The 57671-nt window shown below is 71.6% G+C and carries 41 protein-coding genes, 9 tRNA genes and 1 riboswitch (2 of these 51 only partly in view); of the genes, 27 read left to right on the top strand and 23 right to left on the bottom strand.

From position 1 onward, the window contains the following. A protein-coding gene (locus ACH4S8_RS24335; protein WP_398397330.1) for a sigma-70 family RNA polymerase sigma factor crosses the window boundary here: on the top strand, window positions 1–1704 show its 3' portion. The gene continues 342 nt to the left of window position 1, outside the view; the window shows 1704 of its 2046 coding nt (coding positions 343–2046); its start codon lies beyond the left edge, outside the window; the stop codon is at window positions 1702–1704. A 108-nt stretch (window positions 1705–1812) separates the two neighbouring features. On the opposite strand, the gene ACH4S8_RS24330 is transcribed toward ACH4S8_RS24335, so the two are convergent. Together ACH4S8_RS24330 and ACH4S8_RS24325 are read right to left on the bottom strand one after the other, a co-directional pair. Beyond that, a complete protein-coding gene (locus ACH4S8_RS24330) occupies window positions 1813–5289 on the bottom strand; it encodes an AfsR/SARP family transcriptional regulator (protein ID WP_398397328.1) in 3477 nt (1158 codons plus the stop codon). Between the two features lie 343 nt (window positions 5290–5632). Further along, window positions 5633–7726 carry an asparagine synthase-related protein gene (locus ACH4S8_RS24325; protein ID WP_398397326.1) on the bottom strand — a complete coding sequence of 698 codons (2094 nt, stop codon included), beginning with the start codon at window positions 7724–7726 and terminating at the stop codon, window positions 5633–5635. 1012 nt (window positions 7727–8738) lie between these two features. On the opposite strand from ACH4S8_RS24325, the gene ACH4S8_RS24320 reads away from it, so the two are divergent. The 4 genes from ACH4S8_RS24320 (at window position 8739) to ACH4S8_RS24305 (ending at window position 14030) form a co-directional block, all read left to right on the top strand. Continuing rightward, window positions 8739–10160, top strand: coding sequence for an MFS transporter (locus ACH4S8_RS24320; protein ID WP_355769030.1), 1422 nt, complete (start codon window positions 8739–8741; stop codon window positions 10158–10160). A 127-nt stretch (window positions 10161–10287) separates the two neighbouring features. After that, window positions 10288–11523, top strand: a complete 1236-nt coding sequence (gene lhgO / locus ACH4S8_RS24315; RefSeq protein ID WP_398397323.1) for an L-2-hydroxyglutarate oxidase — start codon at window positions 10288–10290, stop codon at window positions 11521–11523. 233 nt (window positions 11524–11756) lie between these two features. Then, window positions 11757–12593 (top strand): tRNA (guanosine(46)-N7)-methyltransferase TrmB, encoded by an 837-nt coding sequence (gene trmB, locus ACH4S8_RS24310; protein ID WP_398397321.1) that lies wholly within the window; start codon window positions 11757–11759, stop codon window positions 12591–12593. Between the two features lie 90 nt (window positions 12594–12683). Continuing rightward, window positions 12684–14030 carry a PrsW family intramembrane metalloprotease gene (locus tag ACH4S8_RS24305; protein ID WP_398397319.1) on the top strand — a complete coding sequence of 449 codons (1347 nt, stop codon included), beginning with the start codon at window positions 12684–12686 and terminating at the stop codon, window positions 14028–14030. Window positions 14031–14094: 64 nt separating this feature from the next. Here the strand turns inward: ACH4S8_RS24305 and ACH4S8_RS24300 are convergent, their stop codons facing one another. The 5 genes from ACH4S8_RS24300 to ACH4S8_RS24280 form a co-directional block, all read right to left on the bottom strand. Beyond that, window positions 14095–15039 (bottom strand): aldo/keto reductase, encoded by a 945-nt coding sequence (locus tag ACH4S8_RS24300; RefSeq protein ID WP_398397317.1) that lies wholly within the window; start codon window positions 15037–15039, stop codon window positions 14095–14097. A 214-nt stretch (window positions 15040–15253) separates the two neighbouring features. Beyond that, window positions 15254–16288, bottom strand: coding sequence for a M23 family metallopeptidase (locus ACH4S8_RS24295; RefSeq protein ID WP_398397315.1), 1035 nt, complete (start codon window positions 16286–16288; stop codon window positions 15254–15256). 11 nt (window positions 16289–16299) lie between these two features. Then, a riboswitch (cyclic di-AMP (ydaO/yuaA leader) is annotated at window positions 16300–16456 on the bottom strand. A 303-nt stretch (window positions 16457–16759) separates the two neighbouring features. Then, the gene (locus tag ACH4S8_RS24290) at window positions 16760–17950 is read right to left on the bottom strand and encodes a PP2C family protein-serine/threonine phosphatase (protein WP_398397313.1); all 1191 of its coding nucleotides are present in this window, start codon (window positions 17948–17950) and stop codon (window positions 16760–16762) included. A 175-nt stretch (window positions 17951–18125) separates the two neighbouring features. After that, a tRNA-Met gene (locus ACH4S8_RS24285) sits at window positions 18126–18199 on the bottom strand. A gap of 83 nt (window positions 18200–18282) precedes the next feature. Continuing rightward, a complete protein-coding gene (locus tag ACH4S8_RS24280) occupies window positions 18283–19425 on the bottom strand; it encodes a dihydrofolate reductase family protein (RefSeq protein WP_398397310.1) in 1143 nt (380 codons plus the stop codon). A gap of 80 nt (window positions 19426–19505) precedes the next feature. Between ACH4S8_RS24280 and ACH4S8_RS24275 the strand changes: the two genes are divergently transcribed. Together ACH4S8_RS24275 and ribA are read left to right on the top strand one after the other, a co-directional pair. Next, complete coding sequence (locus tag ACH4S8_RS24275; protein ID WP_398397308.1) at window positions 19506–20015, top strand: MarR family winged helix-turn-helix transcriptional regulator; 510 nt, start codon at window positions 19506–19508, stop codon at window positions 20013–20015. Between the two features lie 147 nt (window positions 20016–20162). Beyond that, window positions 20163–20807 (top strand): GTP cyclohydrolase II, encoded by a 645-nt coding sequence (gene ribA / locus ACH4S8_RS24270; protein ID WP_398397306.1) that lies wholly within the window; start codon window positions 20163–20165, stop codon window positions 20805–20807. A gap of 58 nt (window positions 20808–20865) precedes the next feature. Here ribA and ACH4S8_RS24265 read toward each other — a convergent pair. The 5 genes from ACH4S8_RS24265 to ACH4S8_RS24245 form a co-directional block, all read right to left on the bottom strand. Next, a tRNA-Lys gene (locus ACH4S8_RS24265) sits at window positions 20866–20938 on the bottom strand. 122 nt (window positions 20939–21060) lie between these two features. Next, the gene (locus tag ACH4S8_RS24260) at window positions 21061–22596 is read right to left on the bottom strand and encodes an amino acid permease (RefSeq protein ID WP_398397304.1); all 1536 of its coding nucleotides are present in this window, start codon (window positions 22594–22596) and stop codon (window positions 21061–21063) included. A gap of 255 nt (window positions 22597–22851) precedes the next feature. Then, a complete protein-coding gene (locus ACH4S8_RS24255; protein ID WP_398397302.1) occupies window positions 22852–25077 on the bottom strand; it encodes a DEAD/DEAH box helicase in 2226 nt (741 codons plus the stop codon). Window positions 25078–25503: 426 nt separating this feature from the next. Next, the gene (locus tag ACH4S8_RS24250) at window positions 25504–26040 is read right to left on the bottom strand and encodes a hypothetical protein (RefSeq protein WP_398397300.1); all 537 of its coding nucleotides are present in this window, start codon (window positions 26038–26040) and stop codon (window positions 25504–25506) included. Between the two features lie 230 nt (window positions 26041–26270). Beyond that, window positions 26271–27515: a serine hydrolase domain-containing protein gene (locus ACH4S8_RS24245; protein WP_398397298.1), complete on the bottom strand. Its 1245-nt coding sequence runs from the start codon at window positions 27513–27515 to the stop codon at window positions 26271–26273. A gap of 162 nt (window positions 27516–27677) precedes the next feature. On the opposite strand from ACH4S8_RS24245, the gene ACH4S8_RS24240 reads away from it, so the two are divergent. The 10 genes from ACH4S8_RS24240 (at window position 27678) to ACH4S8_RS24195 (ending at window position 37400) form a co-directional block, all read left to right on the top strand. Further along, on the top strand, window positions 27678–28028 hold the full coding sequence (locus ACH4S8_RS24240; protein ID WP_382782861.1) for a metallopeptidase family protein: 351 nt from the start codon (window positions 27678–27680) through the stop codon (window positions 28026–28028). A 251-nt stretch (window positions 28029–28279) separates the two neighbouring features. Then, window positions 28280–29812 (top strand): metallophosphoesterase, encoded by a 1533-nt coding sequence (locus ACH4S8_RS24235; protein ID WP_398397295.1) that lies wholly within the window; start codon window positions 28280–28282, stop codon window positions 29810–29812. 201 nt (window positions 29813–30013) lie between these two features. Next, window positions 30014–30086, top strand: a tRNA-Glu gene (locus ACH4S8_RS24230). 46 nt (window positions 30087–30132) lie between these two features. Next, a tRNA-Asp gene (locus ACH4S8_RS24225) sits at window positions 30133–30207 on the top strand. A gap of 24 nt (window positions 30208–30231) precedes the next feature. Beyond that, window positions 30232–30308: transfer RNA gene (locus ACH4S8_RS24220), tRNA-Phe, on the top strand. A gap of 168 nt (window positions 30309–30476) precedes the next feature. After that, complete coding sequence (locus tag ACH4S8_RS24215) at window positions 30477–32096, top strand: IS200/IS605 family accessory protein TnpB-related protein (protein WP_398397380.1); 1620 nt, start codon at window positions 30477–30479, stop codon at window positions 32094–32096. A gap of 238 nt (window positions 32097–32334) precedes the next feature. Continuing rightward, complete coding sequence (locus tag ACH4S8_RS24210; RefSeq protein WP_398397293.1) at window positions 32335–32703, top strand: hypothetical protein; 369 nt, start codon at window positions 32335–32337, stop codon at window positions 32701–32703. Between the two features lie 83 nt (window positions 32704–32786). Further along, on the top strand, window positions 32787–36764 hold the full coding sequence (gene hrpA / locus ACH4S8_RS24205; RefSeq protein WP_398397291.1) for an ATP-dependent RNA helicase HrpA: 3978 nt from the start codon (window positions 32787–32789) through the stop codon (window positions 36762–36764). 94 nt (window positions 36765–36858) lie between these two features. Further along, window positions 36859–36933 (top strand) — tRNA-Asp (locus ACH4S8_RS24200). A gap of 275 nt (window positions 36934–37208) precedes the next feature. Then, window positions 37209–37400, top strand: coding sequence for a DUF6274 family protein (locus ACH4S8_RS24195; protein ID WP_398397289.1), 192 nt, complete (start codon window positions 37209–37211; stop codon window positions 37398–37400). Between the two features lie 468 nt (window positions 37401–37868). Here the strand turns inward: ACH4S8_RS24195 and bldC are convergent, their stop codons facing one another. Next, a complete protein-coding gene (gene bldC, locus ACH4S8_RS24190; RefSeq protein WP_003949541.1) occupies window positions 37869–38075 on the bottom strand; it encodes a developmental transcriptional regulator BldC in 207 nt (68 codons plus the stop codon). A gap of 700 nt (window positions 38076–38775) precedes the next feature. Continuing rightward, on the bottom strand, window positions 38776–39624 hold the full coding sequence (locus tag ACH4S8_RS24185; protein WP_398397287.1) for a hypothetical protein: 849 nt from the start codon (window positions 39622–39624) through the stop codon (window positions 38776–38778). A gap of 222 nt (window positions 39625–39846) precedes the next feature. Here ACH4S8_RS24185 and ACH4S8_RS24180 point away from each other — a divergent pair, with 222 nt between their 5' ends. Together ACH4S8_RS24180 and ACH4S8_RS24175 are read left to right on the top strand one after the other, a co-directional pair. Continuing rightward, entirely contained in the window at window positions 39847–40941 is a 1095-nt protein-coding gene (locus tag ACH4S8_RS24180) for a Leu/Phe/Val dehydrogenase (protein ID WP_398397284.1), read from the top strand. A gap of 301 nt (window positions 40942–41242) precedes the next feature. Next, the gene (locus tag ACH4S8_RS24175) at window positions 41243–41497 is read left to right on the top strand and encodes a DUF3073 domain-containing protein (protein WP_037615441.1); all 255 of its coding nucleotides are present in this window, start codon (window positions 41243–41245) and stop codon (window positions 41495–41497) included. Between the two features lie 200 nt (window positions 41498–41697). Here the strand turns inward: ACH4S8_RS24175 and purM are convergent, their stop codons facing one another. The 7 genes from purM to purS form a co-directional block, all read right to left on the bottom strand. Further along, window positions 41698–42798, bottom strand: coding sequence for a phosphoribosylformylglycinamidine cyclo-ligase (gene purM / locus ACH4S8_RS24170; protein WP_398397281.1), 1101 nt, complete (start codon window positions 42796–42798; stop codon window positions 41698–41700). Between the two features lie 41 nt (window positions 42799–42839). Further along, the gene (gene purF, locus ACH4S8_RS24165) at window positions 42840–44366 is read right to left on the bottom strand and encodes an amidophosphoribosyltransferase (RefSeq protein ID WP_398397279.1); all 1527 of its coding nucleotides are present in this window, start codon (window positions 44364–44366) and stop codon (window positions 42840–42842) included. A gap of 61 nt (window positions 44367–44427) precedes the next feature. Next, on the bottom strand, window positions 44428–45219 hold the full coding sequence (locus tag ACH4S8_RS24160; protein ID WP_398397276.1) for an META domain-containing protein: 792 nt from the start codon (window positions 45217–45219) through the stop codon (window positions 44428–44430). Between the two features lie 172 nt (window positions 45220–45391). Beyond that, the gene (locus ACH4S8_RS24155) at window positions 45392–46186 is read right to left on the bottom strand and encodes a sterol carrier family protein (RefSeq protein WP_398397274.1); all 795 of its coding nucleotides are present in this window, start codon (window positions 46184–46186) and stop codon (window positions 45392–45394) included. A gap of 494 nt (window positions 46187–46680) precedes the next feature. Then, complete coding sequence (purL, locus tag ACH4S8_RS24150; RefSeq protein WP_398397272.1) at window positions 46681–48954, bottom strand: phosphoribosylformylglycinamidine synthase subunit PurL; 2274 nt, start codon at window positions 48952–48954, stop codon at window positions 46681–46683. Further along, window positions 48951–49631 carry a phosphoribosylformylglycinamidine synthase subunit PurQ gene (gene purQ / locus ACH4S8_RS24145; RefSeq protein ID WP_398397270.1) on the bottom strand — a complete coding sequence of 227 codons (681 nt, stop codon included), beginning with the start codon at window positions 49629–49631 and terminating at the stop codon, window positions 48951–48953. Before purQ ends, purL begins: the two co-directional genes overlap by 4 nt. After that, entirely contained in the window at window positions 49628–49891 is a 264-nt protein-coding gene (gene purS, locus ACH4S8_RS24140) for a phosphoribosylformylglycinamidine synthase subunit PurS (RefSeq protein ID WP_005482678.1), read from the bottom strand. The genes purQ and purS overlap by 4 nt, the downstream gene beginning before the upstream one ends. A 361-nt stretch (window positions 49892–50252) precedes the next feature. On the opposite strand from purS, the gene ACH4S8_RS24135 reads away from it, so the two are divergent. The 8 genes from ACH4S8_RS24135 (at window position 50253) to ACH4S8_RS24100 (ending at window position 55160) form a co-directional block, all read left to right on the top strand. Continuing rightward, complete coding sequence (locus ACH4S8_RS24135; RefSeq protein ID WP_355764587.1) at window positions 50253–50570, top strand: Lsr2 family protein; 318 nt, start codon at window positions 50253–50255, stop codon at window positions 50568–50570. Window positions 50571–50732: 162 nt separating this feature from the next. Further along, window positions 50733–50804, top strand: a tRNA-Gly gene (locus tag ACH4S8_RS24130). Window positions 50805–50883: 79 nt separating this feature from the next. Then, window positions 50884–50956, top strand: a tRNA-Gly gene (locus ACH4S8_RS24125). Window positions 50957–51111: 155 nt separating this feature from the next. After that, complete coding sequence (locus tag ACH4S8_RS24120; RefSeq protein WP_398397267.1) at window positions 51112–52128, top strand: ABC transporter ATP-binding protein; 1017 nt, start codon at window positions 51112–51114, stop codon at window positions 52126–52128. Next, entirely contained in the window at window positions 52125–52931 is an 807-nt protein-coding gene (locus ACH4S8_RS24115; RefSeq protein WP_398397265.1) for an ABC transporter permease, read from the top strand. The genes ACH4S8_RS24120 and ACH4S8_RS24115 overlap by 4 nt, the downstream gene beginning before the upstream one ends. Before the next feature lie 20 nt (window positions 52932–52951). Continuing rightward, complete coding sequence (locus tag ACH4S8_RS24110; protein ID WP_398397378.1) at window positions 52952–54424, top strand: histidine kinase; 1473 nt, start codon at window positions 52952–52954, stop codon at window positions 54422–54424. Next, window positions 54421–55065, top strand: a complete 645-nt coding sequence (locus tag ACH4S8_RS24105; protein ID WP_398397263.1) for a response regulator — start codon at window positions 54421–54423, stop codon at window positions 55063–55065. Before ACH4S8_RS24110 ends, ACH4S8_RS24105 begins: the two co-directional genes overlap by 4 nt. A gap of 22 nt (window positions 55066–55087) precedes the next feature. Then, window positions 55088–55160, top strand: a tRNA-Gly gene (locus tag ACH4S8_RS24100). 108 nt (window positions 55161–55268) lie between these two features. On the opposite strand, the gene ACH4S8_RS24095 is transcribed toward ACH4S8_RS24100, so the two are convergent. Both ACH4S8_RS24095 and ACH4S8_RS24090 read right to left on the bottom strand, forming a co-directional pair. Next, a complete protein-coding gene (locus ACH4S8_RS24095; protein WP_398397261.1) occupies window positions 55269–56168 on the bottom strand; it encodes a phosphoribosylaminoimidazolesuccinocarboxamide synthase in 900 nt (299 codons plus the stop codon). 132 nt (window positions 56169–56300) lie between these two features. Continuing rightward, a protein-coding gene (locus ACH4S8_RS24090) for a N,N-dimethylformamidase beta subunit family domain-containing protein (protein ID WP_398397259.1) crosses the window boundary here: on the bottom strand, window positions 56301–57671 show its 3' portion. The gene runs 159 nt beyond the window's last position; 1371 of the gene's 1530 nt are visible here — the last part of the coding sequence; its start codon lies off the right edge, out of view; its stop codon occupies window positions 56301–56303.

Below are 57671 nucleotides of genomic sequence, written 5' to 3'. Positions count from 1 at the left end.
GCGGGCGACGACACGGCGTACGAGGAGCTGTACCGCCGGCACGCCGAAGCCGTCCGCCGCTACGCCCGCACCTGCTGCCACGACCCGCACACCGCCGACGACCTCACGGCCGAGGTGTTCGCCCGCATGCTCCAGGCCGTACGCGGCGGCAGCGGCCCCGAGCACGCCGTGCGCGCGTATCTGCTCACCACCGTCCGCCGGGTCGCCGCGCACTGGACGAAGTCGGCCCGACGGGAACAGCTGGTCGACGACTTCGCGGTGTTCGCCGCGCAGGCCGCCCGTGGATCGGAGGTCTCCGCCGACGACACCCTCGACCTCGGCGCCGACGTGCGCGCGATGCACGAGGCCGAACAGTCCATGGCCATGCGGGCCTTCCGCTCGCTGCCGGAACGCTGGCAGGCCGTGCTGTGGCACACCGAGGTCGAGGACGAGTCGCCGAGCGAGGTCGCCACGCTCTTCGGTCTCGACGCGAACGGCACTCGTGTACTCGCCAGCCGCGCCCGCGAGGGACTCCGGCAGGCCTACCTCCAGGCGCACGTGAGCGACACGCTCACCCTGGACGAGGAGTGCGCGCGCCACGCCGACCGGCTCGGCGCCTACGCCCGCGGCGGTCTGCGCACCCGGGCCGAACGGGGCCTGCGCAAGCACCTGGAGGAGTGCGCCAGGTGCAGGCTGGCCGCGGGCCAGATCAAGGAGGTGGCCGGCGGGATCCCCGCGGTCGTGCCGGTCGCGGTCATCGGCTGGTTCGGTGCCGCCGGGTACGCGAAGGCCCTGGCGCTCATCGCCGGTGGCGCCGGAGCGGGTGCGGCCGCGGGCGCGGCGGCCGTGGCGGGCGGCGGCTCGTCGGGAGCGGGCGCCGGGGGTGGCGCGGCACTCTCCGAAGGGCTCGGCGCACCGGTCAAGGCCGGTATCGCGGCGGGTGTCGTCGCGGTGGCCACGGCGGCGGTGGTGCTCTCCCTGGTCGGCAACGACAGCACCGCCCGGCGGCACGAGGCGGGACCGGCCGCCTCGCCCGCCGTCGAGGCGCCGGTGCCGTCGCCCGCGCCGCCCGGGAGGTCCCCCGCGCCGAAGCCACCGGCCGTGGTGCAGGGGCCGGTTCCCGCCCCGCCCTCCGCGACGGTGCCGAGACCCACGCCGAGGCCGGCGCCGAAGGCGACCCCGAGCCCGAGTCCACCTCCCGAGCCGACTCCGGCCCCCACGCCGACCCCGCCGGAACCGACCCCGACGGAACCCGACCCGACGCCCACACCCACGCCTCCCCCGCCGGCCCCCGCCGTCTACCGGTGGAGCGACCTGGACTACGACGTCATCGGCGACCACACCGAGCCGGAGATGCGGCTCGGTGAGAGCAGCTGGGTGTGGCAGCGCGACAGAATGAGCATCGCGGAGACCCGGTACACGAACGGAGTGACCGTGCACGGCCGGTCGTCCGTCACCATCGACCTCAACCGCGACTGCAGCGCGTACGACGCGATGGCCGGTGTCGACGATCTGATGCTGGGCCTGGGCACACTGCGGTTCTCCGTCTACGCGGACGGGTCCCGGCTGTGGCGGTCACCGCTGATCGAGGGCGGCGAACCGGCGGTCCCCGTCCACGTGGATCTCACGGGCCACCGGACGGTCCGGCTCGTCGTCGAACCCCACAGCCCCTTCGACTCGACGTCACTGGGCGACTGGGCGGAGGCGAAGTTCCTGTGCCGGTGAACGCGCGGTCGGCTCCGGTACCGGTGGACACCCGGGCGCTCCCGCGCCGGTGAACACCCGGGACACGCACCAGGCATCGCAGGGCGGACGGAAACTGTCGGACAGGCCCTAGGCGGCGGGATGCGCCTCGAGGGCTTCGGCCAGGTCGCCGAGGGCCTCTTTCTGGGTGTAGCCGAAGCCCCGGGCCCGCTCGGACTCGTAGCGCTCCGGGCCGAGCGCCGCGAGGGCCGCGGCCTCGGTGCGCCGGACCTCGGCGCTCTCACGGGCGGACCGCAGATCCCCGCCGCGCCAGCCGGTTCCGGCGGCCGTCAGCCGCGTCGCCACCGGGTGGGCGCCCAGCTCGGTGAACAGCCGGGCGGCGCTCTCGACGAAGGCCGCCACCACCACGTCGGCGCACCGCGCGGCCGTCGCGTGCCGCAGCGCGGCACCCATCTTCCGCAGGCCCGGCACCGGGCCGGACTCGGCGGCCGTGACCAGGGCGTCGATCCAGTTCAGGCCCGCCGTGAACTGCGGTGGAGGGGTGCCCCGGAGGCTCTCCTCGCGCGCCTTCTCACACAGTTCGCGCGCGCGGGCGACCTCGCCGCCCTCCAGGACCACCTGGGCCCGCAGCAGATGGACGAACGCCCGGGAGTCCATCACCCCGTACTGGTCGGCGGCGGCACTGGCCTCGTCGAGTGTCGCCAGGGCCAGGGCCCTCTCGCCCGCGCGGTGGGCGATCTCGGCCAGCCGCGCCATGAGGAACGGCACCTCCGCGTACGCCCCCACCTCGTGGGCGAGCCGCAGCGCCTCCTCGTACTCGCCCTTCGCCTCGTCGAACCTGCTGCGCGCCATGCCCGCCTCACCGGCCGCGCTGCACACCTGGGCGCGCATCCAGCGGTCCCCGACCCGTCGGCTGATCTCGCGCAGTTCCTCCAGGTCCTCGTCCACCCCCGGCATACCGCCCGGGGCGTCGACGATCATGTGCGTACGGAACATGAGGGCGACGCCGATCTCCCATTCACCGCCGTACTCACGGCAGTTGGTGACCGCCGCGTTCATCGCGGGCCCCATGTCGTCCGGATCGCCCAGGAAGTGCGCGGCCATGGGCCAGACGATCCCCGGCATGCGCGCCGCGTCCGGGCCGCCCCGCTCGAAGGCGCCCCTCACCCGCTCCACGTACTCCCGGAGCCGTTCTTCCCCCCACTCGTCCAGCGGGACGACGTCCACCTTCATGAAGAGGTGGAGCATGCGCAGCCGCATCCGCACGGCGTGCAGCGGGTGCCGTTCGTCGCGCTCGGGGTGGTCGAGAAAGGCGCCCACCGGATCGACGTCTTCGAGCCGGGAGAGGAGACGGTCACCGGTGGCGCACCCGGAACGGCCGGCCGCCGTCGTCCGGTCACCGACCGGTGTGTCGAGCAACGCTCCCAGTTTCAGGACGAGTTCCGTCCACCGGATGCCCTCGTGCCGGAAGTTGCGCAGCCACCAGAACCAGCCCATGTCGAGGACGAGAGCGCCTGCCTCCTCCTCGTCCCCGGCGGCGAGGGCGCGCCAGAGGGCAGCCCTGATGTTGTCGAGCTCGGTCTCCAGCCTCCGGATCCAGGGGAGTTGGCCGGCCGAGCGCAGCTGGGGTTCGGCCTCCTCCGTCAGGGCTCGCACCCACGCACGGTGGCGCCGCTCGGCGGCGGCGCGCAGCTCGGGCACCTCGGCGGCGCGCTCGGTGGCGTACTCGTGGATGGTTTCCAGCATGCGATAGCGCATACCGCCGCCCGCATGGCCCCCGGCGCTCCCCGCGCTCCCACCGCTCCCACCGCTCCCGGGGTCGCGCGGGCCGGCGCCTTCTCCGCCCCGCCCGCCGGGTCCTCCGTCGCCGTCCTGCCGGCCGTCGGCGCCCGTACCGTCGGGGGTGGCGACGAGGAGGGACTTGTCGACGAGCGCGCCGATGAGGTCGGCCGCGGGACCGGTGCACACGGCCTCGGCGGCGGCCAGATCCCAGCCGCCCGCGAACACGGACACCTCGCGCAGCACGGTCCGCTCCCGTTCGTCGAGCAGCTCCCAGGACCAGTCGACGACGGCGCGCAGGGTCTGCTGGCGGGGCAGCACCGTACGGCTGCCGGAGGTGAGCAGCCGGAAGCGGTCGTCGAGGCGGTCGGCGATCTGTCGCGGGGTGAGCAGCCGCAGCCGGGCCGCGGCCAGCTCGATGGCCAGGGGCAGGCCGTCCAGCCGCCGGCAGATCTCGTCCACGGCGGCGGAGTCGTGGAGCGCGCCGACGGCGTCGGGGCGGGCCACGAAGGCCCGCTCCCTGAAGAGACGGCGCGCGGAATCGGGCGGGAGCGGTTCGACCGGGCGCACCAACTCGCCCGGAACACCGAGGGGTTCGCGGCTGGTGGCGAGGATCGTGAGCCCCGGGCAGCGGGTCAGCAGCGTCTCGGCGAGCTCGGCCGCCGCGTCGATCACATGCTCGCAGTTGTCGAGGATCAGGAGGTGGCTGCGCGGGGCGCAGTACTCGACGAGCAGGGCGACCGGGTCGTCCTGCGCGACCGCCTTCTCGCTGGTGATCAGCGCGGTCTCGCGCAGACCGAGGGCACTGACCACCGCGCCCGGGACGGCCTCGGGCCGGTCGAGCGGGGCCAGCTCGGCCAGCCATGCCTGGGAGAGCCCGGCGGCGGCTTCCTCCGCGAGGCGGGTCTTTCCCGAACCACCCGGTCCGGTCAGCGTGACCAGTCGTGCCCCGCGCACATCCGAACGGATGGCCGCGATCTCACGTTCCCGTCCGACGAACGAGTTGAGCCGGGGGCGGATGTTCCCGGTCCGCCGGGCGCGGAAGGGATCTCCCGGACGGGGACCGGCGGTCGGCGCGGCGGACCCGCCTTCCCGCGGTCCGCGGGCATCCCGCGGGTCCAGCAGGGCGGCGTGCAGGTCTCTCAGCTCCGGTCCGGGATCGGTGCCGAGTCCCTCCGTCAGGGCACGGCGCACGTCCTCGTAGGCGGCCAGCGCGTCGGCTCCGCGACCGGTCTCGCGCAGGGCGCGGATGAGCAGGACGTGCAGCGCCTCGTCGTACGGGTGGGCCGTCGTCAGTTCCTTCAACTCCGGTACGAGGTCGAAGGCACGGCCGAGCCGCAGGTCCGCCTCGACGCGGCTGCGCGTCGCCTCCAGGCGCAGGGCCTCCGGGCGGGTCGCGGCGGTGCGGTCGGGGAGGTCCGCGAGGGCGGGGCCGCGCCACAGGGCGAGGGCTTCGGCCAGCCGGGCGGCGGCGGTACGGGGGTCGCCGGTGTCGAGCGCCGTCCTGCCCTCCGTGACGAGCCGCTCGAACACGAACAGGTCCACGTCGTCCCGGGTGGCGCCGAGCCGGTAGCCGCCGGCCTCGGACGAGACCGCGTCCTTGCCGATGGCGCGGCGGAGGCGGCCGACCAGCGCCTGCAGCGCCGCCGGCGCGTCCTGGGGCGGGTCGTCCGCCCACACCTCGTCGATGAGGGTGTCCGGGGAGAGGGTGCGGGCGGGGTGGCTCGCCAGGGCTGTGAGCAGCGCGCGTACCCGGGGGCCGCCCACCGTGACGAGGGTTCCCCGGTCGTCCTCCGCCTGGGCAACCCCCAGAATCCTGTACCGCACGCCCCCATTCTCACCGCCCGCCCGCCCCAGGTCACCGCCTCGCCCCGACGAGCCGGCCCCCCGTTCCCCTCCCACCCCCGGAGACCGGGCCCCGCACCAGCCTTCTTTCGCCCCCTCCGCCCCTACCCTTCCCGTACCCGGGGCTCCGCCCCAGCCCCCGCTCCTCAAACGCCGGAGGGGCTGGTTCTCGTACCCGCAGCCGGAATCCGGCGGGAGGGGCCGTGCCGGTACATCGATGCCCGTCGCCACCGACGGCCACTCCTCACCCAACGGCGACGGGCTGATGCACCGGCACGGCCCCTCCCCACCCACCGGACCGCGAAACGCCAGAGGCGAGCGGACCTCAGGCCTGCCGAGCCCCCGCGCCCAACGCCCGCCCCTGCGGCACTATCCCCGCGGGCACGGCGCGCTGACGCGCCGGTGTCCCCGTCCAGCACGTCCCGCGCCGCGCCAGCAGCCGCCGCAGCCACAGTTCCAGCGAGACGAGATCGGCCAGCCCGTCGAGGGGCAGCGGCGCCCCCTCCGCGGCCGAGCGCAGCGCCTTGCGGACGACGCGCGCCTCGACGAGCCCCGCCTGCGCGAGCAGGGGCGTGTCGAACAGGGAGACCAGGGAATCGGCAGCCACCCGCACCCCGGTCCGGTCCGCCGCCGCGGAGGTCGCATGGGTCGGAGCCCCCCACCCGGAGGGCAGATCGGCCACCCCGGCCCCCTCCAGCACCGTACGCAGGATCGCCGCCCGCGCCCCCGGCTGCACCCGCAGCGCCTCCGGCAGCTCACGGCACGCCCGGACGACCTGGTTGTCCAGGAACGGCGTGTGCAACCGCTGGAAGCGGATCTCGGCGGCCTGCTCCAGGACGCGGACGTCGGCCGCGTGGCGGGCCAGCGCGGCGCGGGCGCGGAAATCCCCCGGGCGCTGTCCGGGTCCGACGTTGAGCCGCCCTCCGCCCCCTTGGAGACGAACCGATACTTCGGCCAGTGCCTCCCCGGTCAGCCAGCGCGCCGCCGGCCCGGGTCTCGCCCAGCTGAGCGCGGCGAGCGACGCGCCCACCGCGCTTCCGGGGTCGTCGAACCGCCGGTGCAGCAGCTGTTCGGCGAGGACGTCGACCCCGGTGCGGTACGGCGTGCGGGCGAGCTTGCGCGCGGCTCCGTACACGCGCGCGGGGACCATCACCGAGCCGTCGGCCTTCGTCAACGCGGCGACGGGACGCACCAGATGGCGCCGTTTGCGGTCCATGAGCAGATCGGCGAGCCGGGCCGGATGGGCGTCCAGCACCTGACGCGCGCCGTAACCCGTGAAGTGGTCCGCGCTGCCGGAGGCGAGCCGCGCGCGATGGCGTGCCGCCGTCACCAGGGAGGGCCCCGGCTCGTCGGTCAGCGGTCCCTCCAGGTCGGCGTAGGGGAGCGACTCCTCGCCCCCGGTGACGACCACGTGGTGCAGCCGGGGGTTCGCGGCCAGCGCCCCGGCCCGCTCCAGCTCGGCCTCGAGCCCCCGCACGGCGAGGTCGTTGAAGGTGACCGCCAGGAGCCGTTCCCCGGCGCCGGTGCCGTGTCCGAGGACCGTGCCGGGCGCGCCGGGCAGGCCCGCGGCGAGCAGCGCGAGGGTTCCCGAGGCGGGCCCTCCGGAGAGGTCGGCCCCGATGCCGGGCACCGGTGTCCCGCGAGCGGCGCGCCGCTCGGCGGGTCCCATGCCGGGCACGGGTCCGGGGTCCACATCGGTGCCGGGCACGTGCCGGGGGGCGGAGAGGCGGGTGCGGACGGCCTCGACCAGGGCGTCCCGTACGGCGTCCACGGCGATCGCGGGATCGGCGATGGGCGCGGCGACGGCGAGGGAGGCGACGGGTTCGTACCCGACGATCTCGCGGGCTCCGGCCCGCAGGACGAGCGTGTGTCCCGGCGGGATGCGGCGGACGCCTTCGTACGGGGTGGAGTCGTGCACCGCGGCGGGGACGTCGGGGGCGGCGAGCATCGCGGCCAGGTGGCCGAAGTCGAGGTTGGCCTCGATGAGGTCGGCGAGCGGGAGGGCGGCGGTGGCGTAGGCCGTGCCGCCGGCCCAGGGGGTGTAGAAGACGGGCCGGGCCCCGGCGAGGTCGCCGCAGACGGTCACCCGGCGGCCGACCTGGACGACGGCGGTGTAGCTGCCGGACCAGTTGGTGAGGTGGCGCAGCGCTCCGCCGCGCGCGGCGAACAGTCCGACCCGCAGTTCGTCGTCCGAGGCCCCGCAGGTGCCGAGGACGGCGATGCGGTTCTCGGCGTCGGCCTTCACCACGCGTACCTCGTCGGGGCGCCAGTCGCCGACGGCCCACAGCGGATCGGGGTCGCCCCACAGGAGTTGGGAACCCACGGGATGCACGGTCTCGCCGTCGTCACCCGTGGCGCCCGCCGAGCCGACCGCGGGCGCTCTGGCGACGGTGCTGCTCCATCCCACCAACCATCGCATCGCCGCCTCCACAGGCTGTGGACAACCAGTGCACCGTACGAACTCGGCACCATGCTGCCACGAAGGAGGCGCATGAGAGGGCCCCTGCGGCGGCTTGCACTCCCCGAAATGCGCCCCCACGCGAACGTCCGCGCCGCCACACGGGGGCGCCCCACTCGCAAATGCCCTTCCCTCAAGGCCCGTTGAGGAGATCTACGGCCTCCACCACGACCCGGAGGGAAATCACCCACGGCCCGCCACCGGGCCCCTGCCGGACCGCCACCGCCCACCACCGGACCCCGGCCGGACCGCGACGGGCCGCCCCCGAGGCCCCGGCCGGACCGCGACCGAGCCGCCCCGACCACCACCGGTCCCGCCGGACGGTCCCGACCACCACCGACCACCACCGGCCCCACCGGACGCCGCCAGCCCACGAGGCGTGCCCCGCACGGCAGTTGCCGCGCGAGGACCCGGCGGCCCGGCATCTTCGCGAGGCACCCCTCCCGCACCACCCGACCCCCGACAGGTCGACGCGAATGCGCCCCCGATACGCTCCCTCAGGACGCCCTTCGCGCCCTCAACTCGTATGGTGGGAGCCCTGATTGCCCTCGGAGGGGGCCATCGGTTTTCGGCCAAATCGGCGACGGGCGGACAACCGCGGACACGCTCCGTACAGGCCCTGCGCACCGCTTCGACAACGCACAGTCCGGGAGGCGGAGTTCGCCCCCCGGACCGGTCCGCCGCCCGCGGGGATGTAGGCGGCGGTGTCCCCCAGCCCACTGGATCCAGTACAGCGGGCCGACCCACGCACGTTCCATGGAAGCGCTCCCCGCGATGGCCGGAGAAGAGCGCACGGACGGGCGCACGGCCACACAACAGGAGCACGCCGCGACAGTCCGTACAGTCGTACGGACCACAATCCCGCCAACCGGACGTACGCCCCTTAACGCTGGGGATCGGGCGAACTACGCTGGGTTTACGAATGCCGCGTGGTTATGCCACCGCGGCAGCCGTCTGTGTCGAGGGGTGGCGCATGTCCAGGGAGCAACGCGGGCCGAACGAAAAACTCGGCGCCGTTCTCGCCCTCGCGGGAATCAGCAACGCAGGACTCGCGCGTCGCGTCAACGATCTTGGCGCTCAACGCGGGTTGACTCTTCGCTACGACAAGACGTCGGTGGCGCGCTGGGTGTCGAAGGGCATGGTGCCGCAGGGCGCCGCGCCGCACCTCATCGCGGCCGCCATCGGCCAGAAGCTCGGCCGGCCCGTGCCGCTCCACGAGATCGGCCTGGCGGACGCGGATCCCGCGCCGGAGGTGGGCCTCGCCTTCCCCCGTGACGTCGGGCAGGCGGTGCGGTCGGCGACGGAGCTGTACCGCCTCGACCTCGCCGGGCGCCGGACCGGCGGCGGCATCTGGCAGTCGCTGGCCGGCTCCTTCGCCGTGAGCGCCTACGCGACGCCCGCCTCACGCTGGCTGATAACCCCGGCCGACAGTTCGGTGGCGCGCGAGGTGAGCCCCGGCGAGGGCTCGGGAGCGCCGCTGAAGGTCGGCCACAGCGATGTGCTGAAGCTCCGCGAGGCGGCCGAGGACGCGAGGCGCTGGGACTCCAAGTACGGGGGCGGCGACTGGCGTTCGTCCATGGTCCCCGAGTGTCTGCGGGTCGAGGCGGCGCCGCTGCTGCTCGGCTCCTACTCCGACGAGGTCGGCCGGGCGCTGTTCGGCGCGTCGGCGGAGCTCACCCGTCTCGCGGGCTGGATGGCCTTCGACACGGGCCAGCAGGAGGCGGCGCAGCGCTACTACATCCAGGCACTGCGGCTGGCCCGGGCGGCCGCCGACGTGCCCCTCGGGGGCTACGTCCTGGCCTCCATGTCCCTCCAGGCGACCTACCGGGGCTTCGGCGACGAGGGCGTCGACCTCGCTCAGGCCGCCCTGGAGCGCAACCGCGGTCTCGCCACGGCCCGCACCATGAGCTTCTTCCGGCTCGTCGAGGCACGGGCCCACGCGCGCGCGGGCGACGCCCAGGCGGCCGGCGCGGCGCTGAAGGCCGCCGAGGGCTGGCTGGAGCGGGCCCGGGACGGCGACAACGACCCGTCCTGGCTCGGCTTCTACGGCTACGACCGCTTCGCGGCCGACGCCGCCGAGTGCTACCGCGACCTGAAGGCGCCGCGCCAGGTGCGCCGCTTCACCGAGCAGGCGCTGTCCAAGCCGACGGAGGAGTTCGTGCGCTCGCACGGGCTGCGTCTGGTGGTGTCGGCGGTCGCCGAGCTGGAGTCGGGCAATCTGGACGCGGCGTGCGAGCAGGGCGTGCGGGCGGTGGAGGTCGCGGGGCGCATCTCCTCCGCGCGCACCACCGAGTACGTGAAGGACCTGTTGCACCGGCTGGAGCCGTACGGCGACGAGCCGCGCGTGGTGGAACTGCGGGAGCGGGCCCGTCCGCTGCTGATGGCTCCGGCCTAGCCGCCGAAGGCTCCGGTCCGGACGGAGCGCCCGACGACTCGGGCGCGGAACAGGCGCGCCACGTCCCCGCGGCGCGAAAGAATCGCGGGGCACGGTCCTCGGGTTTGAGGGCGTTGTCAGTGGCGCAGTGCACTATCGAGGCCGGGAGGTGGTGCGGGTGCGGAGCGCGTACGACTGCGATGTGCTGGTGATCGGCGGCGGGATCGTCGGCCTGTCGACGGCGTATGCCATCACGCGGGCGGCGCCGGGCACGCGGGTGACGGTGCTGGAGAAGGAGCCGGGACCCGCCCGGCACCAGACCGGGCGCAACAGCGGGGTGATCCACAGCGGGATCTACTACCGCCCCGGTTCGCTGAAGGCACGGTTCGCGGTCCAGGGTGCCGCCGAGATGGTCAAGTTCTGCGCGGAGTACGACATCGCGCACGCGGTCACCGGCAAGCTGATCGTCGCGACGGACAAGTCGGAGCTCCCCCGTCTGCACGGCCTGGTGCAGCGCGGCCGGGAGAACGGCATCCCGGTCAAGGAGCTGGGCCCGGCCCAGCTCACCGAGTACGAACCCGAGGTCCGCGGCCTCGCCGCCATCCACGTCGGCACCACGGGGATCTGCGACTACGTGGCGGTGGCCCGCCGGCTCGCGGAGGCCTCCGGGGCGGAGATCCGCTACGGGGCCCAGGTCGTGCGTGCCGACCGCCGTCCCCACCTCGGCGTCGCCGTGCGCACGGCCGACGGGACGATCGTCCGCGGCCGGGTGCTCGTCAACTGCTCGGGGCTGCACTGCGACGAGACGGCCCGGCTGACGGGCGACGATCCCGGGATGCGGATCGTCCCCTTCCGTGGCGAGTACTACACGCTGGCGCGCCCGGAGCTGGTGCGGGGTCTGGTGTACCCGGTTCCGGACCCCGCGTTCCCGTTCCTCGGTGTGCATCTCACCCGGGGCATCGACGGCGGCGTCCACGTCGGCCCCAACGCGGTGCCCGCCCTCGCGCGCGAGGGGTACGACTGGGGAGTCGTCCGGCCGCGCGAACTGGGCGGGACCCTGTCCTGGCCGGGCTCCTGGCACATAGCCCGGCGGCACTGGCGGTACGGAGCCGGGGAGCTGCGCCGGTCGGTGTCGAAGGCGGCGTTCACGGACGCGGTGCGGCGGCTGCTGCCCGCGGTGACGTCGGAGGACCTGGTCCCCGCGGCGGCCGGGGTCCGCGCCCAGGCGGTCCTGCGGGACGGCACCCTGGTCGACGACTTCCTGATCAAGGAGGGCCCGAGGACCGTGCACGTACTGAACGCGCCGTCCCCCGCGGCCACCGCCTCCCTCCCGATCGGCCGGGAGGTCGCCCGCCGGGCCCTGGCGTCCCTGGCCGCGGTCTGAGCGGCCCGCCGCACCGGCCGCCGCACCGGCCGCCCCACCGGCCACCGCGGCGGCCCGCAGCGACGCACCGCACCGGCCGCGCCGGCTCCACCCCGACGCCCCGGTCCGCCGACTACAGCGGTCTCCCCCACCACAGCAGGCCGCCCCGCCGCCCCGGTCCCACGGCCGGAGCGGTCCGCCCGCCGTCGGCACGGGCCGCCCCGTGTCACGGCGCCCGTAAAATCGACCCCACTGTGTCTGATTTCCTCGACTCCACCGAAGAGACCCGGCCCGCCTCCGCCGAGGACGGCTCGCCGCGTCACCACCGTGCCAAGGGCGGGCCCCGCTTCCCCGACGGTCCGCAGGCCGATCCCGCCGGCTCGCACTTCGAGCGGCGGATCCGGAGTTTCCAGCCGCGCCGGAGCCGGGTGACGACCGGGCAGGCGGACGCGCTGCAGCGACTGTGGCCCAAGTGGGGTCTGGACATCGACGGACAGGGCACGCTCGATCTGGCGGACCTGTTCGGCGCGGACGTCCCCGTCGTGCTGGAGATCGGCTTCGGCATGGGTGAGGCCACCGCGCTGATGGCGGCCGAGGACCAGGGGACCGGGATCCTCGCCGTGGACGTGCACACGCCGGGCCAGGGCAATCTGCTCAACCTCGCCGAGCGCAGCGGTCTGACCAACATCCGTGTCGCCAACGGCGACGCGATCATCCTGCTCCGCGAGATGCTCGCACCCGACTCCCTGAACGGTCTGCGCGTCTACTTCCCCGACCCGTGGCCCAAGAAGCGGCACCACAAGCGGCGGCTGATCCAGCCGGAGTTCCTGGATCTCGCCGCGACCCGCCTCGCGCCGGGCGCGCTCGTGCACTGCGCGACGGACTGGGAGCCGTACGCCGAACAGATGCTCGACGTGCTGGGCGCGCACCCCGCCTTCGAGAACGCCGTGCCGGACGGCGGTTTCGCGCCGCGTCCGGAGTTCCGGCCGCTGACCCGTTTCGAGGGCCAGGGACTGGACAAGGGTCATGTGGTGAACGACCTTCTCTTCCGACGCGTACAGCACCGAGACCAGCACACCCCGGGCGCCTGACCCGCACACACCCGCCGACGTCCGCCGGGATCTTTCCGGAAACCTCGGTCACCGTCGCGAGCCGCGCCCTCCCTCGTTAGGGTCGATGCCGTGGCCATCCATCTTCCGCACCCGACTCGGCCCGGCGCCCCCTCCGGTCCCGGGCCGAGACATCCGCACTGGTGGCAGCGCAGTTGGGTGCGGTACGGAGCGCTGATCACCCTGCTCGCGATGTCGGGTCTGGTGATCCTCGCGCTCGTCCGCGAACAGACGGGGACCGAGGGCTTCCTCGTCGGTCTCGGACTGGCCGTGTTCCCCGTGCCGCTGCTCATAGCCGCCTTCCGGTGGCTGGACCGGGTGGAGCCGGGCCCCTGGCGCAACCTGTTCTTCTCCTTCGCCTGGGGCGCCTGCGCGGCCGCGCTGATAGCGATCGTCGCCAACAGTTTCGCGACCCGCTGGATCGCGATGACGACCGCGGACCCCTCCGGCGCCGACACGCTCGGGGCGACCGTCATAGCGCCCGTCGTCGAGGAGTCGGCGAAGGCGGCGGCCGTCCTGCTCGTCTTCCTGTTCCGCAGACGGGACTTCACCGGGATCGTCGACGGGGTCGTCATCGCCGGGGTCACCGCCACCGGCTTCGCGTTCACCGAGAACATCCTCTACCTCGGCACCGCCTTCGGGACCGACCGGCTCAGCGGGGAGAGCGGACTCGCCTCCGTCACCGCGGCGACCTTCTTCGTCCGTGTGGTGATGTCGCCCTTCGCGCATCCGCTGTTCACCGTGCTGACCGGCATCGGCTTCGGCGTGGCGGCACTGACCGCCGAACGCCGGCACGTGTGCCGTGTGCTGCTCCCCGTCACCGGACTGCTGCTCGCGATGGCCATGCACGCGCTCTGGAACGGCTCGTCGGGCTTCGGCCGGTTCGGCTTCTTCGGTGTGTACGCCGTGTTCATGGTGCCCGCGTTCGGGCTGCTGACCTGGCTCGTCGTGTGGACCCGGCAGCGCGAACTGCGTACGGTCCGCACCGAACTGCCCGTGTACACCGCCGCCGGATGGCTGGGCGCGGCCGAACCGTGGGCCCTCGGCTCGATGCGGGCGCGGCAGATCGCCCGCGAGTACGCCGGCCATCACTTCGGCAAGGGCGCGGCCCGCTCGGTGGCGGAGTACGAGGCGTACGCGACCTCGCTGGCGTTCCTGCGCCACCGGGGGCGCCGGGGACGGGCGGGCGCCGACTTCGTCGTACGGGAGCGCGAGTTGCTGGAGGAGCTGTGGCGCCGCCGGGAGATCGCCCGTCCGGCCCTCGCCTACGCGGCCCGCCTCACGGCACCACTGCCCGCGCCGCCGCCCTGGCCGGCTCACAGGTACGGGTACGACACCCCGCCCGCGCAGCCGTACGGTCCCTCGGCACGGACGGCCGCGCCGGCGCCGTACCCCGTGTACAACCCGTACCGCTCCTGACGAGGGACGGACCGGGCGCGGCACCGGCGGACGGCACCGGTGCCGCGCGCCGGCGGCCCGGCCCTTACGCCGACGCCCGCGACAGGCGCGTCAGTTCCTCGTCCGTCAGCACCAGGTCCGCGACCCCCAGCAGGGCCGGGAGCTGCTCGACCGCGCGGGCGGAGGCGATCGGCGCCGCGACCGTCGGCTGCGCCGCCAGCCAGGCGAGGGCGACCGTCGGGACGGCGACGCCGTGGGCCCCGGCGATCTCGTCGAGGGCGGCGAGGACCCGCGGCCCGCGTTCCGTGCCGAGGTGCCTGGCCGCGCCGGCCGCCCGGGGCGAGTCGACCGTCGTGCCGGGGCGGTACTTGCCGGTGAGGAAACCGGCGGCGAGCGCGAAGTAGGGGACGGCCGCCAGACCGGCCCGGGAGGCGGTGTCCCGCAGGGGGCCCTCGTAGGTGTCGCGCGAGACGAGGTTGTAGTGGGGCTGGAGGGCGACGTACCGCGCGAGGCCCTCGCGGTCGGAGAACTCCAGGGACTCCCGCAGCCGCTCGGGGGAGATGTTGGAGGCGGCGATGTGCCGCACCTTGCCGGCCGTCACCAGCTCGTCGAGGGCGCCGATGATCTCTTCGACCGGCACCTCCGGCTTGTCGAAGTGCGTGTAGTAGAGGTCGATGCGGTCGGTGCCCAGGCGGCGCAGCGAGGCGTCGGCCGCGGCCTTGATGGTGGCACCGGACAGACCCGGGTACGCGGGGTGCTCACTGACCTTGGTGGCGACGACGATGTCGTCGCGGTTGCCGCGGGTCTTCAGCCACTTGCCGATGATGGTCTCGGACTCACCGCCCTCGTTGCCCTCGGCCCACTTCGAGTAGGAGTCGGCCGTGTCGAGGAAGTTGCCGCCGGCGGCCGCGTAGGCGTCGAGCACGGCGAAGGAGCGGGTCTCGTCGGCCGTCCAGCCGAACACGTTGCCGCCGAGCGCGAGCGGGAAGACCTCGAGGTCGGACGAACCGAGCTTGCGAAGGGAAGTCATGTACGGCCTCAACACCCGCACCGGATGGATGTATTCCACAATCACCTCGGCCGGGGCGAGGGCGCGCGGATGTCCGTACATGCCTGACCGGCAGCCCTGACGTCGGGGGGGTTGACGTCAGGACCACCGGAGATCAGGGAGGACCTGCGCGGGGCGCGCGTCCGGGGCCGTCCGCGTGCCCGTCACCGTCGTGCGGCTCGGGAGCCCGCGGGGATCAGGGGTTGAGGCCCTTGCTCTGGAGCCAGGCCATCGGGTCGATGCCGGTGGCGGCGCCGCCGGGGTGCACTTCGAGGTGCAGGTGCGGCCCGGTGACATTGCCCGTCGCACCCACGCGTCCGATGACATCGCCCGTGGCGACCTTCTGGCCGACGGTGACGTTGAGCGACGACTGGTGGCAGAACCAGAGCTCCGTACCGTCGTCGAGGGTGAGGATCGTGCGGTAGCCGTACGCGCCCGCCCAGCCGGCCTCGGTGACGGTGCCGCTGTGGATCGCCTTGATGAGCGTGCCGGTGGGCGCCGCGAAGTCGAGTCCGGTGTGGTAGCCGGAGGACCACATCGAGCCGGCCTCACCGAAGCGCGAGGTCAGGGTGTACGAGGAGGTCGGCAGCGAGTAGCTCTTGGCGAGTTCGGCGAGGCGCTCCTTCTCGGCCTTCGCCTTGGCCTCCTCCTCCGCCTTCTGCTTCGCGGCGGCGGCCTTGGCCTCCGCCGCGTCCTGCTGCTTGGCGGCGGTTTCGACGGCCTTCTTCGCGGCGGCGTTCTGGGCGGCCTGCTGCGTGGCGGTGTCGGCCCGGGTCTGCTGCGACTTGGCCTGCTGCATGATGCGGTCGCGCAGCGCCTCGCCGGCGTCGGTGGCACCGTGGGCCGTGTCGGCGCTGGTCAGACCGGCGCTGGTGAGCGGAGTCGTGGAGCCCTTGGGAGTGCTGGATCCGCTGTCCGATATCAGGGCCTTGGCCGACGCGGTGACCGACGACAGGTCGGGCAGCGAGATCGAGACGGGCGCCTTGCCCGGAGCCGCGCTGGCGATGCCGCCCCCGCCGACGGCGGCTATGACACCGACGCCGAGAACCGTTGAGCTGCGGGCGAGTCCTCCGCCGCGCTGCTTGCCCGTGCGGTGCCGGCCGCGGACGGGAGCGACGGAATCCGCGGTGGGATTCCACTCCTCCCAGGGTTCCTCGTCCTTGCCGTAGCCGAAGGTGTGCGTGTCGTTCGGCGCGAACGAGGTTGGCTGAGCGGGCCGGTTGGACGCCACGTGGGCGCACTCCTTTCCTTCCTTGCCGCCTACCGGGTTAGCTGACGGGTTCGGAGCAGGAAGGTCTCCTACGGGCGTACTGCCACCGTGCCTCCACGGCGGATTACGCTCGATTCACCCCACGAGGTGGGTCCCCGGTTCCCTTGCGGGATTCGGCGCGTGCGCACGGAGCCACCTCTTGTGACGGCTGTAACGACCGCGCTGCGTTATCGAACGTTAATAGACCCGGGCACCGAATTCCAAGCCGTTCTGACTGATCTTTAACGGCTTCCGGTCTGGACTTTGAGGTCATGACCGATGAAAAACGGGCGAGTTGACCTCATGCCGTCTACACAGGATTCCTTGACGGTATGTCAGTCGATATGCGGAGGGGCACAGTCCGATCACCGTTCGTGACCGAGCCCGAAAAGGCCGTCGCACGGTGGGCGGGAAACCTTCCGGACCGCGCGGAAATCCGCCGGGCGACACCCGTCACGAGCGGCGGACGGCGAGCAGCGCCATGTCGTCCGTCAGCGCCCCGCCCGTGTGCCGGCGGACCGCCTCGGACAGCGCGGTCAGCAGCGCGTCGGGGCCGGGGAAGACCCGCCCGGCCAGCCAGGCGGCCGGATCGAAGAACTCCCCCCGTGCGTCGCGGGCCTCGGACAGCCCGTCGGTGTGCAGGAGCAGCGTCGCTCCCCGCGGGAAGCGGTCCCGCACGGTCGGCGCGGGCCAGGTCCCCAGCTCGCCCATCCCGAGGGGCAGCGCGAAGGCCTCGGCGGAGAGGGTGACGAGTGTGCCGTCGGGGCGCAGCAGCAGGGGTGGCGGATGGCCGCGGTTGACGACGCGTACGACCTCCTCGCCGTGCGGGATCTCGGCGAGTACGGCGGTGGTGAATCCCTCGACCGCCTCGACGCTGTCGCGCCGGGTGCCCGGCCGGGTCAGTGCCCGGTCCAGGCGCCCGGCGACGGCCTCCAGGCCCGCTTCCTGTTCGGCCGCCTCCCGGAACGCGCCGACCGCCGTCGCGACGGCGGCCACCGCGGCCATCCCCTTCCCCCGTACGTCCCCGACGACCAGCCGTACGCCGTGCGGGGAGTCCTGCACGGCGTACAGGTCGCCGCCGATGAACGCGTCCTCCTGCGCCGCCTCGTAGCGGGCCGCGACCTCGAGCCCGGCGATCCGCGCCTCGGGCTCGGGCAGCACGGCGCGCTGCGCGTACTCGGCGATCTCCCGGACGGAGGCGAGCCGTTCGTCGCCGCGCCGGACCACGAGGTTGATGAGGACGGCGAGGACGGCGGCGGTCACCACGGTGACCACCTCGGTGACCGCGTCGACGTGCAGGACGATGCCGAGCACGCAGTGGACCGCGAGCACCGCGCCGACGGCGAGGAGACCGGCGAGCACGGTGCCGCGCAGCGAGTGGAGGGGCGCGGCGACCAGGGGCGCGGCCGTGAAGAGGGGGGCCGCGGTGAATTCCGACGGAGTGAGGTAGTCGTAGGCGACCCCGGCGGCGACGAGCAGCACGGGCAGGATCCGGACGAAGGCGCGGGCGCACACGATCCTGCGGGAACCCCCGCCCGGCCGGCCGGGCGGCGCGGCGGTCGGGGCCCCGCGGGCACCGGGCGGCGGCCGGTCGGACCGGTCACGGAGCTGTCCGGTCCGCCGCTCACCTCCTGGCTGCCCCACCCCTCCAGAAGAACCGGTGCGGGAGCGGCGGGCGACCGGTGTGGCCCGACCGGGGGAGGACGGATGAAGCCTGGAGAGCTCGCGGGAGCAGGCCGGCCACGCAGGGGGAAACGCGCGCCGGACAAACACCAAGGGCCGGAACTCGTGAATCCGAGTTCCGGCCCTTGGCCTTGAGTAGCGGGGACAGGATTTGAACCTGCGACCTCTGGGTTATGAGCCCAGCGAGCTACCGAGCTGCTCCACCCCGCGTCGTTAAGACCAGTGTACGCCATCCGCGGGACCCGAAGCACACCCGTTTGGTCCCGCCCCCGCGGTGGCGCGCGCGTCCGGCCCTACCGGGTCTGCAGATGCCGGTTGGGGGCCTGGGCGCGGTCCGCGTACTCGGGGAGGACGACGACCTCGGCACCGGCGGCGGCGAGGACCCCGTTCCCGTCGGCGTCCGTGACGAAGGTGTCGGGCTCGCGCCAGGCGGTGACGACCCGCCGCACCCCGGCGTCCAGGATGAGCCGGGCGCACGGCGCGGGCCGGGAGGCGCGGTGGGCGCACGGCTCCAGGCTGCTGTAGACGGTGGCGGCGGCCAGCCGCGGATCGGCCGGGTCGATCTTGGCGAGGGCGGCCTCCTCGGCATGTACGACCGGGTCGCCGCCCTCGCGGGAGTGGCCCCGGGCCAGCTCGGTCCCGTCGGCCGCGACCACCACGGCGCCCACGCTGAACGCGGTCTTCGACGGCGGGCACAGTTCGGCCAGCTCGCAGGCGAGCTCCAGCCACCGCCGGTCCGCCGCGCAGGCGAGCGGGCCGGTGCCGGGCGCGGTGGGAACGTACCGGATGAGCACGACGTCGCCGACGGGCCGGGTCTCGGCGAGCCGCATCCGGCCCAGCGGGTACGCCCCGGGTCCGAACAGCCGCGGCGCGTCCGGCTGCCCGACGAACAGCGGGGCGACGGCGAGCTGCAGTTCGTCGGCGAGCTGTTCGCGCACGAGCTGGGTGTGGACCTTGCCGCCCCCTTCGACCATGAGGCGGCGCACGCCCCGTACGTCGTGCAGGTGCTCCAGCAGCACGCGCCAGTCGAGTTCGGGTCCGGTCGGCACGACGTCGACGCCGACGAGTCCGGCCAGCAGGGCGGACGCCCGCCGCGCGCCCGCGTCCGTCGTGTAGACGACCTTCTCGCCTCCGGTGTGCCAGAACTGCGCCTTCGGGTCCAGCTCGCCGGAGCCGCTGACCGTGACCTTCAGGGGGTACTCGGGGCGGCCGGAGGCGACACGGGCCGCCCGCCGTTCGGCGGAGTTGACCAGGAGCCGCGGGTTGTCGGTGCGCAGCGTGCCGGCGCCCACCAGGATCGCGTCGCTGGACGCCCGCACCTCGTCGACCCGGTCGAAGTCGGCCGGGCCCGAGAGCAGCAGCCGCTCGGGGCCGGTGTCGTCCAGGAAGCCGTCGAGGGAGACGGCGGCGGACAGCAGGACGTAGGGACGGGGCATCGGGACGCATCCTCCGGTCACACGCGCACAGGGGTTCAAGTGCAGTGGTTCAAGTTTTAAACAATACCTAGACTGGTCTCATGACGACCCGCTGGCTCTCCGCCGCCGAACAGCGCGCCTGGCGCTCGTACATCTCCGCGACCTCCCTCCTGGCGGACGCCATCGACCGACGGCTGCAGTCGGAGGCGGGGATGCCCCACCTTTACTACTCCATCCTGTCCCGGCTGTCCGAGGCGCCGGACCGGCGGCTGCGGATGACCGACCTCGCCGAGGCCCTGAAGATCACCCGCAGCCGGCTGACGTACGCGGTGGCGCGGCTGGAGAAGGACGGCACGGTACGGCGCGAGGGCTGCCCCACCGACAAGCGCGGGCACATGGCCGTCCTCACCGACGCGGGCATGACCCTCCTGGAGCGGGTGGCGCCCGCCCACGTCGAGACGGTACGGGCGGCGGTCTTCGACCATCTGACCCCCGAGCAGGTGGGTCAGCTGGAGGAGATCTGCGCCACCATCACCCGGGCCATCCAGAGCGGGGATCCCGGGGCTCCCGGGGAAGACCTGCCGTGGCGGCGGCGTTCCTGCTCCTCGTGAGGCGCTCGGGGGGTGCGTGAACCCCTGAACCCGTGAACCCGTGAACCCCATTGCTTGAAGTTTGAAGCAGATGTAGTGTCTCGTTCCGTGGCTGTGCTTCAAATCTGAAGCACAGCCCCGTACGAACCCGCCGGACGGAGAGACACCATGCGCGACCACCCCACCGCCACCGTGCGCACCCGCGTCCGCGTACCCCTGCGCTTCGGCGACGGCTACTCCGTCGACGCCGAACTCGTGACCTTCCACGGCCTCGACGACGGCAAGGAGCATCTGGCCGTCGTCCTCGGCGAGCCCGGCCCGAACCCGCTGGTGCGGCTGCACTCCGAGTGCCTGACCGGCGACGTGTTCGGCTCGGCCCGCTGCGACTGCGGTCCCCAGCTGCGCGAGGCGGTGGAGCGGATCGCGGACCGCGGCGGCGTCCTGCTGTACCTGCGCCAGGAGGGCCGCGGCATCGGCCTCTACAACAAGCTCGACGCGTACGCCCTCCAGGACCAGGGCCTCGACACCTACGCCGCCAACGCGGCCCTCGGCCTGCCCGAGGACGACCGCGACTACACGGCGGCCGCCCAGATGCTCCAGGCCCTCGGCATCGACTCCCTGGACCTGCTCTCCAACAACCCGGACAAGGCCGAACAGCTCCGCGAACTCGGCGTCACGGTCGCCCACCGCGTGCCGACGGGCGTCTTCACCACCGCCCACAACGTCCGCTACCTGCGCGCCAAGGTCCTCCAGACCCAGCACACGCTGCCGCTGGGGGAACTCACCGCCCTGACGCCCCTCTCGGCGGGCTGACACCCGGGAACGAAACAAGCCCCCGGCTCAGATCACCTCTGAACCGGGGGCTTTCGCGTAGACCCTGTGGGACTCGAACCCACAACCAATGGATTAAAAGTCCACTGCTCTGCCAATTGAGCTAAGGGTCCCCGAACCGGAAAACACCGGCACGGCGCACCGGAGCGCTCCGATGCATCCCCGAGCATAGCGGGACGTGGCCGGGACTCCGATCGGGTATCGGGGGACCCGGCCACACAGCAGGCCCTCAAGGTCAGGGATCGACCGGTTCGGGTGCACCCTTGCGGGCGGCTTCCCGCGCGATCGTGCGCTGGTGTTCGGGGTTGAGGAACCAGTGCCGGGCCGAGGCCAGCCACCAGGCCGCGGCGAATCCGAGGACGGCGAGGACGGCGACCGGGGCGTAGTTGAACGTCTCCCAGGTGACCGGGGAGACCTGGGGCAGCATGAACAGGAGGGTGATGACGGCCACCCAGACGACCGCGACGACCCCGACGGGACGGGACCAGCGGCCCAGATGCCAGGGCCCGCGCTCGAAGGCGTCGCCCTTGCGCACCCGCAGCAGGGTCGGGATGACGTAGGCGACGTAGAGGCCGATCACCGCGATCGACGTCACGGCCGCGTAGGCCGCGTAGTTGATGAGGTACGGCAGGCCGAGCACGAGAGCGCCCAGCGCGGCCAGCCAGACGGCCGCCACCGGGGTCCGCGTGCGCGGGTGCACCGTGTGCCACACCGAGGAGAACGGCAGCGCGCCGTCACGCGAAAAGGCGTAGATCATACGGCTGTTGGCGGTCACGGACGCCATGCCGCAGAACAGCTGGGCGCCGATCACGACGAGCAGCAGGAGCTTGCCGGCCGTCGCCCCGAGCGCGTCCAGCAGGATCTGCGCCGGGGGCGCGCCCGTCGCCGAGCCCAGCTCCTTGTCGTAGGACTGGATGGCGAAGGTGAAGCCGAGGAGCAGGACGAAGCCGGCGATCCACGAGGTCCAGATCGAGCGCACGATGCCCTTCGGCCCGGCCGTGGAGGCGTCGTGGGTCTCCTCCGTCATGTGGGCGGAGGCGTCGTACCCGGTGAACGTGTACTGGGCCATGAGGAGTCCGACGAGGACCACGTAGACCCCGCTGCCCCAGCCCGTGTGGTTCACGAACTTCGTGAACACGAAGCCGGCCGACTGGTGGTGGTCCGGCGCGAAGGTCAGCGCGCCGACGATGACGGCGACGCCGACGACGTGCCACCACACGCTGATGCTGTTGAGGAGCGCGACGATCCCCACGCCGAAGGTGTTGAGGAGACCGTGCAGGATCAGGATCGCGGTGAACAGGAGGATCGTGCGGCCCGGCGTCACCTCGAAGTCGAACTGGAGGTTCAGGTAGGCGCCGAGGAACAGCGCCGCGCCGAAGTCGATGCCGGCGGTCACCGCGACCTGGCCGAGGACGTTGAACCAGCCGGTGAACCACGCCCAGGCCGCCGCGGTGCGCTCCGGGGCGAGCCGGTGCGCCCAGAAGTACAGCCCGGCGGACGTCGGATAGGCCGAGCAGATCTCGGCCATCGCGAGGCCGACGAACAGGGTCATCAGTCCGACCGCGACCCAGCCCCAGGTGATCACGGCGGGACCGCCGGTGTTCATGCCGAACTGATACAGCGTCAGGCAGCCCGACAGGACCGAGATGATCGTGAAGGAGACCGCGTAGTTGGAGAACGCCGACATGCGGCGGGCGAGAACCTGCGTGTAGCCGAGCTGGGCCAGCCGCTCTTCGTCCGACAGCCCAGTCACTCTGGCGTCATCTGTCATGCCCCCAGCGATTCCCTCGCCGCGCACATGACATGCACCGAAGGGGTGTCACCTTGGCCAGAAAATGCCCCTGCGGCCCTGCCGCCGATTCCCTGTCTACGACCGCTGTCGGCGCCGTGCGCCGCGAGCGGCCCCTTCCCGTGGTCCCTCGGGCAGGTCAGCGCTTTGATCCGGGCCGCACGGACTACCCCGGCAACGCGAAGGGCCCGTACGACCGAAGTCGTACGGGCCCTCGACGTTTCACGTCAGATCGCGTCAGCCGTTGCGCTTCCAGCGCGGCTTCTCGTCGCGGCGGAACGAACCGGTGCCGGTGCCGGTGCCGGTCGTGCGGTGGTCGTCACGACGGGCGGCCGGACGGTCGTGGCCGGAGCGGAAGCCACCGCCCGCGGGACGGTCGCCCTGACGGTCGCGGTTGAAGGGACGGTCGCTGCCCCGGTGGCCACCGCGCTCGTCACGGCGCTCGAAGGAACGGCCGCCACGGTCGTCGCGGTTGAAGCCGCCACCACGGTTGTCGTCACGACGCTCGAAAGAACGGCCGCCACGGTCATCGCGGTTGAAACCGCCACCACGGTTGTCATCGCGACGGAAGCCGCCACCACGGTTGTCGTCACGACGCTCGAAAGAACGGCCGCCACGGTCATCGCGGTTGAAGCCACCACCACGGTTGTCATCGCGACGGAAGCCGCCACCACGGTTGTCGTCACGACGCTCGAAAGAACGGCCGCCACGGTCATCGCGGTTGAAACCGCCACCACGGTTGTCATCGCGACGGAAGCCGCCACCACGGTTGTCGTCACGACGCTCGAAAGAACGGCCACCGCGGTCATCGCGGTTGAAACCGCCACCACGGTTGTCGTCACGGCGGAAGCCACCACGGTCGTTGTCACGACGCTCGTAGTTGCCCCGCTCGTCGCGGCGCTGACGCGGCTCGTACGCGGGACGCTCGTCCGCCTCGACGGCGACGGCGACGGCCTCGGCGGCCGGGGCCTCGACGACGGCCTGCTCGGCTGCCTCGGCGGCGGCCGCGACGGCCACCTCCGGGTCCTCGCCCCGCTCACGCGCGGCACGGGCGACCAGACGGTCGGCCTCGCCGCGCAGCTCGGCGGCACGGCGCTGCGCGCGCTCCAGCTCCTTGGTGAGCTGCGTGACCTCACGCTCGGCCTGCTGGGCGGCGTCGCCCGCGGACTGGGCCTGGACCTCGGTCATCGACCGGGCGCCGGTGATCTCGGCGACCTCGGGCTCGAAGGCCGTGCCCGAGTTGATGATGTGACGCGCGGCGTCGACGCCCGCGTCCTCCATCAGCCGGAAGATCTGGCGGCGCTGGTGCGGGAGCGACAGCGACACGACGGTGCCGGAGCGGCCCGCGCGGGCGGTACGGCCGGAGCGGTGCAGGTAGTCCTTGTGGTCACCGGCCGGGTCCACGTTCAGGACCAGGTCGATGCCGTCGACGTGGATGCCGCGGGCGGCGACGTCGGTGGCGACGAGCGCGTTGACGTAACCGTCCTTGAAGTCGGCCAGCGTCCGGGTCCGCGCGCCCTGGGTCATGCCGCCGTGCAGCGCGTCGGCCTTCACACCGGCGTCACGCAGCTGCTCGGCGATGCGGTCGGCGCCCAGCTGGGTGCGGACGAAGATGATCGTGCGGCCCTTGCGGGAGGCGATCGCGGCGGTGACCGGCGCCTTGTCCTTGGGCTTCACGATGAGGATGTGGTGCGACATGGTCGTGACGTTGCCCTGGGCGCTGTCGACCTCGTGCGTGACCGGGTTGGTCAGGTAGCGCTTGACCAGCGTGGAGATCTCGTTCTCCATCGTGGCGGAGAACAGCATGCGCTGGCCGCCGGCCGGGATCTGGTCGAGCAGCTCCGTGACCTCGGGCAGGAAGCCCAGGTCGGACATCTGGTCGGCCTCGTCGAGGACGGCGATCTGGGTGTTCTCCAGCGAGCAGGCGCCGCGGTTGATGATGTCGCGCAGACGGCCCGGGGTGGCGACGAGGACGTCGACGCCGCGCTCCAGGGCGTAGATCTGGTTACCCATCGACGTACCGCCGCAGACGACCTTCATCTTCAGGCCGAGGACGTCACCGTAGGGCTGCAGCGCGTCGGCGACCTGCATGGCCAGCTCACGGGTCGGCGTCAGGATGACGGCGCGCGGCTTCTTCTTCTCGGTGTGACCGCCGGCGAGCTGCGCCAGGGTCGGCAGACCGAAGGAGAGGGTCTTGCCGGAGCCGGTGCGGCCACGGCCGAGGATGTCCTTGCCGGCCAGGGCGTCCGGGATGGTCGCGGCCTGGATCGGGAAGGGGGAGGTCACGCCGTTCTGCGCGAGCTTGCGGACGACGCCCTCGGGGAGACCGAGGTCGGCGAAGGTCAGCTCGGGAGCGGACTCGGTGGTCTCGACAGCCTCGATCGTCTCGATCGTGGCCTCGACCGCGTCGTTGTTCTCGTTGTTCTCGGGCACGACGACGTGATCAGTACTGGAAACAGACATGCGAAATGCGAACCTTCCGGAGTTTCTTCGGCACGCGCCCAAACTCCGTGAAGTCGCAAACGACCGCCTCTATGCGGTCCGGCCACGGCAAGGGAGAGTACGCGCCACGCGGCGCTCTCTGCGGCGGCGCCGGGCAAATGGGATCAAACGATCTACTACCATACGCACCCTTCCCCCATGAAGGCAAACTGAGCTCCATACGACCAGGTGAGGGTGCGTTCTTGGCCACCTGCTCGCGCCATCAAAGCTACCTCGCCCACGACGGTCGCGCTGTTGAACGGGCCACATCCACGGCTCCGAGACCCGTGAACCCCGCCACATCGGCCGCACGCGCCGGGCACGACCCGGCGGGAGCGTCCGGTGCCGGCCCCGCCTCCGTCCTGCCCCGTCCTGCCCTGTGCCCGTCCCGTCCCGCCCCGGCACCCGCTACACGGGCGAGCCCGCCTCGGGGGCCGGTTCCCGCTGGATCAGCTGGGGCAGCGGCTGCTCGTGCGCCGACGACGACGGCTCCGCCGTCCCGGGGTCGGGCGGCGGCGGAGACGAGGCCGGCGGGGGCTCCGGCGTCGGCTCCGCCGCCGTCTGCGCGGGACTCGGCTCGCCGCCGGGCGACGCGGAGTCCTCGGAGGGGTCCCCGCTCCTCTCCGTCGCCTTCGCGGACGGCTTCGCGCCCGGGGACGCCGACGCGGAGGCCTCGCCGGAGGCGGACTCCCCCGGTTTCGCCGAAGCCTTGCCCGCCTTGCCGCCCTTGCCTCGCTTCCCGCCGTACGACCCGATCCCGCCGCCGCCCACCGCGGCCGCGCCGCCGGGCTCCCCGCCTACCCGTCTCCCCGCCGAGTGCGAGGGCACCGGCCGCCCCGCGTCGTCGCCGACGCTCATGCAGCCGGCGGTGGCGGCCACGGCCAGGACCGCGGCGACCAGCCGGGCGGGTACGCGCGAACGGACGGGTACGTACAAGGCGCGCACGGGCGGCCACCTCCGGACGGGGTGTCCCCCGCTCGGAAGGAGCCGGGAGCGTGGGGAGAAACGGGAGTTCTCCCTGTTCAACTCCCGCCGCCCGCGCGAGGACACGCGTCCCCCGGGCCCAACCGGGCCGGGGGGACGTCCGTCGGTCCGCTCGCCGCCGCGCGAGAGGCGCGGCCCGAAAAGCGCCACGGGCCGGCCGGAACCGGAAGGCGTCACGGGTCGGCCGCGGGTCAGCCGAGGGCCAGGGGAGCCTGCGGGGCCAGCGCCGCCGCGATGCGCTGGGCGACCACCTCGGCCATGTTGCCGTCGGGTGTGTCCTTGGTCTTCGTGGCGTTGACCGCGATGGCGAGACGGTCGGACGGGAGATACGCCTGGATCGCCGCGTAGCCCGAGAACGACGGGTTCTGCAGGACCCATCCGTTGATCACGATGACGCCGAGCCCGAAGTGCTTGGCCTCGGTCTGCGGCAGACAGACCGTGGCGGGGCACCGGGCGGTCGCGTGGCCGAGACCGACCGTCCCCGGGTCGAGCAGCGTGCGGTAGGAGCGGCGCGAGATGAGCTCACCGCTGCCGATGGCCCGCGCCGAACGCGCCAGGTCACAGATGTGTGTGGTGATCACGGCACCGGGCGCGGTGGTCCACGACGGGTTCCAGAAGGTGGACTCCTCGTACAGCCCGCGCTCGGACGTGAAGGCGTGCAGGACCGGACGCGGGATGTCGGGGGTGAAGTTGTTCCGGGTGTCCTCGAGACCCAGCGGGCCCGTCACCCGCTCCCGCAGGAACCTGTCGATCCGGGTGCCGGTGATCTTCTCCAGCGCCTGGATCAGCAGCAGGTAATTGGCGTGCGAGTAGCTCCAGTTGGTACCCGGCTCGTACCAGAACGAGTGGCTGTAGGGGTACGCGAGCAGCTGCTGCGGGGTCCAGTGGCGGAACGGATGCGCCTCCAGTTCGGCCAGGAACGCCGGGTCGGTGACGTAGTCGTGCAGCCCGGTGGTGTTGGTGGCCAGCATCCGCAGGGTGATCCGGTTCGCCATGGGCAGCGTCGGCAGCCAGCGCTCCACGGTGTCGTCCAGGCGGACCCTGCCCTCCTGGACCAGCTGCAGCAGGGCCGTGCCGACGTAGGAGAAGACCACGGAACCGGCGCGGAAGTGCATGTCCGGCTCGGCCGGTACACCGGTCATGGACTCCCCGAGGGCGTCGGTGAGGACCTCGCGCCCGCCACGGGTGACCTTCACCTCCACCGACTTCAGACGAAGGTCGGCCTTGGCCTTCCGGGTGATGCCGAGAACCTCGCGGGACTCGCCGCCGAGGGGCCTCGCGGTTCTCACACAGTCGCTCCCGTGCCGTCCGGACCCCTGGGCGGACGCGGGTGCGGCGGCGGTCTGGACCGTGACGGCGAGGAGGGCGGCGCACAGGAGGACCTTGCGGACACGGGCGCGCGCGCCCGGACGGGCCGGGGAGGAGGTGCGTGTCATGCCCGCACTATCACCGGACGGCCGAGGTCGATTCGACAGAACACTCCGAAACCGGCACGAGACACCCCATGTGGGGCAGGCGTCCGGTTTCCCCGCCGGATTCCGGCCCGTCCGGTCTCCGTCGTACGCCGCCACCGGGCCGCCGTCCCCGACAATGGCGGGGTGCTGGAGATGACGCGCGAAACCTTCGAAGAGCTCGTGAGCCAGGCGCTGGACCGGATCCCGCCGGAGCTGACCCGGGTGATGGACAACGTCGCCGTGTTCGTCGAGGACGAGCCTCCGGCGGACGACCCCGAGCTGCTGGGTCTCTACGAGGGCACCCCGCTCACCGACCGCGGCGAGTGGTACGCCGGCGTGCTCCCCGACCGCATCTCGATCTACATGGGGCCCACGCTGCGCAGGTGCGAGACCACGGACGAGGTGGTCCACGAGGTCGCCGTGACCGTGATCCACGAGATCGCCCACCACTTCGGCATCGACGACGACCGGCTGCACGAACTGGGCTGGGGCTGACCCGGCCGCGACCGCACCCGCCGCCCGACACGACCCCGCCCTCGCCCTCGCCCGCCGAAGCGGGCCCGGCACGACGGCCACGGCCGCCCGCACGCCCCTCCCGCGCGACGGCAGACCGTCCGCACGCCCTCCCGCGCGACGGCACTCCACCCGCGCGCGCTCCCCCACGGAGGACCGGCCCCCGCACACCCTTCCCACGCCGGGGGACGGAATGCCGCATACCCGCCGCACCGCCTGGGCAGACGGGACAAATGGCCCGCGTCCCCGTCGCCGCACCCGCCACCGTCCTCCGTACGGCCCGACACGCCGGACGGGCGCTGCAGGCGCTCGCCCACCGCCGCCCCGGCCGCCGCAGGGGCCCGGAGCTCGAACTCGCCGCGCGCCAGAACCCGTACGCACGCGCCCTCGGGCTGCTGTGCGTCGTACTGCTCGGCGCCTGGCTGGGACTGCTGGCCGTGGGCGACGTCCGCGTCCCGGTCGGCCCCATGAACACCACCATGACCCTGCGCCCCTCCCTCACCGGCGGAACGAAGATCAACATCTCCCCGCTCGGCGCGCTGGAACTGCGCAGCCACGAGGCCCCGCTGCGCCTGGACGTGGACGTGGACCGGCTCGACCCGGAACGCTCCCAGGCCCTCGTCGAGCACCCGGAACGCCTCGCCGGGCTCCAGGACGAGGTCGTACGGGACGTCGAGCACGGCACCCTGGACCTGGCCGTCCGCTCCTGCGCGGCCGTGGTCTCCGGCGCCGCCGCGCTCGGCCTCGCGGTCTACCGCCGCCCGCGCCGCGCCCTCGCCGCCGGCGGCCTCGCCCTGTGTCTGCTGGCCGCCTCGGGAGCGACCGCCTTCGCCACCTGGAACCCCGAGTCGGTCCTGGAGCCGAAGTACTCCGGGCTCCTCGCCTCCGCGCCCTCCCTGGTCGGCGACGCCCGCAGCATCGTCAGCGAATTCGACGTCTACCAGAAGGAGTTGGCGCGCCTGGTGACGAACGTGACGAAGCTGTACGACGTCACGTCCACCCTTCCGGGCTACGAGCCCGACCCGACCACGATCCGGGTCCTGCACGTCTCCGACATCCATCTGAACCCGGCGAGCTGGAAGATCATCGCCTCGCTCGTGGAGCAGTACGCGGTCGACGTCATCGTCGATTCCGGCGACACGATGGACCACGGCTCGGCGGCCGAGAACGGCTTCCTGGACCCGATCCCGGACCTGGGAGCCCCGTACGTCTGGGTCCGCGGCAACCACGACTCCAAGGAGACCCAGCGCTATCTGGACCACCTGAAGAACGTGCACGTCCTCGACGACGGCCGGGCGGTCACGGTCGCGGGCCTGCGTTTCGCCGGCATCGGCGACCCCCGGTTCACCCCGGACCGCTCGGCCGTGCCGGGCGGCGACGCGGCCGAGGACCTCGCGGGCGCCCGCCTGGCCTCGGCCCTGCGCGACCAGCGCGCCGCGGGCACCCCGGTCGACATCGCCGTCGCCCACGAACCGGCCGCCGCCCGCGGGACGGACGGCCAGGTGCCCCTGGTGCTCGCCGGGCACCTGCACCACGAGGAGATGGAGATCATGAAGTACGGCACCCGGCTGCGCGTCGAGGGCTCGACGGGCGGGAGCGGGCTGCGGGCCGTCGAGCACCAGTACCCCGCCCCGATCGAGGCCTCGGTCCTGTACCTGGACCGGGACACCCACCGGCTCCAGGCCTGGGACGAGATCCGGCTGGGCGGTCTCGGCCTCACGACGGCCGAGGTCAGCCGCCACCTCCCCGACGAGAACCGGCCCTGAGCCCTCCCTCGGTATCGGGTTTGGTCAGCGTCCGGGCCACGTAGTACAGTCTGTTCGTGCCCAAGGGCGCCGGTCAGGGCCTGACCGTCCCGAGCTTCCGTCGAAGCGAAGGAGAAGTGGAACCCTTCGGGGGGAAGCGGGGTCACATGCTTCTCACGTCCCTTCGGGAACGCGAAGACGAAGCAGAGCGTTTACTGGCTCGCCCTCATCGTCTAGCGGCCTAGGACGCCGCCCTTTCAAGGCGGTAGCACGGGTTCGAATCCCGTTGGGGGTACGCAACACCGTGTGGGACACTGGTTACACGTCACACGCAACAGCTTGGTCCTGTGGAGCAGTTTGGAGTGCTCGCCACCCTGTCAAGGTGGAGGCCGCGGGTTCAAATCCCGTCAGGACCGCTGAGGTTTCTCCGGAAACCTCGTGGCTGGGTAGCTCAGTTGGTACGAGCGATCGCCTGAAAAGCGATAGGTCGCCGGTTCGACCCCGGCCCCAGCCACCAGAACGAAAGCCCTCTCCGGGTCAACCGGAGGGGGTTTTCGTCGTTCACGGAACCTCAGCAGCTCGGAACTGAGGTTCGTCCGTCGAATGTGTGACCTTTGCGGACACGGTTCGTTGGATGGGGTGACCAGGGCGGTACGGCGCTGAGTGGGGCGGTGGGGTGCGGAAGGTGGCGGCGGCGTTCGTGGTGCCCGGCCCTGCGGGGGTTGCGGTCCGGGCCCGGCTGCGGGTGTCTGCGGGAGATGCTGCGGTACTGACCGAGGTCGGGGGGTTCCTCGGCTCGCTGGCCGCCGATGATCTCGCCACCCGTGCCCGGCAGGGGCTGGATCACGATGCGGCTGCCTGGGCGGCCCGCAAGCGGGAACTGACCGGGGTCTCGTCCGCCAGGTGGGCGGGCAGCATCACCAAGGCCACCAATGATCAGTGGGCGTTGTCCCGGCGTGGGCAGGCAGCCGAGCTGGTGTGGCTGTACGGACAGATCGCGTCGCTTCAGGCGCGGCTGGCCCGACCGCTGGGCGCGAAGGCGGACCGGCGGGCGGGGCTGGTCCGCGGGTACGGATCCCGGACAGAGTGGCATGCCAAGTCCCGCCGCCTGCACGCGCTGCAGGACCGGCTGGCGAGAGTGGAGGCGGACCGGGAGGCGGGCCGAGTGCACGTGGTGCGCGGTGGCAAGCGCCTGGCCCATCTTCGTCACCATCTCGACCAGGCCCAGCTGAGCACGGAGGCCTGGCGCGAGCGATGGCGGGCGGCACGAATGTTCCTGACCGCCGACGGGGAGTCCGGCAAACTCTTCGGCAACGAGACGATCCGCGTCACCGACACCGGCCGGCTCCTTCTCAAGCTCCCGGCCGCGTTGGCCCATCTGGCCAACGCCCCGCACGGCCGCTACCTCCTGGATGCGAGCGTCGCCTTCGCTCACCGCAGCGGGGAGTGGCTGGAGCGGATCACGGACAACCGGGCGGTGGCGTACCGCATCCACCACGACACATCGCGCGGCCGCTGGTACGTGACTGCGGCCTGGCAGCGCACCCCCGCCCCCGTCCTGCCGCTGAAGGCGGCGCCGGCGCAGGGGGTGGTCGGCGTCGACATGAACGACGATCACCTCGCGGCTTGGCGTCTGGACGTGCACGGCAACCCGGTCGGCGAGCCCCGCCGCTTTTTCTACGATCTCAGTGGCTCCAGCGCGCACCGGGACGCACAGATCCGGCACGCACTGACCCGGCTGCTGCACCACACCCGCGACAGCAGCGCGACGGTGATCGCCATCGAGGACCTGGACTTCGCCGACAACACCAGCCGCGAGAAGCACGGCCGCAACAAGCGCTTTCGCCGCCTCATCTCGCGCTTCCCCACCGCGAGGCTCAAGACCCGGCTGGTGGCGATGGCCGCTGAACAGAACATCGCAGTCGTCGCGGTCGATCCGGCCTACACCTCCCGATGGGGCGCCCAGCACTGGCAAAAGCCCCTGACCAGCAGCAACCGCACGGTTTCCCGGCATGATGCCGCCAGCATCGCGATCGGGCGACGCGCCCTCGGACACCCGATCCGACGACGGACGGCACCGCCCCCGCACGACCAGAGTGATCGTGCGGAGCATCGGACCGCCCAGGCCGGACCGGATGCCCGAGAGCGTGAGGGACCCCGCCCCCGCGTCCCCGGACCACGGACGAGATCCGTGCGGCCCGGACGCGGAGCGAAAGCGGGCAACCAGAACACCCAACACCGTTCGGGGCGTTCGGCTGAGCAACCACAGTCCTGGAGACAGGACTCACTCCCGCTCAGTCCGTAGGAACGGTTTCTTGAGACATATCGCCACCACCACGTCGACGTGCGCTGACACCCGCGCGCACGGCTCGAGCAGGAGCCGAGGGGCGGACCCGGACGGGTCCGCCCCTTCTGCGTGCCCCCTGCGCGCCCTGGGGCGGATGTGGCCGAAGAGGACCGGTCCGGTTGGCACGGCGGCCGGTCGGCGCTAGCTTCTCTGGCTGATCGATGGCTGATCGATCGGGTTCCTTCGGGGGGATGGCATGAACCGGGACGAGGCCGCGGCGACGCGGGACACCGAGCTGGAGAAGGACCGGGCCCGGTACGGGCTGCTCGCGGTGGTGATGAGCAATCTCGCCATCGCCGGCGTCGCGGTCTTCGGAGTCTGGCGGCTCGACGGCGACAAGGCCGTGATCGTCGGCGTGCTCACCGCCGCGTTCACCGCGGTCAGCAGCATGACCACCGCCTACCTGGGCATCAAGGCCGTCTCCAACACCGCCCGGTCCATCGCCCTGGGATCGGCTCCCCGGCGGGAGCCCGCGCGCACCACCGCCAAGGACCCCGCGCCCGACGCCGCGACCCCGGCGCCCTCCGCCGAGGCACCCGCGCCGCCCGCGCAGCGCGCCCCCTGACCTCGCCGCCACGGCTGCGGCCGCGGCTGCCGCGGCAAAAGGGTTCGCCACGGATTTCCCCGGGATGAGATCCTGGACCGCGTATGTCTACGCACCCCGCCCCCGCCCTCGGCGATCTCGCCGCCCGCCTGGCCGAGCTGCCCCTGCGCGACGCGCACCGGCTCGGGCGCAGGCTCGAAGGCGCGCGCAAGATCCGCAAGCCCGAAGCCCGCTCCGCCGTGTTCGCCGAGATCGAGGCGGAGGTGGCCAAGGGCGAGGCCCGGACGGCCGAGCGCCGCGCCCGCGTTCCCGCCGTCACGTATCCCGAGCAGCTTCCGGTCAGCCAGAAGAAGGACGAGATCGCGGAGGCCATCCGTGATCACCAGGTCGTGATCGTCGCCGGTGAGACCGGCTCCGGCAAGACCACCCAGATCCCGAAGATCTGCATCGAGCTGGGCCGTGGCGTGCGCGGCATGATCGGGCACACCCAGCCCCGCCGCATCGCCGCCCGTACGGTGGCGGAGCGGATCGCGGACGAGCTGGACACCCCGCTCGGCGAGGCCGTCGGCTGGAAGGTCCGCTTCACCGACCAGGTCAACCCGGACGCCACCTTCGTCAAGCTCATGACGGACGGCATCCTGCTCGCCGAGATCCAGACGGACCGCGAGCTGCGCGCGTACGACACGATCATCATCGACGAGGCGCACGAGCGGTCCCTCAACATCGACTTCCTGCTCGGCTACCTCGCCCAGCTCCTGCCCAAGCGGCCCGATCTCAAGGTCGTCATCACCTCCGCGACCATCGACCCGGAGCGTTTCTCCCGGCACTTCGGAGACGCCCCGATCGTCGAGGTCAGCGGCCGGACGTATCCCGTCGAGGTGCGCTACCGCCCGCTCCTCGAAGAGGACTCCGAGGACGCCGACCGCGACCAGATCACCGCGATCTGCGACGCCGTCGAGGAGCTCCAGGCCGAGGGCAAGGGCGACATCCTCGTCTTCCTGTCGGGCGAGCGGGAGATCCGCGACACGGCCGACGCGCTGAACAAGAAGAACTACCGCTTCACCGAGGTACTGCCCCTGTACGCCCGGCTCTCGCACGCCGAGCAGCACCGCGTCTTCCAGGCGCACACCGGGCGCAGGATCGTTCTGGCGACCAACGTCGCCGAGACCTCCCTGACCGTCCCGGGCATCAAGTACGTGATCGACCCGGGCACCGCGCGCATCTCCCGCTACAGCCACCGCACCAAGGTGCAGCGGCTGCCCATCGAGCCCGTCTCGCAGGCCAGCGCCAACCAGCGCAAGGGCCGCTGCGGCCGTACGTCCGACGGCATCTGCGTCCGGCTGTACTCCGAGGACGACTTCCTCGCCCGGCCGGAGTTCACCGACGCCGAGATCCTGCGCACGAACCTCGCCTCCGTCATCCTGCAGATGACCGCGGCCGGCCTCGGCGACATCGAGAAGTTCCCCTTCATCGACCCGCCGGACCACCGCAACATCCGCGACGGCGTTCAGCTCCTCCAGGAGCTGAACGCGCTGGACCCGGCCGAGAAGGACGTACGCAAGCGGCTCACGCCGATGGGCCGCAAGCTCGCCCAGCTGCCCGTCGACCCCCGGCTCGCCCGGATGGTCCTGGAGGCCGACAAGAACGGCTGTGCGCGCGAGGTCATGGTGATCGCGGCCGCGCTCTCCATCCAGGACCCGCGCGAGCGGCCGTCCGAGAAGCAGGCGCAGGCCGACCAGCAGCACGCCCGTTTCAAGGACGAGACCTCCGACTTCCTCGCCTTCCTCAACCTGTGGCGCTACGTCCGTGAGCAGCAGAAGGAGCGGGGCTCGTCCGCGTTCCGCCGGATGTGCAAGCAGGAGTACCTGAACTTCCTGCGCATCCGCGAGTGGCAGGACATCTACAGCCAGCTGCGGACCGTCGCCAAGCAGATGGACATCCACCTGAACGAGGAGGACGCTCCCGAGCAGAGCGTCCACGTGTCCTTGCTCGCCGGTCTGCTCTCGCACATCGGCATGAAGGACGTGAAGGAGACCGGCGGCGAGAGCGGGCGGAGCACGGGGAAGAACGAGTACCTGGGCGCGCGCAACGCCAAGTTCGCGATCTTCCCGGGTTCGGCGCTCTTCAAGAAGCCGCCGCGTTTCGTGATGTCGGCGGAGCTGGTCGAGACCTCGCGGCTCTGGGCGCGCGTCAACGCCCGTGTCGAGCCCGAGTGGGTGGAACCGCTGGCGGGCCACCTCCTCAAGCGGACGTACAGCGAGCCGCACTGGGAGAAGGACCAGGCCGCCGTGATGGCGTACGAGAAGGTCACGCTGTACGGCGTGCCGATCGTCGCGCAGCGGAAGGTGAACTACGGGCGGATCGACCCGGAGGCCAGCCGCGAGCTGTTCATCCGCAACGCGCTCGTCGAGGGCGACTGGCGTACGCACCACAAGTTCTTCGCCGACAACCGCAAGCTGCTCACCGAGGTCGAGGAGCTGGAGCACCGGGCCCGCCGCCGGGACATCCTGGTCGACGACGAGACGCTGTACGACTTCTACGACCAGCGGGTGCCCGAACACGTCGTGTCCGGGGCGCACTTCGACTCCTGGTGGAAGCACAAGCGGCACGAGGAGCCCGAACTCCTCGACTTCGAGCGCTCGATGCTCATCAACGACCGGGCCGGCGCGGTCTCGAAGGACGACTATCCCGACTCCTGGCTCCAGGGGCGGCTGAAGTTCCGGGTGACCTACCAGTTCGAGCCGGGCGCGGACGCGGACGGTGTGACCGTCCACATCCCGCTGCAGGTCCTGAACCAGGTCACGGACGACGGCTTCGACTGGCAGATCCCGGGGCTGCGGGAGGAAGTGGTGACGGAGCTGATCCGTTCGCTCCCGAAGCCGATCCGGCGGAACTACGTGCCGGCCCCGAACTTCGCCCAGAAGTTCCTGGAGCGGGCCGTACCGCTCCAGGAGCCGCTGACGCTGACCATGGCGCGCGAGCTCAAGCGGATGGTCGGCGTGCCGCTGACGGCCGACGACTTCGACTGGTCACGGCTCCCCGAGCATCTGAAGGTCACGTTCCGGATCGTCGACGAGCGGCGCCGCAAGCTCGCCGAGGACAAGGACCTGGAGGCGCTCAAGCTCCGGCTGAAGCCGAAGGCGCGCCAGGCGATCTCGCAGGCCGCCGCGGCGACGGCGGAGCGCGAGGGCGGCGAGTCCCTGGAACGCTCGGGGCTGACGGACTGGACGATCGGCTCGCTCCGGCGGGTCTTCGAGACGCGCCGGGCGGGTCAGCCGGTGAAGGCCTATCCGGCGCTGGTCGACGACGGCCCGGCGGCGAACACCGTCTCGGTGCGGCTCTTCGACACCGAGGCCGAGCAGGCCGAGGCCATGTGGAAGGGCACGCGCCGGCTGATCCTGCGCAACATCCCGGTGAACCCGGGCAAGTTCGCCTCGGACAAGCTCACCAACGCCCAGAAGCTCGCCCTGTCCGCGAACCCGCACGGCTCGGTGCAGGCGCTCTTCGACGACTGCGCGATGGCCGCCGCCGACAAGCTGATCGCGGACTTCGGCGGCCCGGCGTGGGACGAGGAGTCCTACCGGAAGCTGTACGACAAGGTGCGCGCCGAGATCGTCGACACGACCGTGCGCACGGTCGGGCAGGTGCAGCAGGTGCTCGCCGCCTGGCAGGCCTGTGAGCGCCGTCTGAAGGGCGTCAGGAGCCCGGTCCTGCTCGCGAACCTGGCGGACGTACGAGGGCAGCTGGACGCCCTCGTGAAGCCCGGTTTCGTGACGGCGACGGGACTGCGGCGGCTGCCGGACCTGATGCGCTATCTGGTCGCCGCGGACCGGCGCCTCCAGCAGATGCCCACGGGTGCCCAGCGGGACACCAGCCGCATGGAGAAGGTCCACGAGATGCAGGACGAGTACGCCTGGCTGCTGGAGCAGCTGCCGCAGGGCCGTCCGGTGCCCTCGTCGGTCCTGGACATCCGCTGGATGATCGAGGAGCTGCGGGTCAGCTATTTCGCCCACGCGCTGGGCACGGCGTACCCGGTCTCCGACAAGCGGATCGTGAAGGCGATCGACGCCGCCGTCCCGTAACGGCACCCGCACGTGCGGCGAGTTCGACCCGGGGTCCGACCTCATGTACAGTCTGTTTCGCAGCACAGCGCAAGAACAAGTCGCTGCGAATCAAGGTCCTGTGGAGCAGTTTGGAGTGCTCGCCACCCTGTCAAGGTGGAGGCCGCGGGTTCAAATCCCGTCAGGACCGCACGAAGGAAGGCCCGGAGCGAAAGCTCCGGGCCTTTTCGTGTGCCCGGCGTGCGCCGGCGCGTCCACCGGTGGCGTTCGCGTGCGCCCACCGGCCACGTTCGTCGGCACCCACCGGTCGCGTTCGCGTGCGTGCACCGGTCCACGTACGTTCAGGGGCCGCGGCGGGCCCTCCAGGAAGGCGCCTGCGGCGCGTTCACGTCCCTTGACGGCGTCACATTCCGCCGGTACCCCGGAATCCAGGGCCCTCGCCCTGCCGGCCCTCTGGAGGTGCGCATGGCGGTGTCCGCCCGGCACGAGACCCGGGCTCTGCTCCGAGCCCACCTGGCGGCCGCCTCCGGTTACCGCCATCTGACGCGGCACTGCCCGATCTGCCATCAACTCGCGCGGCTGGTCATGGAAGCCGTCCCGGTCGACGAGCAGGACCCCGAGGGTGCCCCGGAGGACGACGACACCTCGACGACGTGATCCGGGTCCGCTTCCGCGGCCGTCACCCGGTGCGCGTCCCGGTGCGACACGACCCCGCTTCGGCCCCAACTCTCCTAGCGCAGAAGGATCTCGGAGGACAAGGACCGTGGCATGTGACGGGAGTCACCGCATATGTTTTCAGAAGTGTGGAACTTACCCCCCTCATACAACCAGTCAATTTAATATGTGCAATTGCACCGCCTGTCGGGGACTTCCACAGCCGATCCGACACCCACCCCCAGACTCCGACAAGGCCGCTCACAGGCCGGTCCCCGGGACGCGTGGAACGCACAAAAAAAATCGCGCTGGACCCGGCGGAGTCCAGCGCGATCTACGACGCACCTTGTTCAAGTGTCAGAAACGCTTGGGCGTGAGCTCTGTTGGGGCAGAGCCCGCGTCGCTTGGAGCTGAGGTGTGGACGCCTCGACGGGTTGGGGGATCCGTCGATTTGCCCGGTAATGCGATGACTCAGGCTTCACTGCGCTGCTGCGGGATACCCGCGAGCAGTGCGCGGACCTCAGCCTCGCGGTAACGGCGATGTCCTCCGAGCGTGCGGATGGACGTGAGCTTGCCGGCCTTCGCCCACCGCGTGACCGTCTTGGGGTCGACGCGGAACATCGTGGCGACCTCAGCCGGGGTCAGCAGCGGCTCGGCATCAGGGGTGCGAGCGGTCATGAGCGGCCTCCTCGGGAGAACCGAACCTTCTCGGTTCTTTCCTCTAAATTCTGCACCTTGACCCGCGTTGCCCGAAATGGCGGACGCGAGTCGAGTCGGTTATAGGACGAACGGCTTGTCCTCGGCACTACAACTACACCATCCGTCCAGCCGCGTCGGCCAAACCGATGGAATTGCCCTCCCAGGTGTTCATCAGCGACGGAAGCCGATGGACCATGCCATAGCGGACAGTCACGCCACTGTGACGATCAGTCACAGGGCGATCAGGAGTCACCAGACGTCCTAAAAGCGTGCAATGCCGAGATCCCCCCTCAAAAGCGGGCGGAGGGAGCCCTCCCCCGGGCTCCTTGTCCTATTTTGACACGAGGAGGGGGAAGCGATGCAAGAGCCGGGTAAGTGCCCTCCATCACGCTTGGCACCCGTTGACGCATAAGCCCGGATCGGGCCCTACGTCCCTGACGTGAGGGTTCTTCAGCGTGTGAGGACCATACGCGAGTTCGACCGAAACCTGTGAGAAGCAGATCACACCCGCTCGGACACCTCGGGAGCCCCTCCCTCCCCACCCGAACCGCACGTACGAACCGCACGCACGAAGCACGCACGGACAGTGCGCACGGTCAGCGCCGGAACCGCCCGCCCGGACCGCCCGCGGACGGCGTCGGCACTTCACGAGACCGCCCGGGACCGCCCGCGGCGCGCCTCAGTTCGCCGAACGCCGGTCCCTGACCGACCGCCAGCGCTCCACCAGCCGGCCGTACGCCTCGCCCGCCGCCGCCCCGTCCCCGGTGCGCAGCGCCTCGATGCCCTCGGCCACGTCCGCGGCGGAGTGGTCGCTCTCCAGGTCACCGGCCGGCAGCGTGTGCACGAGCCCTCCGTAGTCCAGCTCGACCAGCGAGCGCGGATGGAACTCCTCCAGCCAGCGCCCGACGTCCACCAGACCCTCGATGAGCGGCCCTTCGTCCAGTGCGTCCCTGAGCGTGCGCAGGGCCCGCGCCGTGCGCCGCCGCGCCTGCACCATCGGGGTCCGGTAACGCAGCACCGGCGGCGCTCCGGCCGGGCCCGTCCCCTTCTCGTACTCCCGCTCCTCGTCGGTGACGAGCACGAACCAGTTCAGCGGCACCTGCCAGGTCGAGGTGCGGATCCAGGGGCGGGCGTCGGGATTGCGCGCCAGCCAGCGTTCGTAGTCGAGCGCGGCCTGACGCCGCACCAGCGGCGGCAGCACCGCGTCCAGCACGGACGCGGGCAGTTCCTCGCCCAGCTCGTCCAGCGCCTGCCAGCCGCGCAGCCGGGTGCGCCAGGGGCAGACGCACACCACTCCGTCGATCTCGGCGACGAACGCGTCACCGCTCTCGTGCACCGGCACGGGGACCGGCGGGGTGGGCAGCAGGTCGGCCAGCGAGCGGCGCAGCTCGTCCTGGTACGAGGGGCGCTCGGTGCGCCGGGCGTAGTGCGTCCAGTGGGCGCGCTCCGACTCGGGGAACGCGGCCAGTGGCTCGTACACCCGCAGGTACGACGTGTACGGGACGATCACCGCGGACACCTTGGGCACGCCTGCTCCCTCCCCCGTCGACCACCGGGAAAACCAGCGAGAACCACTCAGGACACGAACAGAAATCTATGCAAATCGAACCACGGCCGTACCCCGCCCGTAGGTGATCCTGAACACTGCGCCGGGGGCGGGTCGGCACAGGCTCTAGTCTCATTCCCACGGAGCCCGCCATCCGCACGGGCCCCGGACCCAACCGCCGCTTTTTACCTGGGAGTCACCACAGTGACCGACGTAACCGGCGCGCCTGCTGATGTACTGCACACCCTGTTCCACTCGGATCAGGGGGGTCATGAGCAAGTCGTGCTCTGCCAGGACCGCGCCAGCGGCCTCAAGGCCGTCATCGCCATCCACTCCACCGCCCTGGGCCCCGCCCTCGGCGGTACGCGCTTCTATCCGTACGCGAGCGAGCAGGAGGCCGTCGCCGACGCCCTCAACCTCGCGCGCGGGATGTCGTACAAGAACGCCATGGCCGGGCTCGACCACGGCGGCGGCAAGGCCGTCATCATCGGCGACCCCGAGCAGATCAAGTCCGAGGAGCTGCTCCTCGCCTACGGCCGGTTCGTCGCCTCGCTCGGCGGCCGGTACGTCACCGCGTGCGACGTCGGCACCTACGTCGCCGACATGGACGTCGTGGCGCGCGAGTGCCGGTGGACGACCGGACGCTCCCCGGAGAACGGCGGCGCCGGCGACTCCTCCGTCCTGACCGCCTTCGGTGTCTTCCAGGGCATGCGGGCCTCCGCGCAGCACCTGTGGGGCGACCCGACGCTGCGCGGCCGCAAGGTCGGCGTCTCCGGTGTCGGCAAGGTGGGTCACCACCTGGTCGACCACCTGCGTGAGGACGGCGCCGAGGTCGTGATCACGGATGTGCGGGCCGAGTCCGTGCAGCGGATCCTGGACCGGCACCCCGAGGGCGTCACGGCCGTCGCGGACACCGAGACGCTCATCCGTACCGAGGACCTCGACATCTACGCGCCCTGCGCGCTGGGCGGCGCGCTCAACGACGAGACGGTGCCGGTGCTCACGGCCCGGATCGTGTGCGGCGCGGCCAACAACCAGCTGGCGCACCCGGGCGTGGAGAAGGACCTCGCGGACCGCGGGATCCTGTACGCCCCCGACTACGTCGTGAACGCGGGCGGTGTCATCCAGGTCGCCGACGAGCTCCACGGCTTCGACTTCGACCGGTGCAAGGCGAAGGCCACGAAGATCTTCGACACCACGCTGGCCATATTCGCACGTGCGAAGCAGGACGGGATCCCGCCGGCCGCGGCGGCCGACCGGATCGCCGAGCAGCGGATGGCGGAGGCGCGGCGTCACTGACGCCTTCCGGGGCCATAGGCGCTTGTCAGGGACCCGCCGATGGACGGTTGGGAGAGAACTCTCACGTCTGTCGGCGGGTCGTGGCCCAAGAAGAGGTTAAAATCGCGGTTGACCAGCGAGGACAGGGCACCTTGCTGGGGCTGGGCGAAGGCGCGTGCTGCGGGCGACGTACCGTATGGGCGCGGGCTCAGGTACCGTGGAAGCCCTACGGACCGGTCTCTCCACGGAGAGTCCGTTCCAGATCATGAACGCGTGTCAAGACTCTGGGGCCGTCGAGCCCCGTATCCGAGGGGGTCGAGCCATGGGGCGCGGCCGGGCAAAGGCCAAGCAGACGAAGGTCGCCCGCCAGCTGAAGTACAGCAGCGGCGGGACTGACCTCTCGCGTCTGGCCAATGAGCTGGGCGCTTCGACTTCGAGCCAGCCGCCGAATGGCGAGCCGTTCGAGGACGACGACGAGGAAGACGACCCGTACGCACAGTACGCGGATCTCTACAACGACGACGACGAGGACGAGGACGACCAGTCCGGTCCCCAGTCGCAACGTCGCGGCGCTTGACGCAACAGCGTCCCTCGCAGTTTCCGCGATCTCTTCTCGTAGCGGATCTCCAGGCGCGGGTTTCTGGCAGATCCCGCCTGGCGGATTTCTCGTAGCGACTGCACTTCACCCGGTCCGGGGCCTCAGCGCCGGACCGGGTTTCGTGCTGCTCCGGGGGCTTCGGCCGACGTGACCGCCGGCCGAAGCCCCCGTGCTCCGTTTCAGCTCGCGTAGTCGCCGACGAGCTCCGCGCCCGTCGTGCGGTCCCCGCGCTCGGTGATCTCACCGGCGACCCAGGCGTCCACCCCGCGGTCCGCGAGGACGGCCAGGGCCACCTCCGCGGACTCCTCGGGCACGATCGCCATCATGCCGACGCCCATGTTCAGCGTCTTCTCCAGCTCCAGGCGCTCGACACCGCCGGTCCTGCCGACCAGGTCGAAGACCGGTGCCGGGGTCCAGGTCCCGCGGTCGACCACGGCGTGCAGACCGTCCGGGATCACCCGCGCCAGGTTGGCCGCGAGACCGCCGCCGGTGATGTGGCTGAAGGCGTGCACCTCGGTGCTCTTCGTCAGCGTCAGACAGTCCAGCGAGTAGATCTTGGTGGGCTCCAGGAGCTCCTCGCCCAGCGTGCGGCCGAACTCCTCGACGTGCTGGTCCAGGCGCAGGTTCGCCCGGTCGAAGAGGACGTGCCGGACGAGCGAGTACCCGTTCGAGTGAAGACCGGAGGCCGCCATGGCGATCACCGCGTCACCCGTACGGATGCGATCCGGGCCGAGCAGCTGGTCGGCCTCCACCACGCCGGTACCGGCGCCCGCCACGTCGAAGTCGTCGGGGCCGAGCAGACCGGGGTGTTCGGCCGTCTCGCCGCCCACCAGGGCGCAGCCGGCGAGGACACAGCCCTCGGCGATGCCCTTCACGATGGCCGCGACCCGCTCCGGGTGGACCTTGCCCACGCAGATGTAGTCGGTCATGAAGAGCGGCTCCGCGCCGCACACCACGATGTCGTCCATGACCATCGCGACGAGGTCGTGGCCGATGGTGTCGTACACACCCAGCTGGCGGGCGATGTCGACCTTGGTGCCCACACCGTCGGTGGCGGAGGCGAGCAGCGGCCGCTCGAAGCGCTTGAGGGCGGAGGCGTCGAAGAGGCCGGCGAAGCCGCCGAGGCCGCCGAGGACCTCGGGGCGCTGCGTCTTCTTCACCCACTCCTTCATCAGCTCGACGGCGCGGTCGCCCGCCTCGATGTCGACACCGGCGGCCGCGTAGGACGCGCCGGAAGCAGTGCCCGTCGACGAAGTCGACTGATCGGATACAGCAGACATTGCCTGGGATCTTTCGGTTGGTGAAACGGGGCTCTGCGGCGCTACGGGCGACGGATGGCGTCAGCCGCGGCCGTGGCTGCGGGACCCGCGGCCAGCTCGGTCTCCAGGAGCTGCTTGCCGAGCAGTTCGGGGTCGGGAAGCTCCATCGGGTACTCGCCGTCGAAGCAGGCGCGGCACAGATTCGGCTTGTCGATCGTCGTGGCCTCGATCATCCCGTCCAGGGAGATGTACGAGAGCGAGTCGGCGCCGAGCGAGGTGCCGATCTCCTCGATCGTCATGCCGTTCGCGATCAGCTCGGCGCGGGTCGCGAAGTCGATGCCGAAGAAGCAGGGCCACTTCACGGGCGGGGAGGAGATCCGGATGTGGACCTCGGCCGCACCGGCCTCGCGCAGCATCCGGACCAGGGCGCGCTGGGTGTTGCCGCGCACGATCGAGTCGTCGACGACGACCAGGCGCTTGCCCTTGATGACTTCCTTGAGCGGATTCAGCTTCAGGCGGATTCCGAGCTGGCGGATCGTCTGCGACGGCTGGATGAAGGTCCGGCCGACATAGGCGTTCTTGACCAGGCCGGCGCCGAACGGGATGCCGGAGGCCTCCGCGTATCCGATCGCGGCGGGCGTCCCGGACTCCGGGGTCGCTATCACCAGATCGGCCTCGACCGGGGCTTCCTTGGCGAGTTTGCGGCCCATCTCGACCCGCGAGAGGTACACGTTCCGGCCGGCGATGTCCGTGTCGGGACGGGCCAGGTAGACGTACTCGAAGACACAGCCCTTGGGCTTCGCTTCCGCGAATCGAGAGGTTCGCAGGCCGTTCTCGTCGATGGCGACGAACTCGCCCGGCTCGATCTCGCGGACGTAGCTGGCGCCGCAGATGTCGAGGGCCGCGGACTCGGAGGCCACCACCCAGCCGCGCTCCAGCCGGCCGAGGACCAGCGGACGGATGCCCTGCGGGTCACGGGCGGCGTACAGCGTGTGCTCGTTCATGAAGACGAGCGAGAAGGCGCCCTTGACCTGGGGAAGGATCCTGGCGGAAGCCTCTTCTATGGTCAGCGGCTTGCCGTCGTCGTCGACCTGGGCCGCGAGGAGCGCGGTGAGCAGGTCGGTGTCGTTGGTGGCCGCCACACGGGTGGTGCGGCCTTCCTGCTTGGGCAGGTCGGCGACCATCTCGGCGAGCTGCGCCGTGTTGACCAGGTTGCCGTTGTGGCCGAGCGCGATGGAGCCGTGCGCGGTGGCACGGAACGTCGGCTGGGCGTTCTCCCAGGTGGAGGCGCCAGTGGTCGAGTAGCGGGCGTGACCGACCGCGATATGACCCTGGAGCGAACCGAGCGAGGTCTCGTCGAAGACCTGGGACACGAGGCCCATGTCCTTGAAGACGAGGATCTGGGAGCCGTTGCTGACCGCGATTCCCGCGGATTCCTGACCCCGATGCTGGAGGGCGTAGAGCCCGAAGTAAGTGAGCTTGGCGACCTCTTCGCCGGGAGCCCAGACACCGAAGACGCCGCAAGCGTCCTGGGGGCCTTTCTCACCGGGGAGCAGATCATGACTGAGTCGACCGTCACCACGTGGCACGGCTCCGAGTGTAGGCGAGATCGACCACTGGTCCGAATTGGGGATACGGGCCAGAAGTGGATCACTCGTCGGCCACCGCGCTGACGACAGTGCCGTTTGTGCTGGTCAGAGCGATGCCGCGATGGTCCAGCCGGTAGGTGACCTTGCTGTCGAAGACCCCTAGCAGCGTCTTCTCGGTCCTCATGAGTGAGTCTTGGCACATCATGCGGGTGGTCCTGGCCCGGCTGAGGGTGATATGTCCGTCGCTCACGGTGGCCCGGCCGAACGCGTGGTTGCAGCCGAGCCGGCCCTCGAAGGTGCCGTCCTCGCGCAGGACGAAGTACGCGTCCACCCCCTTCGGGAGCGGCTGGGAGACGTTCCTGTCCCCCAGTGCCGTGACCGTCCACTTCGTCCCCAGCAGCGGTGCGTCCTTCTCCTGGGTGAGGCCGATCCGGTCGCCGTTGCCGGCGGTGAGCGTCAGCCGGCCGCCGTCGGCCTCGGCCGTGAACGCACCCCGGTTCGCGAGGGTCCGGCCCAGACTCCGCTCGAAACCCGCCGGACCCTTCCCGCAGGCCATGCCCGTCGTCCAGAGCGGTCCGAACGCGACCCGGTCACCCGTGAGGGTGGCCTTGGAACCGAACGTGTTGCAGCCGAGGTTGCCGCCGACGCGCCCGTCGTCGCCGATCCGCAGATACGCGCCGGAGGGTGCCCGTGTGGTCGTCCCGCCCGTGGTGAGGCTGTCGACGGTCCAGTGCACGCCGGTCAGCGGCGCCGTCTCCGTCCGGGCGGAACCGCTCCCCGCCGTCTGGGTGCCGCACGCTGCGGCGAGGGGCAGCAGGGCCAGGACACCGAGGGTCGTTCGCTGCTTGTCCATGCCGATGGGACGGAAGGGACGAGGGACCGGTTCCCCTCCAGAAGTCGCAAACCGGGTCCGCTCCGGGATCCGTGGACCGGGTCCGCTCGGAGACCTGGCGGGCCCGTCCGGAGGTGGGGTGCGCGGCCCCCGGTCGTACCGCGGGCCGGGCGGGTTGCCTCCTCCCGGACGGTCATCCCATCAGGGGGAGCAGGCCGCCGAGATCGGCGCGCTCGCCGCTCGCGCTGACCTTCGCCTCGTCGAGCGCCGTCTTCCACTCCGTGCGTCCCGTCGCGAGCCGGATCCAGGTCAGCGGGTCCGTCTCGACGACGTTCGGCGGGGTGCCGCGGGTGTGCCGGGGCCCTTCCACGCACTGCACGACGGCGTACGGCGGGATGCGGACCTCGGTCGAGGCGCCGGGCGCCTTCACGGCGAGGGTGTCGGCGAGCAGCCGGGTGCAGGCGGCGAGGGCCTGGCGGTCGAAGGGGATGTCGATGCCTGCGGCGCGGTTGAGGTCGTCGGTGTGGACGACGAGTTCGACGGTGCGGGTGACGAGGAAGTCGGCGAGGGTCATCGCCCCGGCGGGCACGCCGAGCAGCCGGTCGTCGGGGGCCGTGGCCAGGTGCCCGGCGATCCGCGCGGCGGCGCCGGCGTAGAGCGCGTCGAGGTCGGGGTGCTCCTCGGCGAGTGCGCGGGTGCCGTCGGCGATGTTCCCGGCACGGGAGGCCGTCCCGAACGGCCAGTCCAGCAGGGCCAGTTCCTTCGTGGCGGGGGCCGGAAGGTCGAGATGGCGGCTCACGCCGTCGACGGCCATCGAAAGGTGCGCGGCCAGCTCCCGCACGCTCCAGTCCCCGAGCTGCGCGGGCCGCGCCAACTGCTCCTCGCTCAGGGTGCGTACGCCGTCCCGTACGTTCCCGAACTGGGCGAGCACCGCCGCACGGATCTTGGCCGAGTCGTACGTACGCGCGCGCTTCCGGGCTGAGGTCATACGGGGAGCCTAGTCCCAAGACCCGGACGAACGGGGCCATTTGAAGATCGGCACGGTCGGGTGGAGCGTGGCTCCCGGAGCATCGTGCCGCCCGTCGGCGTCCCGCAGTACCGTGCCGCCCGCGGGGGCACGCCGGGAGCCGTCACGGCTTGTGCGGGTGGTCCGCGAGTCCGTGTCCCACCAGCGCGCAGGCACGTCCGGCGGGCCGGGGCACGTCGGCCGCGATCACGTCCGGGCTCTCTCCCGCGGCTGCCCCGGTCCGGCGGCGCGAAGGACTCCGCGGCCCCGCCCCGGGAGGGCGGACCGGTCCCGGCGTGACGGTGCGGCGTCGGGACGGCATGGCGTCATGACGCGGGACGGTGTGACGGCGGGACGTCGGGACGGCATGGCGTCATGACGCGGGACGGCGGGACGAACACACGGCGAAGGCCCCGCCCGTCGAAACGGGCGGGGCCTTCGCGGGGCCGGGCGGGGCCCTCGGGCAAGCGGGCGCGTTACGCCAGCAGCGCCGGGATCGTCCCCTCGTGGGCGGTGCGCAGCTCGGTCAGGGTGAGCGCGAACTCGCCCTGGACCTCGACCACGGCGGCCTCCGACTCGGTGCCGTCGACGACACCGATACGGGTGACGGGCAGACCCCGGGCACCGCACATGTCGTTGAAGCGGAGCTCCTCCGAGCGCGGGACGGCGACGACCGCGCGGCCCGCCGACTCCGAGAACAGGAAGGTGAACGCGTCGAGACCGTCGGGCACGACCAGGCGCGCACCCTTGCCGCCGAGCAGCGCCGACTCGACCACGGCCTGGACCAGACCGCCGTCGGACAGGTCGTGCGCGGAGTCGACCATGCCGTCGCGGGACGCCGAGATGAGGATGTCGGCGAGCAGCCGCTCGCGCTCCAGGTCGACCTTCGGCGGCAGACCGCCCAGGTGGTCGTGGACGACCTGGGACCAGGCCGAACCGCCGAACTCCTCGCGGGTGTCACCGAGCAGGTAGAGGAGCTGGCCCTCTTCCTGGAAGGCGACCGGGGTGCGGCGGGCGACGTCGTCGATGACGCCCAGCACGGCCACGACCGGGGTCGGGTGGATGGCCGCCTCGCCGGTCTGGTTGTACAGCGAGACGTTGCCGCCGGTCACCGGGGTGCCCAGCTGCTGGCAGGCGTCGGCCAGACCGCGGATCGCCTCGGCGAACTGCCACATGACGGCCGGGTCCTCGGGCGAGCCGAAGTTCAGGCAGTCGGACACGGCGAGCGGCTTGGCGCCGGTCGTCGCGACGTTGCGGTAGGCCTCGGCGAGGGCCAGCTGCGCGCCCGCGTACGGGTCGAGCTTGGCGTAGCGGCCGTTGCCGTCGGTCGCGATGGCGACGCCGAGCCCGGTCTCCTCGTCGATGCGGATCATGCCCGAGTCCTCGGGCTGCGCCAGCACCGTGTTGCCCTGCACGAAGTGGTCGTACTGGGAGGTGATCCAGGACTTGGAGGCCTGGTTCGGGGAGGAGACCAGCTTGAGGACCTGGTCCTTCAGCTCGTCGCCGGTCGCCGGGCGGGGCAGCTTGCCGGCGTCGTCGGCCTGGAGCGCGTCCTGCCACTCCGGACGGGCGTAGGGACGCTCGTAGACCGGGCCGTCGTGCGCGACCGTGCGCGGGTCGACGTCGACGATCTTGCCGCCGTGCCAGAAGATCTCCAGCCGGTCGCCGTCGGTGACCTCACCGATGACGGTGGCGATGACGTCCCACTTGTCGCAGATCTCCAGGAACCGGTCGACCTTCTCCGGCTCGACGACCGCGCACATGCGTTCCTGCGACTCGCTCATGAGGATCTCCTCGGGCGAGAGCGTGGAGTCGCGCAGCGGTACGTCGTCCAGGGTGACGCGCATGCCGCCGGAGCCGTTGGAGGCGAGCTCGCTGGTGGCGCAGGACAGACCGGCCGCGCCGAGGTCCTGGATGCCGACGACGAGCTTCTCGGCGAAGGCCTCCAGGGTGCACTCGATGAGGAGCTTCTCCTGGAAGGGGTCGCCGACCTGGACGGCCGGGCGCTTCGACGGCTTGGCGTCGTCGAAGGTCTCGGAGGCGAGGATGGAGGCGCCGCCGATGCCGTCGCCGCCCGTGCGGGCCCCGTAGAGGATGACCTTGTTGCCGGTGCCGGACGCCTTCGCGAGGTGGATGTCCTCGTGCCGCATGACGCCGATGGCACCGGCGTTGACCAGCGGGTTGCCCTGGTAGCAGGCGTCGAAGACGACCTCGCCGCCGATGTTCGGCAGGCCCAGGCAGTTGCCGTAGCCGCCGATGCCGGCGACGACGCCGGGCAGGACGCGCTTGGTGTCGGGGTGGTCGGCCGCGCCGAAGCGCAGCGGGTCCACGACCGCGACCGGGCGGGCGCCCATCGCGATGATGTCGCGCACGATGCCGCCGACGCCGGTGGCCGCGCCCTGGTAGGGCTCGACGTACGACGGGTGGTTGTGCGACTCGACCTTGAAGGTGACCGCGTAGCCCTGGCCGACGTCGACGACACCGGCGTTCTCGCCGATGCCGACGAGGAGGGCGTCCGACTGCGGGGCCTTCTCGCCGAACTGGCGGAGGTGGACCTTCGAGGACTTGTAGGAGCAGTGCTCGGACCACATGACGGAGTACATGGCGAGCTCGGCGCCGGTCGGCCGGCGCCCGAGGATCTCGACGACCCGCTCGTACTCGTCCTTCTTCAGGCCCAGTTCGGCCCAGGGCAGCTCGACGTCGGGGGTCGCGGCCGCGTTCTCGACCGTGTCCAGAGGCGTGCGGCTCATGCGTTGACCAGCTTCTTGAGGATCGAGGTGAAGAAGGGGAGGCCGTCGGTGCGGCCGGACCCGACCAGGGGCTCGACGGCGTGCTCGGGGTGCGGCATGAGGCCGACCACGTTCCCGGCCTCGTTCGTGATGCCGGCGATGTCCCGCAGCGAGCCGTTCGGGTTGAAGTCGACGTAGCGGAAGACGACCCGGCCCTCCGCCTCCAGCATGTCGAGCGTGTGCTCGTCGGCGACGTACCGCCCGTCCATGTTCTTCAGCGGGATGTGGATCTCCTGGCCGGCCGTGTAGTCGGCGGTCCAGGCGGTCCCCGCGCTCTCCACCCGCAGCTTCTGGTCGCGGCAGATGAAGTGGAGGTGGTTGTTGCCGAGCATCGCGCCGGGAAGGAGGTGCGCCTCGGTGAGGACCTGGAAGCCGTTGCAGATGCCGAGAACCGGCATTCCGGACTTCGCCTGCTCGATGACGGTCTCCATCACCGGCGAGAAGCGCGAGATGGCACCCGCCCGCAGATAGTCGCCGTACGAGAAACCGCCGGGCAGCACGACGGCGTCGACCTGCTTGAGGTCCTTGTCCTTGTGCCAGAGGGCCACGGGTTCCGCGCCCGCGAGCCTGATCGCGCGCTGCGTGTCGCGGTCGTCGAGGCTGCCGGGAAAGGTGACGACTCCAATACGAGCGGTCACTTTCCGGCCTCCGCGACTTCCTCGACCTTGACGGTGAAGTCCTCGATCACGGTGTTGGCGAGGAAGGATTCCGCCAGTTCATGGATGCGGGCGAGGGCGGCGTCGTCCACCGGCCCGTCCACTTCCAGTTCGAATCGCTTTCCCTGACGGACGTCGGAGACACCTTCGAAACCGAGGCGCGGCAGTGCACGCTGCACCGCCTGGCCCTGGGGGTCGAGGATCTCCGGCTTGAGCATGACGTCGACTACGACGCGTGCCACTGGCACTCCCGGTGTGTGGTGCTGAGCAGGTCCCTTCAGACTACCCGTACGAAATTTCTACTCGCGTAGATTCGTAGAATCCTACGTGACCCCGATCACGATCACGCATCGGCGTGGGGCCATCCACGGAAAATCCTGGGAAAAACCGCAGAAGAACGGCAGGACCCCATTGCCGCCGGACACGCGGGAGGATTTAGTCGGGCTTCACATTGCAATGCCGGGCCCTGTACAAATGAATTGGCAATAGCCGATACTTTGCTCAATAACAGCCGGACAGTCGACATCTCCCCGACAACTCCCTGACGTCAGTGCACGTCATGACCGTTGATCGCGAAGGTGTCGCACGAAGGGACCGATATTCGTGGCGCAGCGTGTCGTGGTCACTCTCTTTGACGACATCGACGGCTCGGAAGCGGCGGAGACGATCGCCTTCGGACTCGACGGCAAGTCGTACGAGATCGACCTCAATCCCACCAATGCCGAGGAACTGCGTAAGGCGCTCGAGCCGTACGTCGAGGCCGGCCGCAAGCGGTCGAAGTCCGGGAAGGCGTACACGCACACCGCGTTGACGCCCGACCCCGCGGCGGTCCGCGCCTGGGCCCGTTCCAACAAGATGGACGTGCCGCCGCGCGGCCGGATCCCCAAGAAGGTCTACGAGGCGTTCGCCGAGTCGCACTGAGCCGGCACCCGGCCCGGACCGAGCCGGGCACCCCGCCCGGGGCGCCCGCCGGAGCCCGCCACCGGCCCCCGGAAGAACCGACTTGCGCTGACCCCCGCCCGATCGGCTAGAGTCTGGAACACGCCGAGGGGCAAGGCCGAAAGGCCGGAACCCGAAGGTCGTGCGGGTGTAGTTCAGTAGCAGAACATCCCTCTTCCAGAGGGAAGGCGCAGTGTGCAATTCCTGTCACCCGCTCTGCACTTCTTACCGATCACGCATGTCGATCAGGTAGAGTGGTGCTCGCGCCGGTCAGTGCAAGCTGGTCGGAGGCAATGCGGACGTAGCTCAGTTGGTAGAGCGCAACCTTGCCAAGGTTGAGGTCGCCAGTTCGAACCTGGTCGTCCGCTCAGTGAAGAAGGCCCCGGTCATCGACCGGGGCCTTTCTCTTTCCCCGTGCGCCGAACGTTCTCGCGACGCGCCGCCGAAGCCGTCTGACATTTGTCATGCGGAGTGATGACACCTCGCACTGCTGCCGGAACCCGTCCGCGCCGACGCTGATTCCATGAACACCAACCAGCACGACGACGTGATCGAGGTCACCGGTCTGCGGCGTGTGTACGGGGGCGGCGGAAGAGAATTCGAGGCCGTGCGCGGAGTCACCTTCTCCGTCGGCCGCGGTGAGGTCTTCGCTCTCCTCGGCACCAACGGCGCGGGCAAGACCTCCACCGTCGAAGTGATCGAGGGTCTGGCCCGCCCCGCCGGCGGGCACGTGCGCGTCCTCGGGCACGATCCGTACACCGACCGCGCCGCCGTTCGGCCCCGGATCGGCATGATGCTCCAGGAAGGCGGCTTCCCGTCCGAGCTGACGGTCGCCGAGACCGCGCGGATGTGGGCGGGATGCACCGGCGGAGCCCGACCCGCCGGACAGGTCCTGGAACGGGTCGGTCTCGGGCACCGCTCCGACGTCCGCGCGAAGCAGTTGTCCGGCGGCGAGAAACGGCGCCTGGACCTGGCGCTCGCGCTCCTCGGCGACCCCGAGATCCTCTTCCTCGACGAGCCCACGACCGGACTCGACGTGGAAGGCCGCCGGAGCACCTGGGAGTTGGTCCGCGAACTGCGCGACGCCGGGACCACGGTCCTGCTCACCACCCACTACCTGGAAGAGGCGGAGGCGCTCGCCGACCGGCTGGCGATCCTGCACGAAGGACGCGTCGCGACCCTCGGCACCCCGGCCGAGGTGACCGCCTCCCAGCCGTCGCACGTCTCCTTCGAGCTGCCCGACGGCTACCTCCTCGGCGACCTGCCCCCGCTGCCGGGACTCGGCGTGAGCGGCCACGAGACGGCGGGCCGAAGGATCAGGCTGCGCACCGGCGAACTCCAGCGGACGGCCACCGCCCTGCTGGTGTGGGCCGAGCGGGCGCGCGTCGAGCTGCGGGGGCTCGACGTCCGCCCGGCCTCCCTGGAGGAGGCGTTCCTGCGGATCTCCCGGGACGCGGCGGCGCACGGCGTGGACGGAGCCAGGACGAAGGAACCGGCCGCGGACACGCGGAAGGCACGCACGAGGGGAACAGCGGCATGAGCGGGACGACAGCGGTCACCGACGGCACCGGACCGGCCCGGAGCACGGCGGCCGGACGGACGAGAGCACTGGCCCGCGCCGAACTGACGCTGCTGGGCCGCACCCGGGCGACACTCGCCGCCGCGGTGTTCGTACCGCTGATCATGCCGCTCTCGCTCCGCTCGGCCGTCGCCTCGATGCGCCTGAAGGGCACCGGACTCACCGTCGGCTCGGTCCTGCTCCCCTCCTCCATCGGCTTCGCCCTCCTCTTCGCCGTCTACGGCTCCCTCGTGAGCGTGTACGCGGCGCGCCGGGAGGAACTCGTCCTCAAGCGGCTGCGCACCGGGGAGCTGCGGGACGTGGAGATCCTCGCGGGCGCCGCGCTGCCCTCGGTGGCGATCGGTCTGGCCCAGTGCCTGATCCTGACGATCGCCTACCGGGCGACACTCGGCGTCGGCATGCCCGAGAGGCCCGGACTCGTCCTGCTGGGGCTGCTGTCCGCGTTCGTCACCTGGCCGGCGCTGGCGGCCGTCACCGCGAGTCTCAGCAGGAGCGTGGAGGGCGCCCAGGTCGCGGCCGCTCCCCTGACCCTGGTGTCGCTGGTCGGCTCGGGAACCTTCGTCCCGCTGCAGCTGCTGCCCGACGGCGTGGCCCCGTTCTGCGAACTGCTGCCCCTCACCCCGGTGATCACCCTGATCCGCGGCGGCTGGAGCGGGCACCTCTCCGCCCACGACACCGTCGGCGCCCTCGTCACGGCGGTGGCCTGGACCGTGATCGCGGTGTTTGCTGTACGACGGTGGTTCCGCTGGGAGCCGCGGCGGTGACCACGGAGGCGGGGGTGGGCATGGGCGGGCCGTCCGGCTGGTGGCGGGGCAAGAGCACACCGGCGAAGGTCGAGACCTACACACGGTGGTCGTTCCACTTCTTCTCCCTGCTCGAAGCCCTCTCGATCGGGCTGCCCGTGTTCGGGAACCTGCCGGCGGTCCGGTCCTGGGCGGTGTTCCTGCTGGTGTGCGGGCACGCGGTGTTCTGCGCGGTGACCGCCTCGCGGGCGCTGGACTGGACGCGCGGCACCCGGGAACAGCCCCGGCGGACGCTGCTGGCCCTGGCCGTGAGCACCGGCGTGGTGGCCGTCACGGGGACCGTCCTGTCCGGCACCCCCTGGCACCCGGCGAGCGACAGCGCGTTCATGGTCGCCTCCTCGCTGCTCGTCGGTGCCACGGCGTTCGGCACGGGCACGGTCGCGCTCGGGACCCGTGACCGGCGCCGGATGACCGGCGTCGTGCTCGGCGCGTCCGCGGGGACCGGCGTACTCGCCCTCCCCCTCGGCTTCCCGGCCCCCGCCGCGCTCGTCACCGCCGTCCTGGTCCTGCTGACCGCCGGTTTCCTCACGTTCACCGCGGCCTTCTCGGTCTGGCTGCTGGGCGCCGTGTACGAACTCGACGAGGCCCGCGAGACCCGCGCCCGGCTCGCCGTCGCCGAGGAACGACTGCGCTTCGGCCGCGATCTGCACGACGTGATGGGCCGCAACCTCGCGGTCATCGCCCTCAAGAGCGAACTCGCGGTACAGCTCGCCCGGCGCGGACGGCCCGAGGCCGTGGACCAGATGACCGAGGTGCAGCGGATCGCACGGGAGTCCCAGCGGGAGGTGCGGGAGGTGGTACGGGGCTACCGCGAGGCCGATCTCGCAGGCGAACTGGCGGGATCCCGGGGCGTCCTGACCGCCGCGGGCATCGACTGCTCCATCACCGGAACCGCCGCGGAACTGCCGCCGCAGGTCCAGTCGGCGCTCGGCTGGGTCGTGCGCGAGGCGACCACCAACGTGCTGCGGCACGGGAACGCCAGGACGTGCGCCCTGTCCCTGCACGCCACTGGAGAGCGGGTGACGCTCACCGTCGAGAACGACGGGGTGCCACCGGAGACGGACACCGGCCCCGGGCCGGGAAGAGGCAGCGGGCTCCCGGGGCTGCGGGAACGGCTGGCGGAGGTGGACGGGGTGCTGCGGGCCGGCGCGAGCGGCGGAGTGTTCCGGCTGACGGCGGAAGTGCCGCTGCGCTCCTCCCCGGAGGCGCGCACGACCTCTTTCGGCGAAACGGCCCCGGACCCGCGCACAGCCACTCCCGGCGCCCCGCCCCCGCAAGCACGCACCGTCGCGCCCGGCGACCCGGCCCGGCAAACACGCACAACCGCACCCGGCGGCCCGGCCCCGGACGTTCGCACCGTCCCGCCCGGCGTCCCTGCCACCGCAAGCGACGAGACACCCGGGAAGTCGCCGGCCCCGCCGGTTCCGCACCAGGCGAGAGAGGCCACCTCATGACGACCCCGCCGCCCGACGCGTCGGCGCCCGGCACTCCCGTACGGCTGCTGCTCGCCGACGACGAGCATCTGATCCGGGGAGCGCTGGCCGCGCTGCTCGGGCTGGAGGAGGACCTGGTCGTGGTGGCCGAGGCCGCGACCGGACCGGAGGCGCTGGCGATGGCGCGGGCGCACGTGCCCGATGTCGCCGTCCTGGATCTCCAGATGCCGGGAGCGGACGGTGTGAGCGTGGCCACATCCCTGCGGGCCGAACTGCCGGGCTGCCAGGTGCTGATCGTGACCAGTCACGGGCGGCCGGGGCATCTGAAACGGGCACTGGCGGCAGGTGTGCGCGGGTTCGTCCCGAAGACGGTCAGCGCGCGGCGGCTCGCGGAGATCATCCGTACCGTGCACGCGGGAAACCGTTATGTGGACCCGGAGTTGGCCGCCGACGCGATCTCCGCCGGGGACTCGCCGCTGACGGCCCGCGAGGCCGAGGTGCTCGAATTCGCCGCCGACGGGGCGCCCGTGGCGGAGATCGCGGAGCGGGCCGCGCTGTCCCAGGGGACGGTGCGGAACTATCTGTCGTCGGCCGTGTCCAAACTGGGCGCGGAGAACCGACACACGGCAGTGCGTCTCGCACGGGAGCGAGGTTGGGTATAGTTGCTCTCGCGCCACGGCGCATGCGGACGTAGCTCAGTTGGTAGAGCGCAACCTTGCCAAGGTTGAGGTCGCCAGTTCGAACCTGGTCGTCCGCTCCGGAGAAGAAGCCCCCGACCTCGGTCGGGGGCTTCTTCGTGTGCGGTGACGTCTTCCTGCGCGCGGGTGGCCGACGGGCCCGGCCGACGGCCGGGCCCGTGCGCGGGTCAGGTCCAGCTGACGCCCGTCAGCCGCTCGTACGCCTCGATGTACTTGGCGCGGGTGGCCTCCACGACGTTCTCGGGCAGCGCGGGCGGCGGCTGCTCGCTCCTGCGGTCCCAGCCCGACTCGGCGGAGGTCAGCCAGTCGCGGACGTACTGCTTGTCGAAGGACGGCTGCGCGTGGCCCGGCTCCCAGACGTCGGCGGGCCAGAAGCGCGAGGAGTCCGGGGTCAGCACCTCGTCGGCCAGGACGAGCGTGTCGCCGTCGTAGCCGAACTCGAACTTGGTGTCCGCGAGGATGATGCCCCGGTCGCGGGCGATGTCACGGGCCCGGCCGTAGACGGCGAGGGTCGCCTGGCGCAGCTCGGCCGCGGTGTCGGCACCGACCTGACGGGCGACCTCCTCGTACGAGACGTTCTCGTCGTGCTCGCCGACCGCGGCCTTGGTGGCCGGGGTGAAGATCGGCGCGGGGAGCTCCGAGCCGTCGACGAGGCCCTCGGGGAGCGCGAGACCGCAGACCGTGCGGGACTCGTTGTACTCGACGAGTCCCGAGCCGGTCAGATAGCCGCGGGCCACGCACTCGACCGGGGCCATCCGCAGGGACTTGCAGATCAGCGTGCGGCCGGCCCAGTCGGCCGGGGCGCCCGGCGGGAGTTCGGTGCTCAGCACGTGGTTGGGCGCCAGTTCGGAGAGCTGGTCGAACCACCACAGGGAGAGCTGGGTGAGCGTACGGCCCTTGTCGGGGATCTCGGTGGGGAGAACCCAGTCGTAGGCGGAGATGCGGTCGCTGGCGACCATCACGAGGTCGCCCGCCTCGTTCTGGTACAGGTCGCGCACCTTGCCGGTGTGCAGATGTACCAGACCCGGCACCTGAAGGGGCTCGGGCTTTTCGACGAATCCGGACACGGTTCCTCCCCGTGGTTCTGTACAAGTGGCTCGATTCTCCCGTACGGGGCGAGCTGCTGCGGACAGGGGGCGGGCCGAGCGGGTGCGGGCGCGCGTGGCGCGGGTGCGTCACGCGCGCCCGGCGGGGCTTTCTCAGTCGTGTTTGCAGATGCGGTCGAGGAGATTGGCGGTCGCCCGCTGGATACGGGCGTCCACGTGGCCGGGGCGGTCGAGGGCCGGGGACCACGCGAACGTCCCGGACGCGAAGACCAGGGCGCCGGACGGGGCGCGGTAGAGCGAGGTCTCCTGATGGCGCACGACGCCCTCGCTGTCCGGATAGGGGGAGTGCGCGAGCAGGATCCGGTCCTGGTGCTCGGGCAGTGGCGTGCGCGGGAAGTAACGGTCCGCCTCACCGGCGACCATGCCGTCCACCTCGTCGCCGTCGCGCGCCCCGGTCGCCTCCCACAGCCAGTGGTCGGCGTTGCGGACGATCAGCGGGTGCGGCTCGGGGACGCGCCCGGCGTACTGGATGCCGATGAGCTGCTGCTCTGGGCGGTCGATCTCGCGCCACAGGACGGGCTTTCCGGGGCCCCGGCGCTTGCGGCAGGTCAGCAGCCGGTCGGCGACGCCCGACGGGGACGGCCCCAGCTCCACCTGCCAGTACATGGTGTTGGCGGAGAGGAAGACGAGCGAGGTGCCGTGCTCGCGGGCGAGTTCCGTGGTGCGGCGCATCTGCGGCGACCAGTACTCGTCGTGGCCCGGGAAGACCAGGCCGCGGTAGCGGGTGGGGTCGACGCGGCCGGCGTGCAGATCGCGGGCGTCGGCGTAGGCGAGGTCGTATCCGTAGCGCTCGGCCCAGCGGATGAAGTCGTAGGCGTGGCCCACGTGGAGGGGCAGGCCCGCGCCCGCGTACGGGCGGTCGAAGGAGACGGTCGTCGCCGCGTCGGCCTCGCCGAGGAGCCGGCCGGTCTCGTCCCAGGCGTGGTAGAGGCTGGCACCCGTGTGGCCGTCCTCCGGATACAGGTTGTACGCCTGCCAGGTGATGTCCGGGAGCAGCAGGAGCAGATCGGCCGTCTGGTGGTTGCGGACGGTGAAGGGGACGTGGGAGCGGTAGCCGTCGAGGGTGGTCAGGACGGCCACGTAGGCGCCGACGCTCCAGTAGGACGGGATCTGCAGACGCCAGGACAGCCACCAGTGGTGGCAGGAGACCGTGCGGTCGGCGGTGAGCGGCGGCGGCTGGACGATCCCGGAGAGCCGGGGACTCGTGGTGATCTTGCTGGCGCCGTCCCCGCCGTAGTGGCCGATGCGGTAGATGTCGACGCTGAACTCCTGCGGCGGGTCGACCGTGACGTGGAAGTCGATGGACTCGCCGGGAGCGGTGGCACCCGTGCTGGTGAAGCCCTTGATCTGGCGGTGGACGTCGTCGGCGGAGCGGGGGCCTCCGGGACCCGTGCGCGGACGGGTGCGGGAGGTCGAGCGCGGGGCCGGGATCCGGGAGGCACCGGCCGCCGGCTGGGGCGGCGG

This window comes from Streptomyces sp. NPDC021080, from assembly GCF_044333225.1.
In the GTDB taxonomy this organism is placed as follows: domain Bacteria; phylum Actinomycetota; class Actinomycetes; order Streptomycetales; family Streptomycetaceae; genus Streptomyces.
Note: the sequence above shows the minus strand (reverse complement) of the source record. Positions and strands in the feature narration are given on the sequence as shown.

Excerpts from the sequence above, each read along its gene's own strand:
- ribA (WP_398397306.1), top strand. The coding sequence starts at position 20,163 with ATGCGCGACCACCCCACCGCCACCGTGCGCACCCGCGTCCGCGTACCC.
- ACH4S8_RS24235 (WP_398397295.1), top strand. The coding sequence starts at position 28,280 with ATGGCCCGCGTCCCCGTCGCCGCACCCGCCACCGTCCTCCGTACGGCC.
- ACH4S8_RS24110 (WP_398397378.1), top strand. The coding sequence starts at position 52,952 with ATGGGCGGGCCGTCCGGCTGGTGGCGGGGCAAGAGCACACCGGCGAAG.
- ACH4S8_RS24280 (WP_398397310.1), bottom strand. The coding sequence starts at position 19,425 with ATGCCCCGTCCCTACGTCCTGCTGTCCGCCGCCGTCTCCCTCGACGGC.
- ACH4S8_RS24115 (WP_398397265.1), top strand. The coding sequence starts at position 52,125 with ATGAGCGGGACGACAGCGGTCACCGACGGCACCGGACCGGCCCGGAGC.
- ACH4S8_RS24155 (WP_398397274.1), bottom strand. The coding sequence starts at position 46,186 with ATGACCTCAGCCCGGAAGCGCGCGCGTACGTACGACTCGGCCAAGATC.
- ACH4S8_RS24300 (WP_398397317.1), bottom strand. The coding sequence starts at position 15,039 with ATGACTTCCCTTCGCAAGCTCGGTTCGTCCGACCTCGAGGTCTTCCCG.
- ACH4S8_RS24245 (WP_398397298.1), bottom strand. The coding sequence starts at position 27,515 with ATGACACGCACCTCCTCCCCGGCCCGTCCGGGCGCGCGCGCCCGTGTC.
- ACH4S8_RS24260 (WP_398397304.1), bottom strand. The coding sequence starts at position 22,596 with ATGACAGATGACGCCAGAGTGACTGGGCTGTCGGACGAAGAGCGGCTG.
- ACH4S8_RS24175 (WP_037615441.1), top strand. The coding sequence starts at position 41,243 with ATGGGGCGCGGCCGGGCAAAGGCCAAGCAGACGAAGGTCGCCCGCCAG.
- ACH4S8_RS24255 (WP_398397302.1), bottom strand. The coding sequence starts at position 25,077 with ATGTCTGTTTCCAGTACTGATCACGTCGTCGTGCCCGAGAACAACGAG.
- bldC (WP_003949541.1), bottom strand. The coding sequence starts at position 38,075 with ATGACCGCTCGCACCCCTGATGCCGAGCCGCTGCTGACCCCGGCTGAG.
- ACH4S8_RS24105 (WP_398397263.1), top strand. The coding sequence starts at position 54,421 with ATGACGACCCCGCCGCCCGACGCGTCGGCGCCCGGCACTCCCGTACGG.
- ACH4S8_RS24210 (WP_398397293.1), top strand. The coding sequence starts at position 32,335 with ATGAACCGGGACGAGGCCGCGGCGACGCGGGACACCGAGCTGGAGAAG.
- ACH4S8_RS24120 (WP_398397267.1), top strand. The coding sequence starts at position 51,112 with ATGAACACCAACCAGCACGACGACGTGATCGAGGTCACCGGTCTGCGG.
- ACH4S8_RS24325 (WP_398397326.1), bottom strand. The coding sequence starts at position 7,726 with ATGCGATGGTTGGTGGGATGGAGCAGCACCGTCGCCAGAGCGCCCGCG.
- ACH4S8_RS24275 (WP_398397308.1), top strand. The coding sequence starts at position 19,506 with ATGACGACCCGCTGGCTCTCCGCCGCCGAACAGCGCGCCTGGCGCTCG.
- ACH4S8_RS24320 (WP_355769030.1), top strand. The coding sequence starts at position 8,739 with ATGTCCAGGGAGCAACGCGGGCCGAACGAAAAACTCGGCGCCGTTCTC.
- ACH4S8_RS24195 (WP_398397289.1), top strand. The coding sequence starts at position 37,209 with ATGGCGGTGTCCGCCCGGCACGAGACCCGGGCTCTGCTCCGAGCCCAC.
- ACH4S8_RS24160 (WP_398397276.1), bottom strand. The coding sequence starts at position 45,219 with ATGGACAAGCAGCGAACGACCCTCGGTGTCCTGGCCCTGCTGCCCCTC.
- purM (WP_398397281.1), bottom strand. The coding sequence starts at position 42,798 with ATGTCTGCTGTATCCGATCAGTCGACTTCGTCGACGGGCACTGCTTCC.
- purL (WP_398397272.1), bottom strand. The coding sequence starts at position 48,954 with ATGAGCCGCACGCCTCTGGACACGGTCGAGAACGCGGCCGCGACCCCC.
- hrpA (WP_398397291.1), top strand. The coding sequence starts at position 32,787 with ATGTCTACGCACCCCGCCCCCGCCCTCGGCGATCTCGCCGCCCGCCTG.